This window comes from Sorangium sp. So ce281 (assembly GCF_051527395.1).
Taxonomy (GTDB): domain Bacteria; phylum Myxococcota_A; class Polyangia; order Polyangiales; family Polyangiaceae; genus Sorangium; species Sorangium cellulosum_B.
This window is the reverse complement of the sequence record NZ_CP150322.1, coordinates 4,395,584-4,453,254: the sequence shown is the minus strand read 5'-3', so window position 1 is coordinate 4,453,254 and position 57,671 is coordinate 4,395,584. Positions and strand designations below refer to the sequence as shown.

Here is a 57,671-nt window from a genome sequence, read left to right as displayed (position 1 = left end):
CATCGGACACGCCGCGACGCGCAGGCCGCGCGCGTCGGATCAACGTCAGCCCGCGGCCGCGCGCGCCCCCCGCGCGCGCCGCACCCGGTCGACCGCGACGGCGATCACGATGATCGCGCCCGTCGCGATCTCCTGAACCCAGCTCGGCAACCCGAGGTGGACGCCGCCGGTCCGGATGACCGTGATGAGCAGCGCCCCGATCACGCTCCCCGCGACGCTCCCCTCGCCGCCCGAGAGCGGCGCGCCGCCGATGACCACCGCCGCGATCACCTCGAGCTCCAGGCCGATCGAGTCGGTCGGGTCGCCCACCGTCAGCGTCGAGAACTCCATCACCCCCGCGACGCCGGCGAGGAGGCTCGACAGCGTGTACACCGCGATCTTCACGCGCCCCGTGTCGATGCCGCACAGGCGCGCCGCGGCCTCGTTGCTGCCGACCGCGAACACGTGCCGCCCGAAGCGCGTGAACAGGAGCACGGCGAAGACCAGGATCGCCAGCGCCGCCGCAATCCACAGCCCGGGCGCGGTGAGATCGGACGACAGCAGCGCGTCGAGCCCGCGCGGATCCGCGTCGATCTTCTGCTCGGACGCGAGCCCCTTCGCCGCGCCGCGCAGCGCGCTCATCGTGCCCAGCGTCACGACGAAGGGCACCATCCGCGCCCGCCCCACGAGCGTCCCTACGAGGGCGCCCACGAGGCCCGCCGCCGCCGCGGCGACGAGCGCCGCCGGGAGCGCCGGCACCCCCGCGCGCAGGAGCTTCGCGAGGACGACCGTCGTGAACGCGACGAGCGAGCCCGTGGAGAGGTCGATCCCGCCGGTCGCGATGACGAGCGTCATGCCGACGGCGCAGATGCCGACCACCACCGTCTGCCGCGCCATCGTGAGCAGGTTCTGGCTGCGCAGGAACGTGTCGGGCGTCAGCGCCGCGAAGAGCGCGTAGACGAGCAGCAGCGCGACGAGCGGCCCCACCCACGGCGGACGCTTCTTCACGAGGATGCCTCCAGGAGGAGCGACGCCTCGGTCCATGACGACGCGGGCCGCGGCGGGTCGAGGGTCCCCCGGCGGAGGACCGCGATGCGATCGCAGGTCGTGACGAGCTCGTCGAGCTGGCTCGACACGAGCACGATCGCCTTGCCGGCGCGCGCCAGCTCCCGGAGCAGCGCCAGCACCTGCGCCTTGCTCGCCACGTCGATGCCGCGGGTCGGCTCGTCGACGAGGAGCACGTCGAAGTCCTCGCGGAGCAGCCGCGCGATCTGGACCTTCTGCTGGTTGCCGCCCGAGAGCTCGCCGGCGCGCTGCTCCGGCCCGCGCGCGCGGATCGCGAGCTTCTCGATCCAGCGCGCGCCCTCCGAGAGGATCGATCTCGGCCTGGCGAGGCGCGGGGCGCGCGGCGAGAGCCAGACGTTCTCGGCGAGCGAGCGGCCGAGCATCAACCCTTCCCCGCCGCGATCCTCGCTCAGCAGGCCGATCCCGCGAGGAGCGCGCAGCGCGACCGTCCCGCCGCGCCTCGGATCGAGCCCCGCGAGGATGCGGAGGAGCTCCGTCCGCCCCGAGCCCACGAGGCCGGCGATGCCAAGGATCTCCCCCCGGCGCAGCGTCAGCGACGCGCGCTTCGGCCGCTTCACGCCGGAGACGCCGTCGGCCTCGAGCACCACCTCGCCGCCGTCCGGGCGCGCCGCCTCGGACACCGCGCTCGCGCGTGTGTCGGCGCTCGCGCGCGTGTCATCCAGCGCGCGGCCCAGCATCTCGCGGACGATCTGCGCCGGCTCGATCTCGCGCGGATCGCCCTCTCCCGCGACGCGGCCGTCGCGGAGCACCGTGTAGCGATCGGCGTGCGCGCGCACGTCCGAGAGGAAGTGGGTCACGAGCAGCACCGCGAGGCCGGCGCCTCGCAGGGCGCCGACGCGCTCGAAGAGGCGCGCGGCGTCCGACTGGCCCAGGCTCGACGTCGGCTCATCGAGGACGAGGAGCCGCGCCGCGAGCCGGCCGTCCCCGCGGAGGCCGCCCTGCGCGAGCGCCCGCGCGATCTCGACGAGCTGCTGATCGGCGACGCCGAGCTCCCCGGCCCGCGCGTCGAGCGGCACGCGCCCCGGATCGGCCGTGACGAGCGCGATCGCCGCCCGCGCCACGGCGCGCGCGCGCGAGCGGTCCCGGATCCCGAGCCGCGCGCGCGCGAGCGGCTCGATCCCGAGCACCACGTTGTCGACGACCGTGAGGTGCGCGCAGAGCGTCCGCTCCTGCGGCACCAGGACGACGCCCGCGCGGCGCGCCTCCTCGGCCGACGCCGGCGCGTACCGCGCCCCTCCGAGCAGGATCGCGCCCGCGTCCGCGCGCTCCATGCCGAGCAGGACGCGCGCCAGCGTGCTCTTGCCCGCGCCGTTCTCGCCGAGGAGCGCGTGGACGCTCGCGGGCGCTACCCGCAGCGAGACGCCGCGCAGCACCGGGTTCGGGCCGAACGCCTTCGCGAGGCCGGTCACCTCGAGGAGGGGCGCGCGCTCTCCGCCCACGGGCCGCTTACTCCCCGAGCCACCTGGCGAGGTCGGGTCTCACGATCTCCTGCACCGCCGGGTCGTCGAGGTCCTGCCTCGTGACGACGCGCGAGCCCGTGTCGATGCGCGCCTCGACCTTCTCTCCGTGCAGGTGCGCCACCATCGTCTTGATCGCGACGTACCCCATGTTGAACGGGTGCTGCACGACGAGCGCCTCGATGTCCCCCTCGCGCAGCGCGCCGAGGAGCTTCTCCGACGCGTCGAAGCCGACGAACTTCACCTTCCTCGCGACGTTCGCCTTGCGGAGCGCCTGAAGCATCCCGAACGTCGTCGACTCGTTCGGCGTGAAGACCCCGGCGATGGCCCCTTCCGCCGCCCTCTGCGCGAGCAGCAGGCTCTCGCTCTTGTGGAACGCCGACTCCGTGGTGGCGCCGCCAACCTGGTTCTCGCTCGCGATGGTAATGCCGGGCGTCGCCCGGATCGCGTCGAGGAACCCCTTCTCGCGGTGCTGCGTGCTCGCCGAGCCCTCCTGGTAACGGAGCACGACGACCTTGCCGTTCTCGCCGATCGCCTTGCCGAGGTGCTCTCCGGCGAGCCTGCCGGCCGCCTCGTTGTCGGTCGCGACGAAGCTCACGTGATCGTCGCTGGCGAGATCGGAGTCGAACACGACCACCGGGATCTTCGCCTGCCTCGCCGCCCGCACCGGCGCCCTCAGCGCCGTGGCGTCGAGCGGCGCGAGCACGATGCCGGACACGCCCTGCGCGACGAAGCTCGAGACGACATCGACCTGCGCCTTGAGGTCGTCCTCCCGGAGCGGCCCTTTCCAGACGATGTCGACGTCGAGCTCGCGCGAGGCCTTCACCGCGCCTGCGTGCACGCTCTTCCAGAACTCGTGTGTCGTCCCCTTTGGCACGACGGCGATGCGGAGGCGCGCGCCGCCCCTCGCGCCCGCGCCTGCATCCGTGGACGTCGTCGCCGATGACGACGTCTTGGAGCACGCGGCGAGGACGGCAATCGCGAACGCGCACACGACGACATGGACGCTCATGGGCGCGAGAGGATAGTCGACGGATCGCGCCCACGCTCGCGCGGGCGAGCATGTCGCCGGCGGAGATCCGTCCAACAAGCACCATGGGAGTTCTCGGCTGCCCCCGGCGCGGGCAAGCTCATCCCGGCGCGACGCTCGCCTGCAGCTCGTCATTCACCCGGGTCGAACCGACGAGCGCGCGCGCAGGTCGAGCCGGGTCGGACGGCGCCGCTCAGAAACCCCTCTCGGCGCGCCTCAGAGGCCGAGGAGCTCCTGGAGAAACACGCCGCCCTTCCCTGCCCCAGCGTGCGTGAAGAACAGGCGCCCCGCCTCGAAGTCGCCGCCCTCCGGGACCCACTCGGCCGCGTGGGCGCGCAGCCGGGCGACGGCGCGCGGCGGGAACGAGAACGGCGAGCGCGAGCGGTAGACGAACGTGGCGTCGTAATCGACAGGATAGCTGGTGAGCGTCAGGTAAAACCACCCTTTCCGCTCGAACACGAACGGCGACTCGGTATAACCGCTGTTGCGCATCGCCGTCTCCGGCCCGAGCGTGAGCGCCATGGCCGGCGGGCTCCAGTGGAGGAGATCCAGCGACGTGCGGTAGGCGACGCCGCTCAGCGGCGACTCGATCGACACGCAGCGCGTATAGTACACAACCCATAGATCGCCGAGCCGGGCGAGCATCGGATCGCGGGCGACGCAGAACTCCTCGAAGAGCGTCCCTCCCTCGCGGCTCCAGGTGAATCCGTCGCGCGAGCGCGCGATCCGGAAGCCGGATCGGTCGGGGTCGTGCGTGCCCACGTGAAAGATCATGACCAGGCTGCCGTCCCGGTCCCGGACCATGTGCGGGGCCCAGATCCAGCGCTCGTCGGAGAGGGCGCGAATCGAGAAGCGCTCCGGCGCCAGCGTGAGGCTCGGCGAGACGGATTCCATCCAGCTCACCGGCCCAGGTCCAGGCGCGGTGGCGAGGACGAACTCGCGCTCGGCGTCCGGTCGATAAGGCTCGCCGTGAAAGATCCCGGTGAGGATCCAGCGGCCGTCGGCGAGCTGGATCATCGAGTGATCGTTCACATAGAACGGCCCCCCGGGGAGGCTCTCCGAGTCGAAGATCTTCACCGCGGGCCCCTGCGTGAGCTGAGGCGCGGGAGGCCCGGAGAAGAACCGCAGCGTGTACCCCCGCTCGCTCCACGGCGCCGGAGACTGGGTCGCGTCGATCTCGAGGACCGGGCGCCTTCCTGCGCCGCACTGCTCGGGGAGGAGGTCGATCCAGAGCGCGTCCTCGGCGAGCGACCGGACAGGGTTCGCCTGCATCTCGTGGAGCACGCCGACCTCCCGCCCGTCGAGCCTCACGCGCGCCGTCTGGGGGGCGTTCGCCGCGGAGTACGCGCGGAGCAGCAACAGGCCGCGCGCATCGGACGGGCATGCGACCTCGATCCGGGTGATCCCGCGGCCCTCGCTGGACCAGGATCGCCGCCGGAGCTCCAGCCGCTCGGCGTCGACGGCCGAACGCACGAGCCGCCGCCGCCCGGCCGCACGGACCTTCTGCTCACCGATCACCTGATGATCCGAGAAGGCGTAAGAGAGGCCCAGCGAGCGCACCCGCAGCGGCGTGTAGGCGCCGCTCGGCCCGGCCTCCATGCCGAAGCGCAGGCCGGAGCGGCTCACGATGGGATCGGCCACGTGCAGGCGGTACAGGGAATGGACGAACGTGGCGTTCCTCCATCCATCCTCGGGATCGACGACGAGGAAGCGGAGCAGCCCGCTGAAGGGGTTATGGTGCGCGCCCAGGAAATAGAAGCCTCCATTGAAGTAGTCCTCGGTGCCGGTCCCTATCTGCAGCGGGTGCGACATCCCGTCGGTCCGGATCATCTCGTCGCCCTCGAGGTACGTCCGATCGTTCGGCCGGCCGCCGCTGATCTCCTCGAGGAGCGCGACGAGCTGGAGCGGCTCATCGCTCTCGAAGAGGGGCATCGTCGTCTCGCGTCCGGGGGACATCTGATCGCGGTATTGCGCGATCAGCCGCACGCCTCGGCGGGCGGGCGCGAGGTCGACGGCCGCCTCGACACCCGCGATCTCCCGCCCGGGCGCGGCCTCGATCGAGAGCACCTCGCCTTCGGCCAGCGGGATCGGCAGGCGCGTCGCGAGCCTGCCCGTCCCTGCGGCGTCGGGCGTCCAGGCGGCGTGCAGCGCGCTCCGGAAGGGCGTCCATCCGCCGTCGGCGTCGGTGCCCGAGCTGGCGAGGCCGAAGAAGAACGACGCGGGTATCGGCGGCTGTCCGCCGATCCTCACCGACAGGTCGTTCAAGCGCCCCGCCGGGATGCGAACGTCGATCCCGGATACGGTCGCGGGGCCAGTCGCCAGGACGAGCGGCGCGCTGGCGCTCACGCTCTCCCGGCGCGGCGGGGCAGGCAGGGTGGCTGTCCAGTCCTCCGTCATGAATCGCGAGAGCTCCTCGGGCGTCGGTCCCGACGCGGCCCCGGGGCCCTCGCGGTAGGTGATCTGGTAATAGATGGGAACGCCCCGGAAGCGGACCTTGGCCTCGCTCGACCAGGCGAAGGGGACGTAGCTGGTGTACGCGCCCGAGCTCGCGTCCACGTCGAGCACGAGAGGCGATCTCCAGGGGCCCCTGCCCCCGAAGAAATCGCCGGGCGACCCGCGGAACGCCGTGTGTCCGTCGACTTCGATCCAGATCTCCTGGTCCGGCCTCTCGAGCTCCGCGCGGGGGGCGGTCATCCAGATCCGCGCGATTCTCCCCTCCCCGCGGGCGTGAAACAGGACCCGGTGGTCCCCCTCGAGCGCGACCCCCGGGCGATATCCATCCTCGTTGCCCCCTGCAGGGTCATGCGTGGTCACGCTCCGTGTCATCCACCCGGGATGAAAGGAGAGGAGATCCTCCAGCACCGGCGTGATCGACGCGGCGCCCGGCGCGACGGCGAGCGACGCGCCGAGGAGATGGCGGGCCGCGCTCGAGACAATGCGGTCCAGGAGCGCGCGCGCGCCGCGCCCGTCGAGACTTCCGGCGTTCATGATCGAAACCTAATGGCGCGGACAGCGCCAGGGGAGCGGGCTCGGCGAGGCACCTCGCTTGCACCGCCCCGAAGCGAGGACATGCGCGGCGCACCGATCGCGCACTCGAGGGGGGTAATTCATGCGCACCCGCCGCGATCGACGCCCTGTCGAAGGCTCGCCCAGCGTCGGGCCACGCGCATGCGCGCGAGGCCTCCTGCTCGCGCTCCTCTCTCTCTCGCCGCTCGCGGGCGCCGGCGACGCGCCGCGCCGCGCGCTCGCCGCTCCCATGGAGCAACGGGGCGCCCCGGGAATGTCCCCGAAGCCGCGGCTAGAGCTCGATCGCGCAGCCTACGCCGAGCGGCTCCGCGCGATGTGGAGCGGCGCGTGCATCGCCAACTGGACAGGGCTCCGCACCGAGGGCGTCCGCATCGAGCGCCCCTTCTTCACCGACGCTGATTGGGGAAAGCCCCTGGGGCGCGACGGGGCGCCGATCGACTTCGTCCTCCTCGACCCCTGCCCGGCCGATGATGACACCGACATCGAGTATGTCTACCTCCACCTCATGACCGAGGCGGGGACGCTCTTCCTCTCCCCGGAGCGAATCCGGGACGGATGGCGCGCGCACATCAACGACTTCATCTGGGTCTCCAACCGGAGGGCGCGTGATCTCCTCGAGCGCGGGGTGCTGCCCCCCGCGACGAGCGATCCGGCGCTCAATCCGGACGCGCTCCAGATCGACGCCCAGCTCACCACGGAGATCTTCGGCGCCCTCGCGCCCGGCATGCCGGATCTGGCGCTGCGGATCGCCGACCTCCCCATCCGGACCACCGCGCGCGATCACGCCGCGCACGCCGCGCAGTTCCACGTTCTCCTCTTCTCGCTCGCGGCGACTGTCGATCTGGAGAAGCCGCGGCGACAGGAGATCGTGCGCATCGTCCGTGAGGCCAGGAGCTACCTGCCGGCGGAGTCCAAGGCCGCCGACGTCATCGACTTCGTGCTGTCCGCCTATCTATCGACCAGCGATCGCGACGGCTGGGAGCGCGCCCGCGATGCCATTGCGGATCGCTACCAGGAGCGGGCCTCGGCGTCTGGCTTCGTCTATCGTGGGTTCACGGAATCCGCGATCAACCTGGCGACATCGACGCTGGCCCTCCTGTTCGGTGAGGGGAGCTTCCGCCGCACCGTCCAGATCGGCACCCTGTCCGGCTGGGACTCCGACAACGGCACGGCGACCATGGGCTCGCTCGTCGCGCTCATCGGCGGGATGGAGGAGCTGCGCCGCGCCTTCCCCGGCGCGCGCCTGTCCGACCGTTATCGTATCCACCGCACGCGCCCCACCCTGCCGGATCGGCTGCCGCAGGATCGCGAGGCCGAGGACACCTTCACGGATGTAGCGACGAGGATGGCCGCGCTGGTCGACCTCGCCGTGCGGGAGGGGGGCGGCCAGGTCGAGCCGACCCGATGGGTCGTCCCGCCTCGCCCCCGCGACGGCGCAGGACCCGGCGCGCGCGCCGCACCCGGGTCCGGGCCGCGGCCCCGCGCTCCTCGCTCGGCGAGATGACCTGACGTCCCACGTCTGGTCCTTCGAGTCGAGGTACCCCTGGACGTCGAACAGCCAATCGCCATCCCGCGTGAGCAAGGAAGCCCCTCGCCAGAGCACGGCGGAATTTTGCCTCGAACCGGCGCGGACGTCGATACGCCGCCCGGAAAAATGCTCGAGTTCGCGCCCAGCGGGCGGCGTGGAACCGTGGCAGTTCGATGCGTAGATGAATCTTTGAATGGGGTCGGTTTCCGAGAGGGCGACCCGCACGCGAGCCGCTCTGTCGATCAGCGCGTGCAGCATTGCTGTACGATAACACATCCATTCCCGCGCCTGGAGCGCGCGCCACGAGGGCGCCGCAGCCCAGCCCCCACGGCGCGCAGATGTGAGATTTCACGCCGGCGACGATGCTGGCTGGGCGATCGGGATCGCATTGCGCGATGACGGCCACAACTCGACGCTGCGCCTTTTCGGACCGTATCCCGCGCAAAGATCAGCGTCATCGACTATACTCGTCACCGATCCCGGGGCTCCGGCAAGGCGCGTCAATAGAAAATTCCACGTTCGGAGACCTCTCGTTGCCAGATAACTTCGTGCCCGCCGACCGCGCTGGCACGCGTTCGAGGAGGAGTCGGCTCATGAGATTGCCTAGGATAGCCATTGCCTTGCCAATGGTGGCATTGATCGGCGCAGGGTGCGGCGGAACCAACGACGGCAGCGAGGGCGGAACTGGCTCGCAGAGCAGCACCGGCAGCTCCGGCGCCGGCGCCGGCGCCGGCGCCGGCACCAGCACCAGCACCAGCACCGGCACCGGGAACGACGACTTCGGCAACGGAGACGACCTGGGCTCGAGCGGGAACTCGGGCTCGAGCAACGCCAGCAGCGGGGGCTCGACGGGCGCGGGGGAGGCGTGCGCCACCCAGTCGTCCCAGGCCGGGTTTCAACAGGTGTACCTCGTGTTCGCTTTCGACGTATCGGCCAGCATGACGGCGAGCGACGTGGAGTGGCGCAGGAAGGATCTCAAGTGGGATCCCGTCGTGGCCGCGACGAAGCAGTTCTTCGTGGATCCTGCGTCCACCGGGTTCCAGGCGTCGCTCGCGTTCTTCCCTAGCTCGGCTCAGACGACTCAGGCGTGCCAGGCCGCCGACTACTCGACCCCGGATGTCCCGATGACGCCGCTGCCCTCCCCGGCGTTCGGCGAGGCGATCGACGTCATCGAGCCGGAGATCAGCGAGAGGCTCTCGTGGCGCACCAGCACGCCGACGGCGTTCGCGGTCGAAGGCACCGTCGCTTTCATCGAGGCGCAGCGCCAGCAGAACCCCGGGAAATATGCGATCGTGCTCGTGACCGACGGCTATCCGGAGGGGTGCCGGCAAGGCAACACGCTCGCGGACGTCGTGAGTAACGTCGAGGCCGCGCTCTCCAGCAACATCTCGACCTTCGTGATCGGGGTCGACAGTCCGCAGGGGCAAGGCGCGCCGCCCAGCCTCACCAACCTGCACGAGATCGCGGCTGCGGGCGGCACGGGAGAGGCGTCGATGCTGAACACCGGCGACCCCGCGCAGACGACGGCCGCGTTCAAGGCCGCGATCGAGAAGATCCGCGGCGCCGCGGTCTCATGCACGATCCCGATCCCGCCGCCGCCCGACGGGAGGAGCTTCGACAAGCAAAAGGTCAATGTGACCTACACGAGCGCCACGACCAACATGCCGACGACCCTCTCGTATGATCAGGCCTGCTCGGTCGCAGGCACGTGGCGCTACGACGACCCTGCGAACCCGACGGCGATCGTCCTCTGCGACGATACGTGCGCCGTGGTCCAAGCCGACGTCGAGGTCTCCCTGGGCGTCGACTTCACCTGCGAGGACGTGATCCAAGTGCCCCAGTGATCGACGACGCTCGCTGACCGACACGGGTCTTCGCGAGGAGGCGCCGGCCAGCTGCTCGCCTCCCGATACGCACCCTGCGAGTGGGTTCACGATCCAAGATCGGGTCGTGAACCCGGCTCAGGCCAGAGAGACTGACGCAGACCTGGAGAGAGCGCGCCGGCCTCCGTACGAGATGCGGGCCCGCCCGAGCTCCTTCGGTCGAGGGAGCTCGTAGAGCTCAGCGCGCCGGCTCCGCGTCAACCACCACGGTCCAGGAAGTCCATCAGCCACTGCATCGCCGGCCGCATGGTGCCGTTCTCCTGCTGGAGGCCGGTGCCGGTCCTCCAGGTCTTGCCGACGATGTAACCCCACAGGGTGATCCCCGGGATCTTGGGGTGATTCCAGAACATGGTGAACTGCTCCTCCATGATCTGCTTCTGCCTGTTGTCGTTGGCTTCGCCGATGTCGTACTCGGTGATGTACACGGGCTTGCCCAGCTCGGCGAGCGAGTCGATGTACCCCTTGACCGTGTTGGTGTTGATCTTGAAGGCGTCGTGGGCCTGCGCGCCGAGGGCGTCGACCGGGGCGCCCGCGTCGATCACCTTCTTCGCGATGTCCTTGAAGTGCCTGTGCTCGTTCTCGTACTCGATGTTGTTGTAGTCGTTGAGGATCAGAATTGCGTTCGGGCAGAACTCGCGAGCCCACTTGAAGGAGTTGACGATCCAGTCCCAGCCGCTGGCGCCGTTGCCGCCGAGGCCGGCCGTGTATGAAGGCGTGGTGTGGGGCGGCGGCTCGTTGACGACGTCGATGTACTTCGTGTCCGGATAGCGCTTGCAGAACTCCTCCATCCAGCTCCGCACGGCCTTCTTCTGCTCGTCCGGCGAGAGGCTCCCGAGCCAGGAGGGTTGCTGGCTGCCCCACACGAAGACGTGGTGCTTGAAGATGATCTTGTTGTCCTGCGCGTACTTGTAAGTCCTGTCGAGCGAGCTCCAGTTCTTGTTCCCGCGGGAGCTCTCGACGGAGCCCCACTTGCCCTCGTTCTCGGGCGTGATCTGGTTCCAGTACTTCGCGAAGCCGTCGCGCACGGCGCCGCTCGTCGTGATGTTGCCGACGAACTTCCCCTCGGGCTCGGTTCCGCCGGTTCCGGTCGACGCGCTGGTCGAAGCGTCCCCGCCGCCGACCCCCGTGGTCGCGCCGCCGGAGGTGGTGCTGGTCGTCGCGGGATCGCCCGAGCTGCTGCTGGTGGCAGGGCCAACGCCGGTCGTCGTGCCGGCGCTGGAGCTGCTGTTCGTGCCGTTGCCGGAGCTCGTGCTGGCGCTCCCCGCCCCGCCCGAGCCACCCACGCCGTCGTCAACCCCGTCGCCCCCATCGCCACATCCAAGGAGGGTCGCCATGCCGAGCGCGATCCAGGCCGTGCTGCACAGCAATCGAGAAGAACGCTTCTTGTTCATGTTGGACTTCCGCAAATCGGACGGTTGTCGTTGGTGAAGCTGGGAGCGAGAACGCCGAGGGGCAGCGGCACGAACGGCGGCGCCCACGCTCAGCGATACGCACGCCGTGCAACTCGCGACGGATGATTCCCGCCACACCTGGAAGTGATCACGACACGCGCGCGAAGCGTCCTACATCGCAAGTTCCTGGCTGACAGGAAACATGCATCGACAGCGCATGTCGCAATCATGAAGCAACTTTGCAACTCAAGCGGCAGCCCAGCTCGGTGCCCCTGGCTTGCCCGCCAAAGGCCCGGTCGGTGAACACATCACGGCGTCGGTACGGTAGAGCGCGCACGGTCTCACCGGCGCCGGGGGACGGCCGTGCTCTTGCGCACGACGAGCTCGGTCTCGACCACGACCCGCGACCACGAGCGCTGGCCGCTCTCGATCTGCCCGAGCAGGACGTGGAGGCACCGGCGCCCGAGCTCGGAGAAGTCCTGGCGCACCGTGGTGAGCGGCGGCGTGAAGTAGGCCGCCTCCGGGATGTCGTCGAAGCCGACGACGCTGATGTCGCGCGGCGTCTCGCGCCCGCTCTCGTGGAGGAAGCGGAGGAGGCCGAGCGCCATCTGGTCGTTGGCCACGAACACGGCGGTGACGCCCGGCGTGCGCGTCAGCTGCGGGGCGAGCTCGTAGCCGGAGCGCGCGCTCCAGTCCCCCCGCAGGAGCGGCGGGATCTCTGCGCCGGCCGCCAGCAGCGCCGAGCGCCAGCCGTCGATGCGCTGGTCGGCCTCGAGCCAGTCGGTCGGGCCGGCGATGTGCCACACGGTCTTGTGGCCCAGATCGAGCATGTGGCGAGTCGCGGACACGGCGCCCCCGAGCTGGTCGACCGCGACCACCGGCACCGAATCGTCCGGACCGCCCTCGACCGCGACCACCGGCACATCGGAGGTGACGTGGCGGAGCGCGTCCACCGCCGACCGCTGCGGGGCGATCACGACGATGCCGTCGGCCCCCTGGTCGCGCAGCCGCTGCACGGCCTCCAGCACCGGCGCGCGGCTGAACGACTTCAAGCTGGCGATGCTCACGCCGTAACCCGCGTCGTGCGCCGCCTCCTCGAGCCCCAGGAGCGTCGACGCCGGACCGTAGAGCGTCGTGTCGAAGCTGACCACACCGAGCGTCCGCGACCGCCCGGTGACGAGCGCCTGCGCCACCGAGCTGGGCCGGTAGTCGAGCTGGCGGATCGCATCCAGCACCCGCTCCCTCGTGTCGCGGCGCACGTGGGGGCTGTCGTGCAGGACCCTCGAGACCGTCTGATACGAGACGCCAGCAAGCTTGGCCACGTCGACCATGACCGCGGCCCGCCGCCCGCCGCCCCTCTTGACGCGGCGCATCGGAAGAGATTTGTCAGCCATCGGCGCGGGAGGATAGTCGCGGGCCGGTCGATTGGAACGGAGTTCTTCAATGTGAGCGTTCACAAACTGGTCGGAATTCTTCATTTCACTCGGCTTTCGCGTCACTTGGCGGGTGCGCACCGAGGATCCTCGCCATCGGGATCGAGCGCGGCACCGACGCTGGTCGTTCGTCGTCGTAGATGCCATTCCCGGTGGGGCCGCGATCGATCCCGCAACTTTCACGCCGACTGTCATATCTGACCTATGCGAACGGCATGCCGACGTCTGCCGGCGGGCATGGCCAGCTCGACCAGGTCGGCAGCCCGGCCTCTCCTCCCCTGAGGGCGGCGCTCCGGAGGAGCGCTGCTGGCCCTCTGACTCAACCGGTTCAGAAATCGTTGGGCGCCGGTCGATTCCTGTTGACATGGCCCATGTGAACGCTCACAATTCGGGGGACATCCTTAAGCATTGCGTCGGCTGGGTCATCGTCGTACGCACCTGGGTGTTCGTCATCGATGGCAGCGCGATGAGAGACAGCGGGCCTGACCTGCTGTGCGGTGCGCTCGCCTCCCGCGCCACAGCCAGCTGGGGTCGGCCGCGCGGCAGCGGCGGTTCGTGAAGGTGTTACGCGGCGCAGCGCCGGCTCGTCTACCGCAGCCCCAGACGTCAGGAAGGCACCTTTTCACAGAGCAGGGCGGACTCACAGGAGGGATCGTGTGAAGCTATCTTCTTTATTGGCCGCCACCTTGGGGCGTGCGCCCCGCAAAGCGCCGAGGTGGCTCGATGGCCGAGGTCGCGCAGCAGAAGCCATGAAATCTTCCACTGACGATAGCGGTCCGAACACCGCATGTGATCGATGGAAGGTGGAAACGTTCACTCGCAGCGGGGTGTCCTCCCGGCTGCTGGGAGCGGCCCTGTGCTCTTCGCTCCTCGTTGCAGGATGCGTGGGCGATATCGGCATCAGCTCGAGCTCCTCGGGCGCCGGCTCCTCGGGCGCCGGCGCGAACCCGACGGGCGGCGGCACGAGCTCCTCCTCGGGCGGCGGAGGCGCCGCGTGCAACCCGCGGCTCGAACGGCGGGTCGTGCTGCTCGCCGACCTGCAGTTCATGAACGCCATCCGGGATCTCCTGGGGGACGAGGCCATCGAGGCGGAGCAGGCGCCGGACGCGCGAACGAAGCCGTTTGCCAAGAAGGGCCTCGTCGTGGGGACCTCCCTTGTGCATACGCGGCTCGCGAGGGCTGCCTACGCGGCCGAGAGCATCTCGGGGCGCTTCGAGCAGGTGACGGGGTGCGCCCCCGACGGAGACGACGCCTGCGCCAAGACGTTCTTGACGAAGTTCGCGCAGCGGGCGTTTCGCCGGCCCATGGACCAGGCGGAGCTCGACAACCTGTGGTCGGTCTATGCGCTCGGGAAAGAGACGAGCTACGAGCGGGGCGTCTCGCTCGCGGTCGAGGCGCTCATCGCGTCCCCCTCGTTCTCCTACCGCACCGAGCTCGGCGGCGCGGCGGACGGCGACGTGGTGAAGCTCGCCGCGCACGAGGTCGCGAGCGAGCTCTCGTTCTTCTTGACGGACAGCCTGCCCGACGCGGAGCTCGCCGCCGCCGCCGACTCCGGCGCCCTGAACGATCCGGAGGAGCTGACGCGCCAGGCCGAGCGACTGCTGGAGAAGCCCGAGACGCGCAGCACCCTGAACACCACGCTGATCGCGGCGTGGGGGCTCAGCAACCTGTTCGGCACGGTGAAGGATCCAGGGCTCTTCCCGGAGTACACCCCCGCGCTCCAGGCGAGCATGTTCCACGAGACCGAGCTGCTCCTGGAGGACCTGCTGTGGAGCCGCGGAGCCGACGTGTCGGCCCTGCTCACCACGAGGGAGACGTTCGTGAACCGCGTGCTCGCGGAGGTCTACGGCGTGGAGCACACGGGCGCGAGCCCGGAGGAGTTCACGAAGGTGGAGCTGCCGGCCGAGGAGCGCGCCGGGATCCTCACGCAGCCCGGCCTGCTCGCGGCGCTGTCCCGGACCGACAACACGAGCGTCGTGGCGCGAGGGCTCTTCGTGCGCGGCGCGCTGCTCTGCCTCGGGAAGATCCCGTCGCCCCCGGAGTCGCTCTCGGACGCGATCAAGGAGCTGCTCGAGGCCGACATGACCGAGCGCGAGCGCGCCGACGCGCGCGCTGCGAACGCCACCTGCGCGGCGTGCCACGCCCAGTTCGACGCGTTCGGCCTGCTGCTCGAGAACTACGATCCGGTCGGCAGGTACCGCGACACCCTCGACGGGGAGCCGATCGACGCGCGCGTCAACCTGGGCAACATCTCCGACGTCGGGGGGAGCTACACGAGCGCCGTCGAGTTCGCCGAGGCCGTCGCGCAGAACGATGGGTTCGCCGCCTGCATCACGCGGCACCTGCTGACCTACGGCACGGACGATGAGACGCTCGGGCCCCGCGACTGTCAGGTCGAGCGCGTGATCGAGGCGCTGCCAGAGGGCCAGCGGACGCTGACCAACGTCGTGAAAGCCATCGTGACGTCGCCCGCGCTGACCGAGCGCGCCAAGGAGGAATGACCGTGGGCTACAACCTTTCTTACGGATGGTCTCGCCGCCGCTTCCTGCAAGGCATCGGCGCCGCCGCGGGTCTCATGACGGTGCTCAAGGGCCTCGAGTCGGCCGCCGAGGGCGCGGCGCCCCCGAGGCGCCTGCTGATCGTGCAGCGCCCCGTGGGCACCGTGTACGAGAACTACTGGCCGCAAGGGAACGGGACCAACTTCACGCTCTCCCGCATCCTGACGCCGTTCGAGGCGATGAAGGCCCGGATGGTCGTGATGCGCGACCTGAAGCTGCCGCACGAGGGGTCCGTCGGCGGCGGCCACGAGCGCGGGACGGTGCTGATGTGCACGGGGGCGCGGACCAAGCAGCTGTACCCGGGCAACGGCGGCGACGATCCGATGGCCGAGGCGCCGAGCATCGACCAGCTGCTCGTGAAGCAGTCGGCCGAGTTCCAGGGCACGCCCATCGCGTCGCTCCAGGTGTCCTGCGACAACCGCGCCGACACGCCCGAGGTGTCGACCCGCCACATGTCCTATTCGGGCGCGCGGGCGCCGATGAAGCCCTACTACCAGCCGCAAGAGGTGTACCGGCGGGTGTTCGGCACGCTGATGCCGGGCGGCCCGACGAGCGATAACCTGGATGCCCTGGCGCGGGCGCGCCTGCAAAAGAAGAGCGTGCTGGACTTCGCGATGAAGGACCTGAAGCGCCTTCAGAGCCTCGCGCCGAGCTCCCAGCGAGAGGCGCTGGAGGGGCACGCCGCCGCCATCCGCGAGGTGGAGGCGGAGTTCGACGCGGACCCGAGGGATCCCGCGACCTGCGGTATGCCCCAGGAGCCCGAGGTCATCCAGGTGAGCGGGCACATCGATCCCTACGGCAGCTCGCACGTCGTCTCGGAGCGCGACGACGTGAAGCACGCGCGCATCGGCACGCTGCATTTCGCCGTGATCAAGGCCGCGTTCCGCTGCGACCTGACGCGCATGGTCACGTTCCAGTGGTCCCCTGGCACGAACCACGTGAGCTTCGGCGAGCTGTGGCCGCCCAACTCCTCCATCTTCAAGGTGCACCACACCACGAGCCACGATCCCGATACGCCCGACACCCTCGAGTTCCTCACGCGGGTGGAAGAGTTCTACGCCGGCTACGTCGCCGGCTTCCTGAAGGAGCTCGCGGAGACGAAGGACGTGGCCGGCGGGACGCTGCTCGACACCACGCTGGTCCCGTACATCACGGAGGTCGGCACGCGGCACCACAACTGGGACAAGATGGCGTGGGTGCTGTTCGGCGGCGAGGGCACCACGCTGCGCGGCGGGCAGGTGTGGACCAACGGCAACCGCGGCGGCCGCTCCACCAACGACCTGTGGATGGCGATCGCGCGCTCCTTCGGGGTCCCGGATCTCGTGATGGGGGACAACGACCAGCACACCACGGCGATCGAGGGGCTGTTCGGCTGAACGTGGGCCGGACGTAGGCGTCAACCAAGCTTCACGCCGCATCCTCCCACATCCGAACGTTTACGTTGGTGAACGATGGTGGGTGAAGGGGGCGGGTTTCGTGCCCTGAACGTGGCCGAACGAGCTTGGTTAACGCCTGGGACACCGATCACGTTGATCGAGCGAAAAATGCGCCGCCAAGGCGCCAAGGACGCCAAGAACAAACCACAATCTTGGCGTCCTTGACGCGCTTGGTGGTTCAAATTCCTGTTCTTTTCCGGGGTTTCAACCCGTTTGTCGCTCTGGGGAGCCTCGGGGATGGGATACGGTGGAGCTTGGCGTGGACGCCGCCTGCGAAAGGTGGTGAGGTGGACATGATGAAGTCGAGCTTCCACCTGCACCTCTTGAGCCTCATGACGCTCTGCGCCTGCGGCGAGGCGCCGGACAGCCCCGCGGCGACGACCGACGGCGGCGGCACGTCGGAGAGCAGCACCTCCGCGTCCGGCGGCGCTGCCAGCAGCGGAGCAACAGGCAGCGGAGCTCCGGGCTCCGGCGGTGCAGGCGGCGCGGGCGGCGCGGGCGGCGCGGCCGGGAGCGGCTCGACCGGCACGGGCGCCGGGGGGAGCTTCGTGCCCGGCGGCACAGGAGGAGGCGACTCCGCTTACGTGCTCGATTGCGGCGCGAACGGCGTGGCCATCGAGAGCGCGGGCCCGCCAGAGAACCGCATCAACTACGTCATCGTGGGCGACGGCTACGACGCCACGACCGTGAACACCACGTACCTCGAGCACATCGAGGAGGCGATGGCCAAGCGCTTCAGCAGCCCGATCGGCGAGCCGTACGGCAGGTACCGCAAGTTCGTCAACATCTGCGCCGTCAAGCTGGTCAGCCGCTCGAACGGCATCCCTGGAGCGCTCGGCTGCACGGGCGACGACGAGAGCCGCCTCGCGGAGTGCGACACCCGCGCGGCGGATCAGGCGCTCAAGGCGAACCTCCCCGAGGACTTCGAGGTCGACTGGCACGCCATCGTGTTGAACAACGATCGCTGGTGGAACACGGGCTCGGCCTGGATGCTCTGGTCCGGCGGGCATGGGGAAGCCGCCGGAGCGGCCCTGCACGAAGGCGGCCACGGCTTCCATCAGCTCGCCGACGAGTATTGCGCCAAGGCGACGGGCTCTGCCTGCGGCGCGAACACGTGCAGCGGCAGCGGCACGGAGTACGTCGAGGTGAACACCACGGGCAACTGCACGACGACGGCGGGCAAATGGGACAGGTGGCTGGAGTACGACGCCGCCGACGCCACGGGCGTCCAGGGCACGTTCATCGGCAGCCGCTACGTGGACAGCGGACAGTACCGCCCGTCCTCGAACTCGATGATGAACAGCCTGTTCGGAGACAACAAGAACACGAGCTTCAACCCGGTCTCGCGCGAGAAGATGATCATGGACATCTGGATGCGCATCAAGCCGATCGACTCGGCCGATCCGCCCGCAGGGGCCGTCACGGATCCGGCGACGCTCGCGGTCAAGGTGATCGATCCCGACGTCATCAGCGTGGATTGGACGCTCGACGGCGAGGTGATCGCGACGGACGGCGGCCCCGTCTACAACGTCGCCGCGGCGGGCCTCGCTTCGGGCACCCACACCATCGTCGCCGAGGCCTACGACAACGCCGGCGAAGAGCTGGTGCGCTACCGCAGCGGCGAGTGCCTCGACCCTCCTCCCTCGACCAATCCCCGCTACTACGATCCCTGCTGGGGTCGCGACAACTGGCCCCGCTCGCGAGAGACGGTGACGTGGACCGTGACGATTCCATGAGGTCGGCGCGCAGGCGCTGGTCCGTCGCCGCGCTGCTGCTCCTCGGCGCGGCGCTTTACCTCGTGCATCACTCTCGAGAGCCCGACGCGCGACCGCTGCCTTCCTCTCGGCAGGAGGCGTCGCGAGAGGAGGCGCCGCGCGAGGCAGCGTCGCGTCGTGAGTCGAACGAACGACCGGCATCGGCCGGCAGCACCGTGCTCGCCGCGGCGATCGACGACCTGCCCGTCATCGGGCCGAGCCCCGACGACCGCCACCACGGCCCCGCCCACCCCCACCCCATCACGCAGCGCCACGTCGAGATCCAGCATGAGAACGGCCTGATCGGGCTGCTCAACGACGCGATGAGCGCGCGGAACGGCGCGCGTATGCGGGAGCTCGTGCACGAATATCGTCGCACGCACCCCGGCGACCCGAACCATCTCCAGGACGGCTACGAGATCATCGCAAACTGCCTCGACGCGCCGGGCGAGGCGTCGAGAGCGGCGGCGGAGGGCTACTACGCCGAGCATCGCGCCTCGACCGTGAGGCGCTTCATGCGCAGGATCTGCCTCGAAGGCGGCTGAGCCGCATCCACACAGGCGTTCGCCAAGCTCGTTCGCTCACGCTCAGGGCACGAAGCCCGCTCCACCACCATCGGTCACCAACGTGAACGTTCACGTGGGCGTGGTCGTGGTCGTGAGCGTTCACGTGGTCGTGGTCGCGGTCGTCGCGTGAGCCTGCGGACCATCGCCCCCTCCCGGCCTGACCGCACGAGAGTAGAGTTGCAGCCTGGTTCATCCTCCGGGACGGAGAAGCGTCGCGATCCGGTAGATTGTGATTGACAGTCACATTGTGAACGTTCACATTGAACGCGGGGCACATCCTTAACTGGCTTAGCCCGGCCAACGGGTCGTCATGCGCAAGGGAACATTCGTCATAGGGATCGATTTCGGCACCGACTCCGTTCGGGCGGTCGTCGCGGACGCGCGGAACGGCGAGCTCGCGGGGGCCTCGGTCGCGTCCTACCAGCGCTGGGCGCAGGGCCTCTATTGCGACCCGCGCGCGCACCGGTTCCGACAGCATCCGCTCGACTACCTGCATGCCATGGAGGCGTCCATCCGCGCGGCGCTGGACCAGGCGGGCAGCGACGTCGCCGCGCACGTGCGCGGGATCGCGGTCGATACGACCGGATCCACGCCGGTCCTGGCCGACGCGAAGGGCAGGCCTCTCTCGCTCAGCCCACGCTTCGAGGAGGACCCGGACGCGATGTTCATCCTCTGGAAGGACCACACCGCGGTGGCCGAGGCGGCGCGGATCAACAGCGTCGCCCGGACCTGGGGCGGCGTGGACTACACGAAGTACGAGGGCGGGGTGTACTCGTCCGAGTGGTTCTGGGCCAAGGTGCTCCACGTCCTCGAGACCAATCCGGCGGTCGCGCGCGCGGCGGTCACCGTCCTGGAGCACTGCGACTGGATCCCCGCCGTCCTGACCGGCACCGACGACCTCCGGCAGATCAAGCGGAGCCGCTGCGCCGCCGGGCACAAAGCGATGTGGCACCCGGAGTTCGACGGTTATCCCTCGAACGAGTTCCTGGCGAGGCTCCATCCGCGCCTGCCCGCGCTCAAGGCCACCCTCGGCTCGCAGACCTGGACCGCCGACGTGCCCTTCGGGACGATCTCGCCCGGGTGGGCCGCGACGCTCGGCGTCCCCGACGACGCCGTCGTCGCCGTCGGCGCCTTCGACGCGCACATGGGCGCGGTCGGCGGCGACATCCAGCCGAACCGCCTGCTCAAGGTCATGGGCACGAGCACGTGCGATATGCTCGTCGTCCCGAAGAGCGGCGCGCCGGAGGTCCTCGTCGCCGGGATCTGCGGCCAGGTCGACGGCTCGATCCTCCCGGGCGCGATCGGCTACGAAGCGGGGCAGTCCGCCTTCGGTGACGTCTTTGCCTGGTTCAAGCAGCTCCTCAGCTGGCCGCTCCTCGCCATCCTCCCTGCCCTGCCCGGCGACGGCAACTCGCTCCGGACGACGGTCGCCGACGTGACGCTCGCCGAAGCGGCGATCGAGCGGATCATCCCCGAGCTGGAGCGGGCGGCCGCGGAGATCCCGCCGGCGCGGAGCTCCGTGCTGGCGCTCGACTGGCTGAACGGGCGCAGGACCCCGGACGCGGACCAGCGGCTCAGGGGCGCCATCGTCGGCCTCGATCTGGGAACGGACGCGCCGCGGATCTACCGCGCGCTCGTGGAGGGGATCGCCTTCGGATCGCGCGCCATCGTCGAGCGCTTCCGCTCCGAGGGGCTCCGCATCGACGGCATCATCGGTGTCGGCGGCGTCGCGCGCAAGAGCCCCCTCACCATGCAGGTCCTCTCGGACGTGCTCGACATGACGGTCGAGGTCCGCGCCGGCGAGCAGCCGGTCGCGCTGGGCGCGGCGATGTTCGCCGCGACCGCCGCCGGCCTTCACGCCACCGTCGAGGACGCGCAGCGCGCGATGTCGCCTGGGACCGAGGCCCGGTATCTGCCGGATCCCACGCGCGCCAGGCTCTATGACGCGCTGTACCGGGATTACGTCGCGCTGGGATCGTTTGTTGAGAGGGAGTTGACGCAATGAGCGGGATCGCCATGCAGGATCTTCGAGAAGGCTTCGAGGTGTGGTTCTTGACCGGCAGTCAGGACCTCTACGGTGAGGAGGCGCTGAAGCAGGTCGCCGAACACGCGCGGGAGATCGCCGCGTACCTCGACGCATCGGGCAAGCTCCCCGTCAGGGTCGTCTGGAAGCCGACGCTCAAGAGCTCCGAGGCGATCCTCGCCGTCTGTCGCGAGGCCAACGCGTCGCCGCGGTGCGCCGGCGTGATCACGTGGATGCACACGTTCTCGCCCGCGAAGATGTGGATCGCGGGGCTCAAGCGCCTGGAGAAGCCGATCGCGCACCTGCACACGCAGTACGGCCGCGAGCTGCCCTGGGACAGCATCGACATGGACTTCATGAACCTGAACCAGTCGGCCCATGGGGACCGCGAGTTCGGGTACATCGGCGCTCGCCTGCGCATCGACCGGAGGGTCGTCGTCGGCCACTGGACGGACAGCGACGTCCTCGCCAAGCTCGACGTCTGGGCGCGCGCCGCCTGCGCCATCCTCGACGGGCGGCGGCTCAAGATCGCGCGCTTCGGCGGCATGAACATGCGAGAGGTGGCCGTCACCGGCGGCGACCGCGTCGAGGCGCAGGTCAAGTTCGGCTGGTCGGTGAACGGCTATGGCGTGGGCGATCTCGTGGGCCGCATCGCCGACGTCGACGAGCGCGAGGTCGATCGCCTGGTGGGGGAGTACGACGAGGCGTACACCATCGCTCCCGCCCTGAGGAGGGGCGGAGATCGACACGGCGATCTGCGGTACGCGGCGAGGCAGGAGGCGGCGATGCGCTCCTTCCTGAAGGAGGGCGGCTTCGGCGGCTTCACCACGACCTTCGAGGATCTGCACGGGCTCAAGCAGCTCCCCGGCCTCGCGGTGCAGCGGCTCATGGACGACGGCTACGGCTTCGGGGCGGAGGGCGACTGGAAGTCCTGCGGCCTCGTCCGCGCCCTGAAGGTCATGGCGACGGGCCTGCGCGGGGGCGTCTCCTTCATGGAGGACTACACGTATCACCTGGTCCCGGGGCGAGAGCGCGTCCTCGGCGCCCACATGCTGGAGATCTGTCCCTCGATCGCCGCCGGGAGGCCGTCGCTGGAGATCCACCCGCTCTCGATCGGCGGCAAGGGGGACCCGTGCCGGCTCGTCTTCGACGCCGGGGTCGGGCCCGCTGTGAACGTTGCCATGATCGACATGGGCGGCCGCATGCGGATCGTCGCCAACGAGCTCGAGTCGGTGGCGCCCGACAAGGCGATGCCGAAGCTGCCTGTGGCGCGCGCGGTGTGGATCCCGAAGCCCGATTTCAGGCTCGCCTGCGAGGCGTGGATCCTGGCTGGTGGCGCCCATCACTGTGCCCACAGCCGCGCCGTGACCATGGCGCACGTGGAGGACTTCGCCTCCATCGCCGGCGTGGAGCTGGTCCGCATCGGCGAAGGGACCGACGTCCGCTCGCTCAAGAACGAGCTCCGCTGGAACGATCTCGCCTACCGGCTGGCGCACTGAGGACCATGACGTGAGCGCGACCTATCGAGAGCTGCGCGAGCGCGCCTTCACGGCGAACATGGAGATCCCGCGCCGAGGGCTCGCGATCTACACGTTCGGCAACGTCTCGGCGTTCGATCGCGACAGGGGCGTCCTGGCGATCAAGCCGAGCGGCGTCCCTTACGATCGGCTGTCGGCCGACGACATGGTCGTGGTCGATCTGGAGGGGAAGGTGGTAGAAGGACACCTCCGCCCCTCCTCGGACACCAAGACGCATATCGTTCTCTACTCGAGCTTCCGCGGGTTGGGCGGCGTGGTGCACACGCACTCGACCTACGCGACCGGCTGGGCGCAGACAGGGATGCCGATCCCGATCTACGGTACGACGCACGCGGATCACCTGGCCGAGGACGTACCCTGCACCGAGGTGATGCGGCCGGACGCCGTGGAGGGCGATTACGAGACGGAGACGGGCAAGCAGATCATCGAGTGCTTCAGGGATCGTAACCCGCTTCACACACCCATGGTGCTGGTGGCGGGACACGGCCCGTTCGCGTGGGGAGAGGACGCCGAGAAAGCGGTGTACAATGCGGCCGTGCTTGAGGAGATCGCGAGGATGGCCTTCATCACCCGCACGATCCACCCGGGCGCCGCGCGCCTGCCCGACGCGCTCGTGCGCAAGCACTTCGACCGGAAGCACGGGAAGCGGGCGTATTACGGGCAGAAGTGACGCCGGACGTCGGAGGACGACGGCGAGGATGAGCGAGGTGCCTCATGGAACGAGGCGATGGACGACGAGAGGAGAGGAGCTGCGCCATGAAGAGGAGAAACTTTGTCACCACAGGGATGGTGGCGCTGGCCGGGCTGGCGCTGATCCTGGTCGGGCCGGGCTGTCAAAAGGAAAATAAGCAGATCACGCTCGGGTTCTCCCAGATCGGCGCGGAGAGCGAGTGGCGGACCGCGAACACGAAGTCGATCGAGGAGTCCGCCAAGGCGGCCGGGATCGATCTCAAGCTCTCCGACGCGCAGCAGAAGCAGGAGAACCAGATCAAGGCCATCCGGTCGTTCATCGCCCAGAAGGTCGACGTCATCGCCTTCTCGCCCGTGGTCGAGACCGGCTGGGAGCCCGTCCTGCGCGAGGCCAAGGAGGCCAAGATCCCCGTCATCCTGACCGATCGCGCGGTGGACACGAAGGACGACACCCTCTGGGTCAGCTTCATGGGGTCGGACTTCGTCGAGGAGGGCCGCCGCGCCGCGAAGTGGCTGGTCGAGAAGACGAAGGACCAGAAGGACCCGATCAACATCGTCGAGCTGCAGGGCACCGTCGGCTCGGCCCCCGCGATCGATCGCAAGAAGGGGTTCGAGGAGATCATCAAGGACAAGCCCCAGTTCAAGATCCTCCGCTCCCAGACGGGCGACTTCACGCGCGCCAAGGGCAAGGAGGTCATGGAGGCCTTCCTCAAGGCGGAGGGCAAGAACATCAACGTCCTCTACGCCCACAACGACGACATGGCGATCGGCGCGATCCAGGCCATCGAGGAGGCGGGGCTCAAACCCGGCAAGGACATCCTCATCATCTCGATCGACGCGGTGAAGGGCGCGTTCGAGGCGATGATGGCCGGCAAGCTCAACGTGACGGTCGAGTGCAGCCCCCTCCTCGGGCCGCAGCTGATGAGCGCCGTGAAGGACCTGAAGGAGGGCAAGCAGCTGCCGAAGCGCATCGTCACCGAGGAGGGCGTCTTCCCGATGGAGACCGCCGCTCAGGAGTTCCCGAAGCGCAAGTACTGAGCGCGCGTAACGGTGGCGCCGGGGAGGACGTGAGCGATGCAGAGCGGAGCCGTGCCCGTGCTCGAGATGAAGCGGATCTCCAAGGGGTTTCCTGGTGTGCAGGCGCTCTCGTCCGTCGATTTTCGCCTGCTGCCCGGGGAGGTGCACACGCTCATGGGGCAGAACGGCGCGGGCAAATCGACGCTGGTCAAGGTCCTGACCGGCGTCCACCCCCCGGATGACGGGCAGATCCTGCTCGAGGGCCGGGAGATCAGGCCCTCGAGCCCGCAGGACGCGCAGGCGCTCGGCATCAGCGCCGTGTTCCAGGAGGTGAACCTCTGCCCCAACCTCTCCGTGGCCGAGAACATCTTCCTCGGGCGCGAGGACGCCGGCGTCTTCGCGATCCGGTGGGGGGAGATGCGCCGGAAGGCGAGCGCCCTGCTCTCGGACCTCAACATCCACGTCGACGTCACCGCGCCGCTCTCGACCTTCTCGATCGCCGTGCAGCAGCTCGTCGCGATCGCCCGCGCGCTCTGCGCCAAGGCGAAGATCCTCGTCCTCGACGAGCCGACCTCGAGCCTGGCCGAGGACGAGGTGAAGACGCTCTTCTCGGTCATCCATCGGCTCAAGGCGCAGGGGATGGCGATCCTGTTCATCTCGCACTTCCTCGACCAGGTGTTCGAGATCTCCGACCGGATCACGGTGCTGAGGAACGGTCAGCTGGTCAGCGAGACGCCGGCCGCCGAGCTGTCGCGCATAGAGCTCGTCACGCGGATGGTCGGGCGCGAGGTCGCGGAGGACGGCCCGGCCCGGGCCGAGCGCGCGCGGGCGACGATGCCGGCGGGCGGGCAGGCGCCCCTGTTGCGGGCGCGAGGGCTCGGCAAGAAGGGCTCGGTCAGCGATGTCGATCTCGACGTGCAGCGCGGCGAAGCGCTCGGCCTCGCCGGCCTCCTGGGCGCCGGAAAGACGGAGACGGTGCGGCTCTTGTTCGGGCTCGACGGGGCGGACCAGGGATCCATCGAGATCGACGGGGAGCCGGCGCGCATCGGCTCGCCGCTCGACGCGATCGCGCGCGGCCTCGGCTTCTGCCCCGAGGACCGGAAGGTCGAGGGGATCCTCGGCGACCTCTCGCTGCGCGAGAACATCGTCGTCGCCCTCCAGGCCAAGCGCGGCATCTTCCGCAACCTGTCCCGGGACGAGCAGGACGACATCGCCCGCCGCTACATCCAGCGGCTCGGCATCGTGGCGGCCGACGCGGAGGTGCCCATCTCCAAGCTGAGCGGCGGCAACCAGCAGAAGGCGCTCCTGGCTCGCTGGCTGGCGACCGATCCGCGCATGCTCATCCTCGACGAGCCGACCCGCGGCATCGACGTGGCGGCCAAGGGCGAGATCATGGGCAAGGTCATGGAGCTCTGCGATCGGGGCATGGCGGTGGTGCTCGTCTCCTCGGAGATGGCCGAGGCGCTGCGCTACTCGGACCAGGTCGTCGTCCTGCGCGACCGGCGCAAGGTGGCGGAGCTCGCCACGAACAAGACCGACGAGCAGGCGGTCTACCAGATCATCGCGGGAGGTCAGCCGTGAGCGCGCCCGCCGCCTCCCTTCGCCGGCTCGCCAGCGGGAGCACGTTCTGGCCGCTGGCGATGCTCGGCTCCCTCCTGCTGTTCAACCTCCTCAGCAATCCGCAGTTCTTCGCGATCACGCTCAAGGACGGCCACCTCTACGGCAGCGTCATCGACATCCTGAACCGCGCATCGCCGCTCATGATCATCGCCATGGGGCTCACCCTGGTGATCGCCACCCGCGGCATCGACATCTCCGTCGGCGCGGTCGTGGCCATCTCCGGCGCGGTCGCGGCGGTGCTGATCGGCGGCGAGCTCTCGCCGAGCGGCGGGACCGGCATGGCGGACGCGACGCGTGTCCCGCTGCCGATCGTCGTCTGGAGCGCGCTGGGCGTGGCGCTGGCGCTCGGCATGTGGAACGGCACGCTGGTGTCGATCTTCGGCATGCAGCCGATCATCGCGACCCTGATCCTGCTCGTCACGGGGCGAGGCATCGCCCAGCTCATCACGGGCGGCCAGATCATCACCATCTACTACAGCCCGTATCACGTCATCGGGAACGGCTTCCTCCTGGGGATCCCTGTCTCGCTGTTCATCGTGGCGGGCGTGAGCGCCGTCGTCTGGCTCTTGACCCGCAAGACCGCGCTCGGCATGTTCATCGAGGCGATCGGCGTGAACCCGGTCGCCTCGCGGCTGGCGGGGATCCGCGCGCGCACGATCACCTTCGCCTGTTACGCCGTGTGCGGCCTGTGCGCCGGCATCGCCGGGCTCATCGTGAGCTCGAACGTCAAGAGCGCCGACGGGAACAACGCGGGCCTCCTCTTCGAGCTCGACGCCATCCTGGCCGTGGTCCTGGGCGGGACGTCGCTCTCCGGGGGCAAATTCACGCTGGCGGGGAGCGTCATCGGCGCCCTGATCATCCAGACGCTCACCACCACCATCTACTCGGCCGGCGTGCCCCCGGAGGTCAACCTGGTGGTGAAGGCGCTCGTCGTCTTCCTGATCACCATCCTGCAATCGCAGAAGGTCAGGGATCTCATCGCAAAGCAACGGACGAGGAGGGTGGTCACACCATGATCGACACCGCCGCCGTGACCGGACGGAGCGGCACCATCGCCGCGACCGGACGGAGCGGCACCACCGCCGCGACCGGGCGCTCCGTCCGGATCGACCCGAGGCACCTGCCGCTCGCGGTCACCAGCAGCCTGTTCGTGCTCATGTTCGCGGCCGGGTCGTACCTGTTCAACGGGTTCTTCTCGCTGCAGGTGTTCCTCAACTTCTTCATCGACAATGCGTTCCTCTTGATCACCGCCATCGGGATGACCTTCGTCATCCTCTCCGGCGGGATCGACCTCTCGGTCGGCTCGGTCATCGCGCTGACCACGATGGTCTCGGCGTCGCTCGTCGAGAAGCACGGCGTGAGCCCTGCCGTGGTCATCCCGCTCGTGCTGGCCATGGGGTCGGGCATCGGCCTCGTGATGGGGGTCGTCATCCAGTACTTCAAGGTGCAGCCCTTCATCGTCACGCTGGCGGGCATGTTCCTGGCGCGCGGGCTCTGTTACCTCATCAGCATCGACTCCATCACGATCCGCAACGGTTTCTACGTCGACGTCTCGTCGCACCGCATCCCGTTCCTGTTCGACACCTCGATCACCTGGAACGTAGTCATCGCGCTCGCGCTGTTCGCCGCGGCCATCTACGTCGCCCACTACACGAGCTTCGGCCGCACGGTCTATGCGATCGGCGGCAGCGAACAATCCGCCCTGCTCATGGGCCTGCCGGTGCCGCGGACCAAGGTGCTCATCTATACCTTGAGCGGGTTCTGCTCGGCGCTGGCGGGCATCGCCTTCACGTTCTACATGGTGTCCGGCTACGCGCTGCACGCCGGCGGAATGGAGATGGACGCCATCGCCGCCGTCGTCATCGGTGGGACCCTGCTGACCGGCGGCCATGGCACGGTCGTCGGCACCCTCTTCGGTGTGCTCATCTACGGTACAATCCAGACCCTCATCATGTTCGAGGGCACGCTCAGCTCCTGGTGGACCAAGATCGTCATCGGCCTGCTCCTCCTGGTCGCCTGCCTGCTCCAGCGGCTCTTCGAGCGGCGCGCCCGTACGGCGTGACAGGACGGGGATGAAGTGCGTTCCGCCAAGGTCCGTGTGGCTCCGATAGGCACTTTCGTGCCCGTTCATTGATCAATTCGGAAGCCCTCGGGAATTCAAGGATCCACAACAAGGAACTGAGAGGTCATCGTGCGCTCTTATGCAGCAGGGATTGTCACTTTCATTGGATTGATCGCGATGGGGTGCGGCTCGGACGAGCCCAATCCCAGTCCGGCGGGATCTAGCACCTCGTCCGGGCCAACCTCGACAAGCTCCGCGGGTCAGGGCGGATCCGGAGGTGGAACCGGCGGCGACGGCGGCGGCGGCGGCGACGGCGGCTCCGGGGGCACGGGTGGCTCTCCGAACGCCGGCGGCGGTGGGGCGGGCGGCGACGGCGACGCGGCCTTCGAGGTGACGACCTACCAGAACCCCGTTCTGCCCGGTGATCACCCGGACATGAACATCTACCGGGAAGGCGACGCCTTCTACCTGGTCGGGTCGAACTTCCACATGATGCCCGCCTTCGAGATCCTGCGCTCGACGGATCTCCTCCACTGGGAGCGCATGAACCGGGTGGTCCACTCCACCGCTCCCGCGCTGGAGGCGCAGCTCGGCCCGGGCCAGGGCACCTGGGGCGGCTTCATCGTCAAGGCCGGCGATGTGTACCGGGTCTATTACTCCATCGGGGCCACCCAGCATTTCTCCTCGGCGCCGAGCCTCGAGGGCCCGTGGTCAGAGCCCACCAAGGTCGACATCTTCCCCTACACGCCGCCCGGCAGCGAGGCCTCGTACGAACGAGGGACCGGCTCCGACAATTCGGTGTTCGTCGATCCCGACAGCGGCAAGACGTACATGATCATCAAGAACGGCCTGTGCAAATGGGACGCGGATCACCCCAACGACTTCGGCATCAACCTGGTCACGGAGATCGATCCCGACACCGGGATGCTGCTGCCCGAGTCGAGCATCGACATGAGCTTCATCAACTGGGACCAGGAGACCGGCGGCTGCGGCGACTTCACGAATCCTGACTGGAGCAAGTGGGCCGAGGGGCCGACGATGGCCAAGCGCGGCGAATGGTACTACTACTTCGTCTCGACGCACACGGCCTGCGGCGGCCAGCTGCACGCCTGGGCGTCGAAGAAGCTGGTCGGCAGCACCCCCGAGGACTGGACGTGGCTCGGCTACGTCCTTACCGGCGAGGAGCCGTACGCCGGCGTCCAGCACACCACGTCGCCGATCGCGCTGGAGGACGGCTCGTGGTGGGCCTTTGCCCACTCGTACGACTGCAGCAACGTGGGCACCGACGACACCAAGACCTCGAAGAACGGCGACTGGCAGGGGCTTGGCCGCGAGGGGCTGCTGCTGGAGGTGACCTGGGTCGACCAAGAGGTGAACGGGAAGACGATCCCGGTCCCGCGATTCCCGACCAAGAAGGGCGATCTGTCCGCGCCCAAGCTGCCGCAGAGCGGCGTGCCCTTCCTGCTGCCCGTGAACGACGATTTCTCGTCGGCCACGATCAACTCCGCGTGGACCACCTACGGCGCGTCGGAGGAAAAGTACTCCGTGGCGGATCGCCCGGGGTGGCTGCGGATCACGCCGGGTACCGGAGAGACCGCGTGGGTCGTTCAGAAGGACACGCTGCACTCGAGCAGCATGGTCGCGAGGGTCGAGTTCACGCCTGCGGCCGACGGGGACGCGGCCGGCATCCGCGTGGGCAACGGCTACTGGCAGGACGAGCAGGTGCTTTCCTGCCCGACGTGGATGAACGACAGCGAGCAGTTCAGGCTCCCCGCCATCATGGACGTCTCGGTGGCGCGGGTCATGGAGGGCGAGGAAGACATGATTCGCTTCTCCTTCCGGTCCCGCTCGGTGCAGGCCCCGGCCGAGGCGGGGGCTGCGTACACCGAGCTTGCCGAGCCGGTCGTCGTGGGCGCGTCGGTCCCCGCACCCTCCGGGAAAGCGGTCTGGCTGAAGCTGGTCCGCTCCGAGCACAAGGCTACGGGCTGGTTCAGCACGGATGGCGTCGAATGGACCCAGGTAGGCACCGAGGTCGACATCTCCACGCTCGACGGGTTCTATGCCATGGCTCACACCTGGATTGGCAACCAGGCCGGCATGTTCGCGACCAATAGCCGTGCCTACTTCGACCTGTTCACCTATCGTGACGGATTCACCCCGATCCCGGCCGCGGAGGCGGACCAGCAGTCCGGTGCCCAGGTCGTGCCGAGCACGTCGGCGGGGCCGGTGCTCGGTGATCTGGAGAACGGCGATTGGGCCATGTTCGGGAGCGTCGACCTCGGCAGCGGGGGTGTACAGTCGAAGGCGATCGCGCTGGAGGCCTCGAGCGCCGGGGACGGCGGCACCGTGGAGGTCTGGATCGATCCGCTGGCAGGCGGCTCGATGATCGGCACCTGCGCCCTCCCCGGTACCGACGGCTGGGAGAAGTGGACGACGACGACGTGCAACGTGGCGCCCACGTCGGGCACGCACGAGGTCTACTTGAAGGTGAAGGGCGGCCAGGGCGAGCTCGTGCGCCTCGCATCGCTGCGTTTCGTGCCCACCAACTGACCTGCCCGCCATGGGTGGCAAAGCCGCCGGCGGAGTCGCCGGCGGCCGCCCCCTTCCCGGCCGGCCTGACGGCCGCGAGCAGCGAGGAAGCTGCGGCTGGACCTGAACCTCCAAGAAGTGTGGCGCGGCCCCGTACGCCCGCCGGAGCCGGCGCGCTCGGGGCCGACGGGCCTGCCGCTCTCGCCGTGGCAGGCGTGATCAGATCGGCGCGCTCGGGGAATCTCTGAGGCCGACCAGCGAGCCATTCCTCGTGGCAGCGAGGGGCTGTGCGGTCGTGTCCACGCCTGCTCACGCGCATCTCGCGCGTCCGCTGGGGCTTGTCGTCCATTCGCATGAACAGCCGGGAAGGCCGTACATGACACACTTCGGAAACGATTTCAGAGCCAGCGAGTTGGCGCAGTCCCATGGGGGAGCCATCGGCGCGCAGCGCGTCGGTCATCCCTGTTCCGGCCGGCCCAGGCGAGCGCTCGGCGCGCTCTGGGCCACCTGGAGGCCCATGGTGCGGATGGGGATCCTCTGCGGGGTACTGCCCCTCTCGTTGACCGTGCTGGGGGCTGGTTGTTCGGGATCGGATGAAGCCTCGCCGAAGCCCGGCGATCCGGGCGCGACGGCGGGAGCAGGCGCCGGCGCGCCGACCGGAGGAGGCGCCGGCGGCGGCTCGGCGACCGGAGGAGGCGCCGGCGGCGGCTCGGCGACCGGAGGAGGCGCCGGCGGCTCGGCGACGGGAGATCCCGACCCGCCCCACCCGGAGGATCCTGAGAAGTACGTCGCGTTCGAGCCCACCCCCGACAGCTTCCCCATGGCCGCGGAGGGCAAGGCCGCGCCGCTTGTCGTGAGCTCGAGCGATTTCCCGGGCGTCATCCGGGTCGTGAACGATCTCAAGGCCGATATCGGCCGGGTCACCCGGATCGAACCGCAGGTCTCGCTCGACGAGATCCCGGCCACGGACGACGTGGTGATCATCGGGACCCTGGGCAGGAGCCCGCTCGTGGACCAGCTGGTGAGCGCCAACAAGCTCGACGTCACCGGGATCGAGGGCAAGTGGGAGACATCCCTCCTGCAGGTCGTGAGCGACCCGGCGCCGGGCGTTCGCCGCGCGTTCGTGATCGCCGGCAGCGACCAGCGCGGGACGATCTTCGGCGCGTACGACGTCTCGAGGAACATCGGCGTGTCGCCCTGGTACTACTGGGACGACGTCCCGGCGCACAGGCACCCCGCGCTGTACATCCTGCCGGGGCGCTACTCGCAGGGGGAGCCGAAGGTGAAGTACCGCGGCTTCTTCATCAACGACGAGAACCCCGCCCTGGGCACCTGGGCCCGCAACACGTTCGGCCCCGCGCCCAACGCGAGCCACCAGGACGGCTTCGATCACGAGCTCTACGCCAAGGTCTACGAGGTGATGCTCCGCCTCAAGGCGAACTACCTGTGGCCGGCCGTGTGGGGCAGGTCGCTCTTCGACGACGATCCCGAGAACCAGAAGCTGGCCGCCGAGTACGGGATCGTGATGGGGACCTCGCACGAGGCCCCGATGATGCGGGCGCAGGACGAGTGGAACCGCTATGGAAGCGGTCAGTTCAACTTCGACCAGAACACGGAGTTCCTGAAGAAGTACTGGACCGACGGCATCAAGCGGATGGGGAGCTACGAGAGCGTGGTGACCGTCGGGATGCGCGGCAACGGCGACCTCCCCATCGACAACGGCGGCAACATCGATCTGATGCAGCGGATCGTGAAGACGCAGCGGGAGATCCTGGGCCAGGTCACGGGCAAGGACGTCACCACCATCCCGCAGGTCTGGACGCTCTACAAGGAGGTCCAGGCCTTCTGGGACGACGGCATGCGGGCGCCGGACGACGTGATCATCAACTGGTGCGACGACAACTGGGGCAACATGCGCGAGCTGCCCGATCTGTCCGCGCCGCCGCGGTCCGGCGGGTACGGGCTCTATTACCATTTCGACTACGTGGGCGGCGGCCGGAACTACAAGTGGGTGGACACCAACCTCCTCCCCAACATCTGGGAGCAGCTCCACCTGTCGTACCGCTATGGCGTCGATCGGCTCTGGATGGTGAACGTGGGCGACCTGAAGAACGAGGAGCACCCGCTCGAGTTCTTCCTGGACTACGCGTGGAACCCCGAGCGGTGGCCGATCGAGCGGCTCCCCGTGTGGGAGAGGAAGTGGGCGGCGCAGCAGTTCGGGCCGGAGCACGCGGCCGAGATCGCCGAGGTCCTGACCATGTACTCGAGGCTCCAGTCGCGCCGGAAGCCCGAGCTGCTCAACCGGCTCATCACGGTCAGGGCCGGCGCCAACATCGCCCAGGACCCGAACAACGCCATCGTCTATTCCGACGGCAGCCCGTTCAGCCTCACCAATTACAGCGAGGCGGAGCGGGTCGTCGCGGAGTGGCAGGCGCTCGCGGCCGAGGCGGAGCGCCTCAACCAGGAGCTGCCGGAGGAGTACCGGGACGCCTACTACCAGCTCGTGCTCTATCAGGTGAAGGCCAGCGCCAACCTGTACGAGCTCCGCCTGGCCGGGTTCAAGAACATCCTCTACGCCGCTCAGGGGCGCGCCGCGACCGGCGACATGGCCGCGGCCGCCGAGGCTCGGCTCGCCGACGACAAGGCGATGTCGCGCTACTACAACGAGACGCTGGCCGGCGGGAAGTGGAAGGGCTTCCAGACGCAGCCGAAGATCGGCTACGGCGGGAACTATCCGGACTCGGGCTGGCAGCAGCCGGAGAGGAACAACACCGTCCTGGAGGACTTCATCTGGCCGTCGCTCAAGCAGATCAACGTGCCGAACAGCGCGAGCATGGGCGTGGCCATCGACGGGTCCGACAAGTACTGGCCCGCAGAGCGGACGGCCGCGGTGCTGCCCGAGTTCAGCCCGTTCCAGACCCACCCGGCGCAGTACATCGAGGTCTTCAACCGCGGGCAGCAGGCCTTCGACTACCAGATCGCGGCGTCCGTGCCGTGGGTGAAGATCACGCCGAACAACGGCAAGATCGAGAAGGAGGTGCGCGCCCTCGTGAGCGTCGACTGGAGCGCTGCGCCCGAGGGGACGACGGAGGTGCCCATCACCGTGACGGGCCCGAGCGGCGGCAGCGTGGTCGTGCAAGCCATTGTCAAGAATCCGGCCGTGAACCTCGCAGAGCTCGAAGGGTTCGTGGAGAGCAACGGTTATGTCTCCATCGAGGCGGAGCACTTCACCCGGGCCGTGAGCGCGGATCCGATCTCCTGGCAGCTCATCCCGCACATCGGCCGGACGGAATCGGGCATGACGCCGTTCCCGGTCACCTCGGCGAGACAGACGCCCGGCGGAGAGAGCCCGCGCCTCGAGTACAAGATGAACCTCTTCACGAGCGGGAAGGTGACGGTCTGGGCCTACCTGTCGCCGAGGAACAACGTGCGGCACTCCGACGGCCTGAAGTACGCCGTGTCGATCGACGATGGGCAGCCGCAGATCGTCAATACCACCACCGCGCTCAACGGCATTCCCATGAACAAGTCCTGGGAGAGGAACACGTCCGACAACGTGAACCTCACGTCGACCACGCACACCATCGCTCAGCCGGGCGAGCACGTGCTGAAGTTCTGGATGGTCGACCCGAGCGTGGTGGTGCAGAAGCTCGTGGTGGACACGGGCGGGCTCAAGCCGAGCTACCTGGGGCCGCCGGAGAGCTACCGCGCGACGAAGTAGCGAGTCGCGCGCAGCAAGCAGTGCAAGCGCCGGGGAGACGCGGCGTACCAACCTGGATCGGGTCGCCGGCATTCTTGCCACACCGAGACACTTCGCGACGTCCGTCCACGGCGCGTCGGTCCTGCCCGTGCCGCGAGCGCCGAGCCGCAGGCTTGGCATACGGCTTGCGATCCTTGCGATCGCCAGCAGAGGCCGACACGATGGAGGCCGCTCAACCCACCATGACCAATCGCTTCGACAGCCTGATCGCGCGCCTGCGCAGCGCATGGAAGCGGACCAAGCAGCCCACCGCCCCGCGCGCTTACCGCTGCCAGTGCGAAAGGCCGGTGTTCTTCCGCAACAGCGAATGCCTGGGCTGCAAGACGGCGCTCGGCTACGAGCCCGAGCGCGCCCAGGTCCTGCCGCTCGAGGCCGGTCCGACCGAGGGCGCCTGGCAGATCTGGCACGACACGGCGGACCCGCCGCGGCTCTACAGGCGCTGCGCCAACTTCGACCTGGCGTCGGGCTGCAACTGGCTGATCCCGGCGGCGGAGGCGCCCCCGCTCTGCGCCGCGTGCCGGCTCAACCGCACCATTCCAGACCTCTCCGTCGCCGAGCACCAGGCGCTGTGGGGCCTGCTCGAGACGGCCAAACGACGGCTCGTGTCGCAGCTCCTGGCGCTGAACCTGCCGGTGAAGTCCAAGATCGGCGAGGATCCGGAGCGCGGCATCTGCTTCGACTTCCTCGCCTCGCCGCCCGACGGGCCCAGGGTGATGACCGGCCACGCCGACGGCGTGATCACGCTGAACATCGAGGAGGCGGACGACGCCACGCGCGAGCGCACCCGCGCCGCGATGCGCGAGCCCTACCGCACGCTGCTCGGGCATTTCCGGCACGAGGTCGGCCATTACTACTGGGACCGCCTGGTGCGCGACAGCGGGTGGCTGGCGCCGTTCCGGGAGCTGTTCGGCGACGAGCAGCAGGACTACGCCGCCGCGCTGAAGGCCAACTACGAGCAGGGGCCGCCGCCCGACTGGCCCGAGCGCTTCGTCAGCGCCTACGCCAGCATGCACCCGTGGGAAGACTGGGCCGAGACCTGGGCCCATTATCTCCACATGGTCGACACCGTCGATACGGCGCTCAGCTTCGGCATCGACGCCGACGAGGTGGAGCTCGACGTCGAGCCATGGGGCGCGGACGCGCTGTGGCGGCCGGACGACCGAGGGGCCGAGACCTTCCTGGGCTTCTTGAACGCCTGGGTGGAGCTGACGGCCGTGCTCAACGAGATGTCGCGCAGCATGGGCCAGCATGACTTTTACCCGTTCGTGCTGCCGCGCCCCGCCGTGGCGAAGCTGCAGTTCATCCACCTCGTGGTGAACGGGGCCTCGCCGGCGATGCGCTAGCCGGCGGAGCACTCACGGCGGGGCGCTCGCCCGCGCCTACCGCCCGTACAGGCGCTGGAGCCGCTTCACGAACTCCGGCTTGAACACGCCGTCCACGCGGATCGAGTACCGGAAGAACGGGTCCGGCTCGACCCCGTGGTAATCCATGTCGTTGAACCAGTAGATGGGCGCGCGGACGACCGTGCGCTCCTCCCCTGCCCTGTCGCAGACATAGAAGCGCTTGTCGCCGCGCGGGTCGAACGAGATGGACTGCGCCGCGCCGATCGCGCTCCCCGGCTCGGTGTCCCGGTGCGCGGGCGCGTGATCGTTCGCCTCGAGGCCGAAGATCACGCACCGCCCGATCTCGACGAACGGCAGGCCCCGGATGAACTCGACCGTCCGGGGGAACATCGCCTTGGCCTCCGCCGAGAAGTCCTTGCCTGCGCCCGAGTGCTTGTCTTCCCAGCGATCGTTCTCGAGCAGATGATAGCAGACCTTCCAGGGGAAATAGACGCCATAGCGGTATTTCAGGTACAGCATCTGCGCCCGCGTGAGCGGGTGATCCGTCTCGTCCCCGAACGTGTACTCGCGCCGCCGGTCGGGATCGAAGGCGGACGGGTCGTCGCCGAGCGCGATGAAGTCGCAGAACTCGTCGCGCGAGAAGCCCCCGATGACCTGCCCGTAATCCGCGTACGGGTCGTCGTGCACCCAGGGCGCGACCACGCCCATCCATTTCAGGCTGCCGCCGGTGTACGAGGGCTCGGCCCGGCAGAGGCCGCGCACGATCTCGCGATCGAGCTCGGGGAAGCACGCCGCGTCGATCAGCGGCGACAGGTCGATGTACGGGCGGCCCCACAGGCCGCAGAGCTTGCTCATGCCGTCCTCGCTCCGAGCGGTACCCGCGCGCGACCATGCCGTCAAACGTGTGGGCGCCGTCCTCCACCAGGGCGCAGGTCGACGGGGCGTAGCCCGGCGCGAACGCCGCCGGGTGGAAGTACCTGCCGCCGATCACGAGCGTCCGGTCGGGCGCACGCGTGACCCAGCCGGCGGGCGGGCCGCGCTCGCGAACAGGTTGCCGAACCACCGCCGCGGTCCGCCGCCGAGCGGCATGGACGCGCAGCGCGGGCGCGAAGCGCTCGGGACCGAACGCCTCGGGGGCCTCCCAGAAGGATGGGCCGTGGCGCAGGCACCGAATTCGACTCCCGCCCGAATTGTTCAATCCACCGACATGCGCGTGACGTCTCGCATCGAGGCATAGGCGAGTATGCCTATACATCGAGTCAGCCGGCTTGGGTACGACGTCGTGGCAGTCACCTGCATCGGGCGAACGCGGCTTCTTCGATGCATGGTTGAATTGTCAATACAAGGAAATAAGTGGCTTTCGCCGCTTGAAACCTCGGCGCCAAGCGGACACTGGAGAAATAAAATGAGGTCGATACGTTCCTACGTTGCTACGAAACTGAGCGTTCTCGGTCTCCTGAGCATCGGCATCTGGGCCTGTGGTGAGGCCGATGACGGTGGTACGTCCTCGACCGGCGGAGGCGCCCCTGACGGGACCACCACCAGCAGCGCGGAGGCCACGGGCACGGGCGGTACGGCCACGAGCGGCGCCGGAGGCGCGGCAGCCGGCAGCACCTCGAGCAGCAGCAGCACCAGCAGCAGCAGCAGCACCGCAAGCACCGCGGAGGCCAGCAGCTCGGCCAGCGGCGGAGAGACGGTCGGCACGGGCGGGGACCCGGCCGAGTGCGTCAAGGGCCAGACCAAGGGGAATCAAGTCGCGGTCATCGGCGAATCGTTCATCGCCGCGACGCACGGCATCACGCAGCAGATCGAGAAGCAGGCCAAGGCCAACGGCTCCCTCCCCCAGAACGACCGCTACATCGACAACTCGGTCAGCGGCACGACGCTGGCCAACGATCAGATCCCCAGCCAGTACCGCAAGGCCGCGGAGAACGGCATGATCAAGTACGTGCTGATGGATGGCGGCGGGAACGACTGCTTGCTGAGAGGGGACGGCGACGGGGCCCTCGCGGCGGCGAAGTCGCTGTTCGAGACCATGGAGAAGGACAACGTCGAAAAGGTGGTCTATTTCTTCTATCCAGACCCCATCGGAAACAACTTCTCGTCGCTCAAGAGCTGCCTCGACACGCTCCGGCCGAAGATGAAGGAGCTGTGCGACGGGCTCACGTCGCCGAAGTGCTACTGGCTGGACCTTCGTCCGACCTGGAACGGACACAACGACTATACGCAAGACGGAATCCACCCCACCTCTGCCGGTAGCATCGCCACCGGAGATGCAGTCTGGGAAGTGATGAAGGAGAACTGCGTCGCGCAGTAACGAGAGATCGGTCCACGGGCGACCCCACCGGCCGCAGCGCTCGCTCATGCCGTCCCCGCGCGGAGCGCCGAGAGGTACCTGCGCGCGACCAGGCCGTCGAAGGCGTGGACGCCGTCTTCCACCATGGCGTAGGTCGACGGCGTGTAGCCGGGCGCGCGGATCCCGCGCTGCTGCCGCTCGCAGATGGCGCGGTCTTCCCGGTTCACCGCGTCCCAGAAGGTGAACACGTCGCCCGGATCGAAGCCTTTCGTGAACGCCGCTGGGTGGAAGTACGTGTCGGCGATCACGAGCGTCCGGTCGGGCGCGCGCGGGGCGAGCCGGTACGTGAGCAGGTAGTCGGGCTGGAGGCTCGTGAGCAGGCCCGGGAAGAGCATGGCGTCGCGCACGCGCCGCCGCTCCGCCTCGGGCACGATGAGCGGCCGCGCGCCGGGCGCCGCGCTCGTCGAGACGGTGTCGGCGCCCGGCGCGAGGTCCATGACGCCGCCGAGCCACGGGCCCCCCCGGCCCCAGGACACGGCGTCGTCGCACGGGGTCAGCCGCTCCAGCGCGGGGTGCACGCGCGGGAAATGGTGAGACTCCTGGAAGTTCTCCGCGCAGAGCTTCCAGTTCGCGGCGACCTCGTACTCCACCCGCCTGCCCCGCCGGAGCGAGCGCAGCCCGGGGCGCGCGAGCCAGGGCGGCGCCTCGCCGATCGCGCTCTCGAGCGGCGGCGCGCCGGGATCGAGCGTCACGAAGAGGAAGCCGAAGAGGGCGCCGGCGCGCGCCGGGAGGAGCCCGTGCGCGCCGCGGTCGAAGCCGGGCGGCGCGTGGGGCGCGGCGCGCAGCGCGCCGGAGAGCTCGTAGGTCCAGCCGTGGTACGGGCACTCGAGGTGCGCGAGGCGGCCGCACGGGCCGTCGAGCAGCGTCGCCGCCCGGTGGCGGCAGACGTTGTGGAACGCGCGGATCTCCAGATCGGCGCCGCGGAGGACGACGACGCCCGCCGGCGTGAGGGGGGCGAGCAGCCACTCTCCTGGGCGGGCGATCTCGTCCTCGCGGCCGACGCAGAGCCAGGAGCGCCCGAAGATCTCGGCCTGCTCGAAGGCAAAGACGTCCTCGTCCCAGTACGCGCGCGCGGGCAGCGGCCGGGCGCTGGGGAGCGGCGCAAGCACCGCGTCGAGATCGGCGGGGGTGAGAGGGAGCTCCGGCAAGGCGGGCGATGCTACCAGAACGAGGGCGCGGATCGCGCCGCCCGGGAGCGGCTCAGGGGGGCGGGCTGCGGATCAGCACCCGAGGATGCTGGCGTTGCCGCACGAGTAAAAACACTCGTCGCAGTTCACGCATGTGTCGTAGTTGAGATAGAGCCGCGCTCCGTCCGGATGTCTGTCCATGCACGCGGTGAAGCAGGCGTCGTCCCCGTCCTTGCAGGTCACGGCGCATCGAGCGAACAGGATGCAGTCGTCGTCGAGGATGCACGCATCGAGCTCATCGGCGCAGCTCCCCTGGGCCGCGCATCCGACGCACCCGCTCGTGTCGCTGCCGCACTCGTCGAGGTCGTCGCAGGTCAGGGTGGCGTTGCAATCGGCGAGGTCCGTGCCCTCCTCGCAGAGGCCGGTGCCTTCGGGCTCGTCGCAGACGCCGTTGTTCTTGGAAGCGCACGGCGCGCCTGCCGCGCAGTCCGCGACGTCCGTGCCCTCGTCGCAGAGGCCGGTGCCCTCGGGCTCGTCGCAGACGCCGTCCCGCACGCGGTCGCACGGCGCGAGCTTGCAATCGTCGACGTCCGTGCCCGCCGGACACCGGCCCGTGCCCTCGGGCTCGTCGCAGGTGCCGTCGCCGGTCGAGGGACAGGAAGAGAGGCAGTCGGCGGCGTCGGTCCCGGCCGGGCATTTGCCGGTGCCCTGGGGCTCGTCGCAGATGCCATCACCCGCGCTGGGACATTGGCCCGTGGGTTCGAGACAGCCCAGGAGGGCCGCCGCAAGGACGTCGCAGACCTCCGCCAGGTGATGACCGTCCACGCACCGGCCCTCCAGCCGGACACAGTCGATGTACGCCGCGTGCTCGTCCTGGCAGCGCTCCTCGGCTCGCTTGGCGCTGGCCTCCTCCTCGGCCTCGCACAGGCCCTCTTTGTCGCCAGAGCAGTCCTCGCAGGCGCAGCGGGCCTCGCAGACCGTCCCGTAGACCGGCTGCTCGGTCTTGCCATCATCGCTCCCCGAGCTGGCGCAGGCCGCGAATAGACCGGCGATCGCTGCTGTGATCATCACGTGTCGGACACGCATGGGGTCTCCTCATCCTCTGGCTGAAATGAGAGGTCGTCCGCGGACGCGCAGGGCCCCGACGCGACGCGGCAAGGGCAAGACGACATGGCTGGCGCTGGAAGCACCAGGGCACCCTTCACCTGCGCACACGGCGCCCGACCGCCTTTCGTTTCGTCTGTGACTGGAAAATTCAACTCAAAGAAAACGGCTACCTATACCAGCTCCGACGGCTGCCGGTCAATCGTCGCGAGGCGGCGCTTGAGTCGACAGCGGGCGGGGGCAGCGGCCGCCGCTGCGCTCGTGGCGACAGGGGCGGAATGGCCAGAACTTCACGGAACTCGGGAGGTGCGCTCGATGCGCTCGGGCTTGCCAGCGAGCTGAGGAGCGGACGCCCGAAACCTCACGGACATCGTGAGGTGCGCTCCGGCTCGGGAAGGTGCTGAGGAGAAGAGAGACGCGCAGGTCGGCAAGGACGGCTCGCCGGACGGGTGGAACGGGTGAAAACGAGTGGAGAAGAGAGCGTCGCGACCTCCAAAACGCGCTCCACGAACGTTGAGCGGACGCGACAATCGCGCGCGCTCGGCCGTCGAAAAGCTGCTTCGCTCGTCGCTGGCCCCGGGGCGCGGATGAGCGTGGACGAGGTAGGATGCGGACTGCGCGGGCGCCCTCCGCCCGAAAGCGCCGTGAAGGAGTAAAGAGGCGTTGGCATCCGCGCCGTTTCGACAGAAGATGCGTGCGCGCGTATCGCGCTGCGGCTCCTTGCCTCCGACGGCCGGCGCCGCGTCACTGGACCCCTACCGGCTGGAGAGCAGCGGATGAAGATGCGATCTTTGGTGTGTCTCTTCGTTCTTGGACTGATGACGACGACGGCGTGCGGCGACGACGACTCGACGATCATCGGGACTGGGGGCGGCGGGGGTGCGGGCGGCGGCACCGGCGGTGAAGGCGCCACCTCGGCCAGCAGCACGACAGGAAACGGCGGCAGCGATGCCGGCACCGGCGGCACCGGCGGCGGCACCGGCGGCGGTGACACGGGCGGCGGCGGCGCCGGCGGCGCCGGCGGCACCGGCGGCACCGGCGGCGGCGACGCGGGCGGCGGCGGCGCGGGCGGCACCGGCGGCACCGGCGGCGGCGACACGGGCGGCGGCGGCGCGGGCGGCGGCACCACCTCGAGCTCGGCCTCATCGAGCAGCGCGTCCTCGACCTCGGCCGCTGCCACCACCGGCGCTGGCGGCGACGGCGGCGGTAGCGTCACCTCGACCTCGGCCGCTGCCACCACCGGCGCCGGCGGCGACGGCGGCGGCAGCGTCTCCTCGACCTCGGCCGCTGCCACCACCGGCGCTGGCGGCGACGGCGGCGGCAGCGTCTCCTCGACCTCGGCCGTTGCCACCACGGGCGCCGGCGGCGACGGCGGCGGCAGCGTCACCTCCACGACCTCGGTCACCACGGGCGCCGGCGGCGACGGCGGCGGCAGCGTCACCTCCACGACCTCGGTCACCACGACCGCGGCCACCACGGGCGCTGGCGGCGACGGCGGCGGCAGCGTCACCTCCACGACGTCGATCACCACCACCAGCGCCGGCGGCGGCGAGCTCGGTGGCCCAGGCGCTGCCTGCGCCAGCGATGCGATGTGCGCGAGCGGCTTCTGCCTCGTGGAGAGCGAGTCTGGCTTGCCTTCCGGCTACTGTACCGCCGGCTGTGGGTCGGACGACGACTGTGGCGACGGCATCTGCATCCCGGTGGACGACACACTCTCCATCTGCATGGCCGCGTGTGCGACGTCGGCCGACTGCCGCGACGGCTATAGGTGCGACGACGGCTTCTGCTGGCTTGGCTGCACCAGCGACGATCAGTGCACGGAGGTGGGCTCGTGCCACGAGGCGTCCGGCGGCTGCTTCCTTCCGGACGGCAGCCCTTGCGAGACGGACGCCGAGTGCGGTGGCTTCCTCTGCATCACCGAGGCCGTGGACGGCTATCCGGGCGGCTTCTGCACGGGTCTCTGCGAGGATGACAGCGACTGCGATGGCGGCATCTGCAGCGCCTCAGGCTACTGCCTCATCGAGTGCGCCACGTCCGCGGACTGCCGCGACGGCTATGGGTGCACGGCGGGGCTCTGCGCTCCGGCCTGCACCAGCGACGCTCAGTGCACGGGCGACGGTGCAACCTGCCTTGTGGACCTGGGTCACTGCGTCCCGCCGCCCGGCGAAGGCGCCGACGGTGTCTCTTGCACGGCGGACGGCGACTGCGCCGGCCTCTTCTGCGTCCCCGAGGAGTGGGGCTGGCCCGGCGGCTACTGCTCGGGCTACTGTGACGCATCGAATCCCTGCGCCGGCGGCGGGGTCTGCGCATCGGACGACACCTGCAACAGCGCGTGCGCGACGACGGACGACTGCCGCAGCGGCTATACGTGCACGCCGGAGGGCTGCGTCCCGGCGCCGGCCGAGGGCGCCGACGGCGACCCTTGCACCGCCGACAGCCAGTGCATCGGCGGTCTCTGCTACACCCCCTGGCCCGGCGGCTCCTGCACGGGCTTCTGCGATACGGACGGCGACTGCGCCGAGGGCGGCGTCTGCGCATCGGACAGCACCTGCAACCACGCGTGCGCGACGAATGGCGACTGCCGCGACGGCTATGTGTGCGCGGCGGAGGAGGGCTGCGTCCCGGAATGATGACCCGATGACGGGCAGGCTCGCAGGCGGGTCCGTACGACCTGACGACGGACCCCTGCGGCGCCCCTGAAGCGATGAACCTCCGCGTCGCCATGAGGCGACGACGAGGCCTCTTCCACGAAGCGCGGCGCGGCTGCTCCACCACTCCCGGCGCGGCCGCCGCGCGCGCCCCCTCCCCGCTCCACCAGCTCTCCACGAGGGCCGCTCGGCGCTCAGCCCTGCCCGCGCGGGCGGCGGCGGCGCAGGCCCGCGAGCGCGACCAGCGCGAGCGCTGCCGCTGCCCCGGGGCCCTGGCCGGCGGCGGTCCGGCAGCCGCAGCCGTCGGCGCTGTCGGGCGCGACCCCGCCCGAGCTGGCCGCGGCCTCGGCGCTGCCCGTCGCCGCCGCGCTCCCGCTCGATCCGGCCGTGGCGCCCCTTCCCCCCTCGCCTGCGCTCCCGCCGTCGCCCGCCGCTGCCGTGCTCCCGCTCGATCCGGCCGCGGCGCCACCCCCGGTGGCGCCGCCTCCGGCGCCGGTGGCGTTCCCTTCCTCTGCAGCCGCGCCCCCGGCGCTGCTCGCCGACGACGCGGTCGACGAGCCCTCCTCGCGGACGAGCGCGAGGTACGCCTCGGCGAAGCGCTCGCCGAGGAGCTGGTACGCGGCGGAGTCGAAGTGATACGCGTCGTCGGGCGCTCGCGCGGTGAAGTCGTCCGTGTCGACCCACGCGACCCGCGGGTCCTCCTCGGCCACGGTCACCTGCGCCGCGCGCACGGCGTCGATGTTCGCCTCCTTTCCGGCGGCGATGGGCCCGCCGTTCGCGGGGTAGAGGTTGTCGCTGACCCTGCCGAGCACGACCGGGAGCCCGGGGACGCCGAGGTCCGCGCGGATCGTCGCGATGAAGCCGCGCAGCGTGTCGCCGTAGGAGAACGCGGCCGACCACCCCGCCTCGTTCTCGCCCTGCATCCAGATGAGCGCGGCGATCTCGTACGCGTACCCCTCCGACTCGAGCCGCGCCAGGGCGCCGTCGAGCCGCGTCGCCTCCTCGGGATAGCGGAGGGCGCGGTCGCCCTCGTACGTCGCGGAGTCCAGATTGCCGAGGAGCGCGTGGTAGAGCTGCGACTTGTAGAGCACCTCGGGATCCGGCGCGAGCCCGCGCCCCCAGTGTTCGACGAGGTTGGTGCCCCCCTGCGCCATCTTCACGATCGCGATCCGGTGCTCCGGGTACGCCGCGGCGATCGCGCGGCCGAACGTGATCTCGGGCCCGTAGCGGCGGGCTTCGCCCTTCGGCTCGAGCGGCCCCCAGTCGGCGCTCGTCGCCGCGGCGTACGGCCCTCCGTCACGCGCGTCGGGGTTGTAGTGGTCGTACCAGACGTCCGGCTGGCTCTGGAGCTCGACCGGGAGCTGGCGGCCCACGCCGTAGCCAACCATGTTCGACTGGCCGGCGAGGACGAACACCTTCACCGGCTGCGCGAGCGCGGGAGCGGAGAGGGACAGCACGAAAGCCGCCAGCGCGATGCAAGACCGCTTCATGGCGCTGTGTATCCCCCGCGCGCGGTGGAACGTCAACGCGGCGGGATCGCGGTCGACCGGAGGGAGCGCGCGGCGCCTCGACGCCGCGCCGATCGAGGAGAGCGCGCGGAGTGACCACGACGCACGAGGGTGGGAGCCTCGTTTGCCAGGCACTCGCCTTGCGTCCTCAGGGCACGTATGGGGCGTTTGTGCGCCTGACAGGCGCGCGGTCCCGTCGAGCTCGCCTCGCGATCACGTCGTTTCGGGCGTCGACTGGTAGGCCGCGCTCGACGCCGCGTAGACCCCGTTGGTCGCATACGAGTAGCGGTGCGGCCGGACGTGGTGCTCCGCGTGGCGCGCGCACCAGAGCGCTGCGCCGCCCGTCTCTTGCCGGTGCTTCACGCACTCCGGGCAGGGCGGCTCGATCTCGGGGACCCGGCCGGCGGTCGCGTGATCCTTCGGCCGGACGATCCACACCGGGCAGCGCGCGAGCCGGGAGACGCGCTCGGCGACCGAGCCGAGGAGCAGCCGCTCGAGCCCGCGGTAGCCGTGCGAGCCGACGACCACGAGGTCGGCGTCCAGGTCGGCGGCGAGCTGGGCGATGTTCTCGGCCGCATCCCCGCGGCGGAAGTGGACGACGACGCGCTTCAGCCGCTCCCCGTCGAGCTTGTCGCCCATGGCGCTCACGCGCTCGCTCGCGCGCTGCTGGAGCTGCTGGAGCGCCACGTCGGGCTTGGTGGCCGCCATGGGCGCCCGCGAGAGCCCGACGCCGACCCAGCTCTCGGGCTCGACGTAGACCCCGTGCACCTCGGCGTTCTCGCGACAGCAAGCGGACTCGAGCGCCTGATCAAGCGCACGGTTGCTCGGCTCCGAGAAGTCGATCCCGACCACGACGATGAACCGATTCGTTGCGTTTGCGCTCGACATGACAGCCTCCTCACCCTCCATGCGAGGCCCCGACCAGCGGTCGCCTCGCTTTACCCATCTACCCATTTGCCCGTCTGTCGAACACTTTGCACGCCGCATGCCAGGCGTTCCGGGGCTGGAGAGGAGGGGTTCGCGCGCGCTGGCTCCCTCGCGCGAGCGGGGCTCTTCCCGCGAGCTGGACGCTTCGCGCGAGCCGAGAGCGAGCTCCTCTCGCCGCGAGCGCTGTGGGCGGGCGCCTTGCGAGGCAGCCCGCAGCCGTTTGCGCCGCGGCGCAAACGGCGCGCGGAGGCGCAGACGTGACCGCGGCGTACCAGGGCCGCCGCCGCACGCCGGCGATCTCGCGGGCGTGGCACGAACGGTGCTCATCCCACAGCGCACCTCGAGCGAAGGACGCAGAGGCGAACGGGAGACGACGATGACAACCCTTGGACCTACCGGCGGAGAGCACCAGCTCCGGCACCACACGATCCGCAGCGCGCACATCGTTGGAGACGACGGCGAGGAATCGGTCGTGGCGACCGTCTACTGTCCGGTGCGGGAGCGTTCGATGGCGGCGCGAGAGTGCGAGTCGTGCAGTCGCTTCCATGCGCTGCACTTCGACAAGGGCTCGCGCACGACGTCGGTCGTCTGCCGTGCCAGCCACGCGGCGCCGGGCACGGAGGAAGCGGATCCGCTGCGCAGCGCGGGCGTCGACGTGGCCGTGAATCCGGAGGCGCCGCTCGCCGACATCATGACCAAGGACGTCATCTGCATCCGATCGGAGGTCTCCCTCGACGACATCACGGCCCTGCTCGTCCGCCACGAGATCAGCGGGATGCCGGTCGTGGACGCGGCGGGCAAGCCGGTCGGCATGGTGTCGCGGGCCGACGTGCTCCGTGCAGCAGAGGAGCGCGGCGACACCGAGGAGTCGCGTCAGGTGGCCTCGCGGTCGGGCGAGGTCGCGCCGCTCGAGATGAGCCAGGGCTTCCATGTCTACGAGCCCGTCAGGGTCACCGCGCGCGACGTGATGACGCCCGTCGTGGTGCAGCTGCACGAGAGCGCCAGCATCCGGCAGGCCGCGTCGCTCATGGCCTACGAGGGCGTGCACCGGCTGCCGGTCATCTCGGACGACGGCAAGGTCGTCGGCATCGTGTCGTCGCTCGACGTGCTGCGGTGGTTCGGGCGGTGCTGCGGGTACCTGATCCCGCCGGCGCGCAAGCGGGCCTGAGGAGATGGCTCGCCGATGAAGCGTACGCGCCGCACGCCCGCTGCGTGTCGTAGCGCGAACGCCGATCCCGGCGGTCCGCATCTTGCAAACCCGCCTCGTGGCCCATCGTGGCAAACCGAGCTCGATCGAAGGGCGCCGGTTCGATCAGCTCGAATGGATCATCGCGGACGCCCAGCGCCAGGGGAGGCCCCATGAGCTCTTCGACCATTCGCATCCAGGACTGCATGACCCGGAGCCCTCACTCCATCGGCGCCGATCAGAAGGTCGGCCTCGCCCGCGCGCTCATGCGCGGACATCGCATCCGGCACCTGCCGGTGCTGAGCGGCGGCCGGCTGGTCGGCATCCTCTCCGAGCGGGACATCTACTGGATAGAGACGCTCAAGGAGCAAGAGGGGGATGAGCTCGTCGTCAGCGAGGCCATGTCGCCGTGCCCCTACGCCGTCGCGCCGAGCGCGCCGCTCTCCGAGGTGGTCCGCGAGATGGCCGAGCACAAGTACGGATCGGCGGTGGTGCTGAACGGCGCACAGGTCGTCGGCGTCTTCACGACGACCGACGCGCTCGCCGTGCTGGCCGCCGTGCTCACCGAGAAAGAGATGTCCTGACGGCGAACCGGTCGAGCTGGGCGCGCGCTGCCTGCCAGCGCGCGGTGCCCCCCATCGCGGCGTGGAGCCGCAGACCCGGATCGCGGAGCGCCGCGGGCACGAGCCTCGTGCCGCGCCCCACACGCCGGCGCGCCCCACACGCCGGCGCGCGCCTCGCCGGGCGCGCGAGGTGCGCCCCAGGATCCTGCCATGATATAGAGCGGCCCGCCCGTCCATGAGCCCTCTTGATCACAACGATGTCGCCGTGAAGCCCTCCGCCCCCGTGCCCTCGCTCGACGATCCGCTCGACGAGGGATCCGGGGCGCCGGCCGCGCCCGCCTCGGCGTACGACGCGGCGCTCCGGGAGGCCGAGGAGCTGCGCAGGCGCCCCTATGTCGCCGCGGGCCCGGAGAACATCATCCGGCAGCACAGCAAAGGCCGGATGACGATCTGGGAGCGCATCCGGGTGCTCACGCCCGAGCCGCCGCGGGTCGTCTTCGAGAACTGGGGGCCCAACCTGGACGGCGCCTCGCTGGTCACCGCGATCCTGCGCATCGGCAGCCGCGACGTGGCGCTGTACGGCCACGACTTCACGGTCCGCGCCGGGTCGATGGACGCGACGAACGGCCGCAAGCTCGCGCGGCTGTTCCAGCTCGCGGGAGAGCGGGGCATCCCGCTCGTCGGCCTCAACGACAGCGCCGGCGCCTACGTCCCCGCGGGCGTCGGCGGGCTCGACGGCTACGCCGAGGCGTTCGCGGCGCTGCGCAAGATCAGCGGCGTGGTCCCGAGCATCATGTGCATGTTCGGGTTCAACGCGGGCGGCGGCTCCTACCTGCCGCGGCAGGGCAGCTTCGTCATCCAGCCGGGCGGCACGTTCTTCGGCCTGACCGGGGCGGCGGTCGTCAAATCGGTCCTCGGCGAGGTGGTCTCGCCCGACGACCTCGGCGGCCCGCGCGTCCACGGCGCCTCGGGGGTGGCCGATCTCACGGTGCCAGACGAGGTGGGCGCGCTGCGCACCACCGTCCGGCTGCTCGGTTACCTGCCGAGCAACAACCGCGAGAGCGCGCCTTTCCAGCGGACGAGCGATCCGGTGGGCCGGGAGACGACCGAGATCGACACGCTCCTCCGCAGGACGCTCTCGTCCCCGACGGGCTATAACACGCCGCTCGATATCAACATCATCATCCAGCGCATCTGCGATCACGGCGACTACTTCGAGGTGCAGCCGCAGCGCGCGCGCAACACGATCACCGCGTTCGGGCGGGTCGGCGGGCGCGTCGTCGGCTTCGTGGCGAACAACAGCGCGGTCGCGTCGGGGCAGATCGACGTGGCGGCCGCTTACAAGAACGCGCGCTTCATCCGCTTCTGCAACCTCTACAACATCCCGCTCCTCTTCATGGAGGACACCACCGGATTCCTCCCGGGCAGGGAGCAAGAGGCGATGGGCATCGTGCAGGCCGGCCGGGCCATGCTCGACGCGATCATCGACGTGCGCACCCCGCGCATCCTGCTGCTCGTGCGCAACGCGTTCGGCGGCGCCTATGCCTCGTTCAACAACTACGCGACCGGCGCGGACGTCGTGCTCGCGCTCCCCACGACCCGCGTCGCGGTGATGGGCCCCGCCGGCAAGGAGTTCGTCTACAAGGACGAGCTCCGCAAGGTGCGCGCGCAGGCGAGCGCCAGGGAGAAGGCCGGCGTCAAGGAGCGGCTCGCCCGCGGCCTCGACGAGGCGAGGGCGAAGGCGGAGGCCCGCGACGAGGCCGCGGCGTGGCTGAAGGCGAGAGAGGCCGAGTTCGGCGCGCGGTACGAGCGAGAGCTCATGAACCCGCGCGAGGGGCTCAGCCTGGGCTCCATCTCGCGGCTCGTGATGCCGCGCGAGCTCCGCTCGGTGATCGCAGAGAACCTCGAGTTCCTGCTGCGGCACTACCAGCCAGGGCCGTTCACCGGTGTTCAGCGGGAGTTCCATTGATCATGGATGGATTCGAGGCGAAGCGAGGTTACGACCGCAACCCGAGGGTGGCGCGCGACCGCAGGCTCGGCCGTTCGGGCTCGGCGTGGGCGCGCTCCTTCGCCGCCGACGACGTGCGGCCGCTGATCGTCTGCCGGGGCCCGATCCGGAAAGAGGCGATGGATGTCTTCGCCCAGATGGGGATCGAGCGCTACGGCATCCTCCTGTCGGAGAAGGACTCGATCGTCTACACGCACGCCCTGGCGCCGGAGCTTCGCTGCATCCACCCGGCGCACGTGCACCGCGTGAAGGACTATACGGGTGCCACCAAGGACGAGCGCGTCAAGCTGATGCAGGAGATCGTCGCGATCGCCCGCGCCGGCGGCTACACGCACGTGTTCGCGGGCTACGGCTTCATGGCCGAAGACGAGGAGTTCGTGCGCACGATCGAGGAGGCGGGGCTCGTCTTCATCGGCCCGCGCTCGTCGGTGCAGCGCGCCGCCGGGCTCAAGGACGAGGCGAAGCGGACGGCGCTCGCGACCGCGGTCAGCGTGACGCCCGGCATCGACGACGCGACCCGGCGGATCGTGCTCCGCAAGTGGCCCGATCACGCGGCGCTGCGCGCGGCCGCGGCCGAGCGCGGGCTGTGCGGCCCGAAGGGCGCAGGCGCGCGGCTCTCCGACGAGGTCCCGCTCGCCGAGGCGGCGGACGCGCTGCTCGCGGCGGCGTACGCGCAGCGCGTGGATCTCTACACGACGGACGAGCTCTGCGCGGAGCTCGAGCGGGGCGCGGCCGAGCTGCTCGCTCGCCACCCGGGGCGGCGGATCCGGCTCAAGGCCATCGGCGGCGGCGGCGGCAAGGGGCAGCGGCTCCTCGCCGGCGTCGCGCCCGACGCGGCGCCCCTCGAGGCCGCGGCGCAGGCGCGGGCGGCCGAGGTCCCCGCGCTGGCGCGGGAGATCCTCGCGGAGGTGAAGGCCGCGGGCGTCGGCGACAACAAGAACGTCCTGCTCGAGCTCAACATCGAGGAGACGCGGCACAACGAGATCCAGCTGATCGGCAACGGCGCGTGGTGCGTCGCGCTGGGCGGGCGCGACTGCTCGCTGCAGATGCACGAGCAGAAGCTGCTCGAGGTGGCGATGACGCAGGAGGGGCTGCGCGAGGCGATCGAGCGGGCGCGCGCGGCCGGCGAGGCGCCGCGCGCGGCGTCGCTCGAGCGCGAGCGCGCGTCGCTCGCCCGGATGGAGGCCGAGGCGGAGCGGTTCGGGCAGGCGGTCGGGCTGAACTCGGCCTCGACGTTCGAGTGCATCGTCGAGGGGGATCACCACTACTTCATGGAGGTCAACACCCGGATCCAGGTCGAGCACCGGGTGTCGGAGCTCTGTTATGCCCTCCGCTTCGAGAACCCGGCCGATCCGGCCGACGCGTTCGAGGTGACCTCGCTCGTCGAGTGCATGGTCCTGCTCGCGCGCCACGGGGAGCGGCTGCCCCGGCCCATCCGCGTCCGGCGGGAAGGGTCCGCGGTGGAGGCGCGCCTCAACGCGACGAACGGCGCGCTGGAGCCCCACGCGGCCGGCATCATCGTGTCCTGGAGCGATCCGCACCCGCACGAGATCCGCGACGATCAGGGCATCTGCGTGAAGAACCCCGACACGGGGGTGTTCATGCATTACCGGGTCGCCGGCGCCTACGACAGCAACATCGCGCTCCTCGTGACCTACGGCGCCTCGCGCGAGGAGGCCTACCAGCGGATCTGCGAGATCCTGCGCACGACCACGCTGCGCGGCAGCGATCTTCACACGAACCTCCTGTTCCATTACGGGCTCGTGCACTGGTTCCTCGCGCGGAGCGTGTGGACGAAGCCGACGACGCGCTTCGTGGTCCCCTACCTCACGCAGGTCGGCCTGCTCGCGGTGGAGCTCGGGGAGCTCGATTTCGACGCGATGTGGGCCGAGCTCGGCGCCCGTCACGAGCGCCGCCTCGCGGCGCGGGCCGGGGCGGCGGAGGCGGCGGGCGGAGGGGCGTTGAAGAAGGTCTTCACGCTGAAGGACACGCTGGTGCGCCGTCCCGTGGAGAAGATCTGCGCGGAGCCGCACCTCCTGTCGGCGTGGCTCAGCCGGAACATGGGGTCGTTCGAGATCCGGTCGGGGCGGGTGCGCTGGCTCAAGAACCCGATCGAGGTGCTCGCGGACACGTACTGGCTGCTCAACATGACGCCGCAGCCGCAGGCGCCCGCGGCCCATGTGATCTGGGATCACGACCAGGAGGTGCTCTCGCGGGCGCTCGGCTTCTACCGGCGCGTCGGCGAGCGGATGGGCCAGGCGGGCGGCGCGCCTCCGTGGCCCGAGCTGCGAGCGCACCTGTCCGGCGATACAGCGCCTCACGGCTACGACGCCGAGCTCTGGCGGCGGGTTCGCGGCTCGCACCTCGGCTTCCAGGCGGGCCTGGAGCTCCTCGACGCGCTGGTCCTCGCGGGCGACGCCGCGCGCTTCTTCGAGCTCCGCGCGCGGGAGGACGGCACGGTCGCCATCCCGGAGCGCCTGCTCGATCGCGAGCTCTCGGCCCGCATGCGCAAGGTGCTCGCGCCGCCGCCCGCCATGCGGGCCAACGAGATCGTCGCGGTCACCGGCGGCATGTTCTACGCGCAGGAGGCGCCGGACCGGCCTCCGCTCGTGACGAAGGGCAGCCATTTCGCCGCCGGTGATCCGCTCTACGTGATCGAGGTCATGAAGATGTTCAACAAGGTGCTCGCGCCCTGCTCCGGCACCATCGAGGAGGTGCTCATCGACGGCGGCGAGGGGACGATCGTGCAGAAGGGCCAGCCGCTCTTCCGCGTGAAGCCCGACGAGGTGCTCGTGGAGGAGGACTCGGCCGAGCGCGCGCGCCGCCGGCGCGAGGCGACGCTGCGGTACGTCGACGCGATCTTCGACGCCGAGGGCCCGTGAGGCCGCGCGTGGGCCGAGGCGCGGCGTTCTCATGAAATTCTCATGATCGCCAGAGGTCCGGTCCAGGTTCCGGGAAGACGTTGAGGGCTGAACCGAGCGAGGTCCTCATGAACGCAGCGCATTTTCATCTCATCATCAACCACCTCCCCATCGTCGGCTTCGCCATCGCGGCGGTGCTCCTGATCCTGGCGTTCTTCCATCCCGCCGAGCGCGGCGCCTTGCGGTCCGCGGTGCTCGTGCTGGTGCTCTCGGCCGCCGGCGCCGCCGCCGCTTACCTGAGCGGCGAGCCGGCCGAGGAGGTCATCGAGCGCCTGCCGGGCACCTCCGAGCAGGCCATGGAGGTCCACGAGGAGCGGGCCGGCGTGGCGACCGCGCTCGCGGGCCTGACCGCGCTCGCGGGGATGGCGGCGCTGCTGCTCGCCGAGCGCCGCCGGACGGCGCCCGGCGCGCCGGCGGCGATCACGCTCGCCGATGCGCCCGAGCGCCGGCCGACGGTGTCCAGCGCGCCGGTGGTGATCACCCTCGGAGCCGCGATCCTGACCAGCGGCGCCATGGCCTGGACCGGCGCCGCGGGCGGCGAGATCCGGCACCCAGAGACGCGCGGCGGCGCCCTGGCCGCCGAGCCTGCCCGAGGCCAGAGTGCACCGGCCAGCGAGGCGACGCCTGCCGCCGGCGCGGATCGACGCGAACGGGAAGAGGACGACGACTGAGCCCCCGGCTCGAGTACGGCGGAGACCCATGCGCATCCTGGTCATCGAAGACGAGCGCAAGATCGCGGGCTTCCTGCGCCGCGGCCTCGCCGAGGAAGGGCACCAGGTGCACGTGGAGGAGGACCTCGCAGGCGCCCGGCGCGCGCTCGCCCAGGGCGACTATGACCTCCTCCTCGTCGACCGCGCCTTGCCCGACGGTGACGGCCTGGACCTCATCCGCGAGCTCCGCCGCGGCGGCGCCGCCACCCCGGCGATCTGCCTCACCGCGCGCGACCGGGTCGGCGAGCGCGTGGAGGGCCTCCACGGCGGCGCGGACGACTACCTCCCCAAGCCGTTCTCGTTCGAGGAGCTGCTTGCGCGCATCGCCGCCGTATCGCGCCGCGCCGGGCGCAGCGAGCGCGTCGAGGTGGCCGACCTGCTGATCGATCTCGCGGCCCACCGGGTCGAGCGCGCCGGGCGGGAGATCCACCTCACGGCGAAGGAGTTCGCGCTGCTGCGCGCGCTCGCGGAGAGCGCCGGCCGGGTGCTCAGCCGCACCCGCCTGCTGGAGCGCGTCTGGGACGTGGGCCACGACCCTGGCACCAACGTCGTCGACGTGGCCATCAGCGCGCTGCGGGCCAAGGTGGATCGCGGCTTCGCGCGCCCGCTGATCCACACGGTGCGGGGCGTCGGTTATGTCCTCGAGGAGCGGCCGCGGTGAGCCGCTCGCTGGCCGATGCGCTCGTCGCGGGCGCGGTCACCGTGGTGCTCGGCGCGCTCGCGGGCGTCGGCGTCGGCACCGCCGCGCTGCTGCACGAGGCCGAGGTGCGCGCGCTCGACCGGGCGCTGCTCGCCGCGGCCCACGAGCACGCCCACCCGGAGGCCCCCGGCGCGTGGGAGGTGGAGCACAGCCGCTCGCCGGCGTCGGTGTGGGTCTCGAGCCAGAGCGACCCGCGCGTCCCGGCGGATCTGGCGCGGGAAGCGCTCGCCGCGGAGCGCCCGACCGCGGGCGACGTCGGCGATCTCCGCCTCCTGGTCCTGCCGGCCGAGGTCGAGGCCGAGCGCGACGGACATGGCGAGCACGTGCTCATCGCCGCCGCTGCCCCGCGCGTCACCCTCGCGCGCAGCGTCGGCCCCTTCGCCGCCATCTACGGCGCGCTCGCCGCCGCCGCCGCGCTGACCGCGGCGCTGCTGCTCCGGCGCACGGTGCGCCGCGCGCTCGCGCCGCTCGATCGCGCGTGCGCCGAGGCCGCGCGCGTGACCGCGCTCGCGGGCGGCGACCGCCTCACCGAGGCGGGCCCGGCGGAGCTCCGCGCCCTGCTCGCCGCCGTGAACGCGCTGCTCGACCGCCTGGGCGCAGCGCACCGCGCCCAGGTCCGCTTCACCGCCGACGCGGCCCACGAGCTGCGCACCCCGGTGACGGCGATGCTCGGCGAGATCGAGGTGGCGCTGCGCCGGTCCCGCGGGGCCGAGGAGTACCGCGAGGTGCTCGACTCCGTGCGCGAGGAGGTGGAGCGCCTGCGGGGCCTCGTGGAGGGCCTGCTCGCGCTGGCCCGGGTCGACGCGGGCCAGGTCGAGCAGGGCCTCGAGCCGGCCGGCGCCGTCGCGCTGGCGGAAGAGGCCGCGGCCCGCGAGCGGCCGGGGCTGGTCCGCGCGGGCTGCGCCTTCGAGCTCAATGCGCAGGGTGACGCCGATCTGCGCGTGCACCCGGCGCTCGTGGAGGCGGCACTCTCGAATCTCCTCCGCAACGCGGCCGCCTACGCCGCGGGCGCGCCAGTGGTCCTGAGGGTCGTGCCGGAGCCCGACCGGGTGGTCTTCCAGGTCGACGATCGAGGCCCCGGCGTGCCGCCCGGCGAGCGCGACGCGGTGTTCGACCGGTTCACGCGCACCGGCGAGGGGCGGCGCCGCAACCGCGCCGGCCTCGGCCTCGGCCTGCCGCTCGCGCGCGAGGTGGCGCGCCGCCACGGCGGCGAGTGCTGGCTCGAGGCCGCGCCCAGCGGCGGCTGCCGCGCGGTGCTCACGCTGCGCCGCCCCGCGGCAGGCCTCGGGGCGCCCGCGCCGCCGGAGACCGCGCGTGTGCCTTAGCTCTACTGGGGGAAGTTGCCCCGGATCAGCAGAAAAACCGCCAAGCCGCCAAGGACGCCAAGGGGAGAGGGGAAAGCCATCTCGGCGTCCCGCCCGTACAGCTTCTGGGGGATCTGGAGCTGATCGGACGCGTCGTGCTCCCCCGGTGTGAACGGTTTGATCGTCCCACTCAGGGTCCACTCGGCGAGACATCTCTCCAGATCGCGCCGGAGGCCGCGAGCGCTCTGATAGCGATCCTCGGGCGTCTTGGAGAGGAGCTTCAGGACGATCTGCGCGACGGCGCCGGGCACCTCGGGGGCGACGTCCGGCCCCTCTGAACTCCTCTCCAGCATGGACGGCGACCGGCTGGAGCGGGTGGTCACCAGCCTGCTGACCAACGCCGTCAAGTTCGGCGGAGCGAAGCCGATCCAGATCGCGCTCGCGTCGGATGGTCGAACCGCCCGACTGTCGATAACCGACCACGGGATCGGCATGGATCAAGAGACGCAGTCGAAGCTGTTCGAGCGATTCGGGCGCGGCGTTTCGGTGAGGCACTATGGAGGGCTGGGGCTCGGCCTCTACATCGCCCGCTCTGTCGTCGAAGCGCACGGTGGCCGGATGTCCGTGAAGAGCGAGCTCGGGCAAGGAGCGACCTTCACGGTCGAGCTGCCGCTGCCGCGAGCTGCGCCTGAGTCGCCCTGAGGCGGGCGGGTCACTGCAGCGCCCCCTGAGGCCGCGCGCGCCGAGGCGCCGCGCGCGGAGGCCGGCTCAGGAGCCCGGAGCCGCGGCTCGCGCCTGGCCGGGCCCGTCGCTGCCACCCAGGGCGCTGGCCTGCCCCCGCGGGTTGCGGTACCCTCATTGCCGAGCGCGCTCGCGCGATGGGATGACCGAAGAACCGAGGGTCAAGGGGGTGGCGTTTCGCTCCGTGGTGGCGAGCTTTGGCAAGCTACGCGGCGAGCCTGTCCAGAAGCGCAGCCTGGATGAGATGTGTGAACCGCTGCGCGACGGCATCCGCTACGGCAGCCTCGTCTCCACCGGCTGGTACCCGATCGCCTGGTACAAGGACCTGTTCCAGGCCATCCGGCGCACGACCGGCGAAGGCAAAGAGCTCATCCACCAGATTGGCCGCCAGTGCACGCACGACGACATGAGCGGCATCTACAAGGTCATCGCGGGCCTCATCTCCCCTTCCACCCTCTTCTCCCTCGGCCAGCGCGTCTTCTCCAACTACTATTCCGCCGGCCACGTTCGTGTCCTCGAATCCCGCCGCGGCTTCACCCGCGCTCTCTGGATCGGCTGCCAAGGCTTCGACGAGAACATGTGGACCGAAGTCATCGGCTCCTGCGAGCAGCTCCTCGTGATCGGCGGCGCCGATCACGTCCGCCAGCGCATCCTCGCCGGCGGCGGCGATAACGACGATCACCTCGAGTTGACCGCTCACTGGAGCTGAGGCTCCGTGCAGCGCGTCCGATGTCCTCAGGGCTTGACCTCGCAGCCGCCCCTCCGGCAGACTCCCGCGCCTCGAGCACCTATGCCGCACAGAATCTGCGTCGCCACGCCGTTCGCGCTGGCGTCCGCCTTACTCCTCCATGCCGAGGCCGTCCGCGCGTCGGGCGCGCTCGAGATCACCGGCGCTCCCACGAGCGCCAACGGGCTGAACGCACGGGCGCTCGCGCGGGGACCGGAGGCCGCGTTCTTCAACCCCGCGCTCCTGCCGTTCGCGCCCGCGACGACGCAAGCGGGCCTCTTCGTGCTCGTCACGCACGGCGACATCACCCTGGCCCCCCGCCCCCCGGGCGTCGACGTGCCCGAGTCGGTGTACGATGGCCAGATCCGGAATCCGGACGGCTCGACCTCTCGGCTCACCCACCGGCCCTTGCCCGGGTCGAAGCTCCCGAGCCCGCGGGATGACACGCGCGATCGGCAGATCAACAGCTACGCGACGCTCGGGTTCGTGCGGCCGCTCTACGAGGACCGCCTCGTCCTGGGCTTCTACGCCATCCTGCCGCTCAGGAGCTTCCAGGAGCAGCGGGCCTTCTTCGCCGACGAGCGCGCGCAGTACTTCTCGAATCGGCTGGAGTTCGAGCTGCTGGGAGATCGCTTGTCGGTCACCAGCCTGGCCGTGTCGATGGCTGGCCGGATCACCCGCTGGCTATCCGTGGGGGCGGGCGTCGACGTCACGATCGGCACCAGCGCGCGGACCGCCGTCCACGTGCCCGACGCGAGCGACCAGCGGGCCGCCCTCATCAACCCCGACGTGGAGGTCGAGAGCGTCTTCGCTCCTTACTTCGCCTTCGCGACCAGCCCGGCGCCCTGGCTGCGCCTCTCGGCCACGCTCCACCTCGCCTCGGCGTCGGACACCGACGGCGAGAACAGGATCCGCTTCTGGAATTACACCTATCCGGAGGGCGAGACCTCGGTCCCCCAGTCCTATCGCTTGACGCTCGGCCACCAGCCGACCCGCGTCGGCGTGGGGGCCTCGGTCATGGGCCCGCCAAGCGAGGACCGAGGGGGCGAGCGCGCCGCGCGCTCGAAGAGCCCGGCGCCGCCCGCCTGGGAGATCGGCGGGCACGCGCTCCTGACGCGGTGGTCAGAGTACCGCGATCGGCACGCCGAAAGCCCGCCCGACCCGTGGTCGAGCACGGTGTCCGTGGGGCTCGGCGGCGCGGTCGTGCTGGGGAGCCGCAGGCTCTCCGCCGACGTCGCCTTCACGCCGTCTCCCGTGCCGGACCAGACCGGCAGGACCAACTACGTCGACAACCCGCGCCTCGCGGTCAGCGCCTCGTTCGAGACGCCGGTGTCGCTCTTCGGCGCCGACTTCGGCGTGGGAGCGTTCCTGCACGGCCAGCTGCTCGTGCCACGGGAGGTGTCGAAGAGCGCGTCCGCCAGGAACCCCGTG

General features: G+C 70.1%; 41 protein-coding genes (1 of these 41 cut by a window edge). 29 read left to right on the top strand and 12 right to left on the bottom strand.

The annotated features are described in order from the left end of the window. Window positions 1-45 precede the first annotated feature (45 nt). From WMF27_RS16755 to WMF27_RS16740, 4 genes are all read right to left on the bottom strand, one after another. On the bottom strand, window positions 46-987 hold the full coding sequence (locus tag WMF27_RS16755) for an ABC transporter permease (RefSeq protein ID WP_437767876.1): 942 nt from the start codon (window positions 985-987) through the stop codon (window positions 46-48). After that, window positions 984-2,504, bottom strand: coding sequence for a sugar ABC transporter ATP-binding protein (locus WMF27_RS16750; protein WP_437767877.1), 1,521 nt, complete (start codon window positions 2,502-2,504; stop codon window positions 984-986). Before WMF27_RS16750 ends, WMF27_RS16755 begins: the two co-directional genes overlap by 4 nt. Before the next feature lie 7 nt (window positions 2,505-2,511). Next, entirely contained in the window at window positions 2,512-3,534 is a 1,023-nt protein-coding gene (locus WMF27_RS16745) for an ABC transporter substrate-binding protein (protein ID WP_437767878.1), read from the bottom strand. Between the two features lie 234 nt (window positions 3,535-3,768). Next, on the bottom strand, window positions 3,769-6,540 hold the full coding sequence (locus WMF27_RS16740) for a DUF2961 domain-containing protein (RefSeq protein WP_437767879.1): 2,772 nt from the start codon (window positions 6,538-6,540) through the stop codon (window positions 3,769-3,771). A 121-nt stretch (window positions 6,541-6,661) separates the two neighbouring features. Between WMF27_RS16740 and WMF27_RS16735 the strand changes: the two genes are divergently transcribed. Next, on the top strand, window positions 6,662-8,083 hold the full coding sequence (locus tag WMF27_RS16735; protein WP_437767880.1) for an ADP-ribosylglycohydrolase family protein: 1,422 nt from the start codon (window positions 6,662-6,664) through the stop codon (window positions 8,081-8,083). Between the two features lie 650 nt (window positions 8,084-8,733). Then, window positions 8,734-9,951: a vWA domain-containing protein gene (locus WMF27_RS16730; protein ID WP_437767881.1), complete on the top strand. Its 1,218-nt coding sequence runs from the start codon at window positions 8,734-8,736 to the stop codon at window positions 9,949-9,951. A 236-nt stretch (window positions 9,952-10,187) separates the two neighbouring features. Here the strand turns inward: WMF27_RS16730 and WMF27_RS16725 are convergent, their stop codons facing one another. Both WMF27_RS16725 and WMF27_RS16720 read right to left on the bottom strand, forming a co-directional pair. Then, window positions 10,188-11,381: an endo-1,4-beta-xylanase gene (locus tag WMF27_RS16725; protein WP_437767882.1), complete on the bottom strand. Its 1,194-nt coding sequence runs from the start codon at window positions 11,379-11,381 to the stop codon at window positions 10,188-10,190. Between the two features lie 341 nt (window positions 11,382-11,722). After that, window positions 11,723-12,775, bottom strand: coding sequence for a LacI family DNA-binding transcriptional regulator (locus tag WMF27_RS16720; RefSeq protein WP_437767883.1), 1,053 nt, complete (start codon window positions 12,773-12,775; stop codon window positions 11,723-11,725). Between the two features lie 403 nt (window positions 12,776-13,178). On the opposite strand from WMF27_RS16720, the gene WMF27_RS16715 reads away from it, so the two are divergent. The 15 genes from WMF27_RS16715 to WMF27_RS16645 all read left to right on the top strand — a co-directional run bounded on the left by WMF27_RS16715 (window position 13,179) and on the right by WMF27_RS16645 (window position 35,710). Continuing rightward, the gene (locus WMF27_RS16715) at window positions 13,179-13,373 is read left to right on the top strand and encodes a hypothetical protein (RefSeq protein ID WP_437767884.1); all 195 of its coding nucleotides are present in this window, start codon (window positions 13,179-13,181) and stop codon (window positions 13,371-13,373) included. Window positions 13,374-13,698: 325 nt separating this feature from the next. After that, window positions 13,699-15,315: a DUF1592 domain-containing protein gene (locus WMF27_RS16710; protein ID WP_437767885.1), complete on the top strand. Its 1,617-nt coding sequence runs from the start codon at window positions 13,699-13,701 to the stop codon at window positions 15,313-15,315. Next, entirely contained in the window at window positions 15,312-16,748 is a 1,437-nt protein-coding gene (locus WMF27_RS16705) for a DUF1552 domain-containing protein (RefSeq protein ID WP_437767886.1), read from the top strand. The genes WMF27_RS16710 and WMF27_RS16705 overlap by 4 nt, the downstream gene beginning before the upstream one ends. A gap of 353 nt (window positions 16,749-17,101) precedes the next feature. Next, window positions 17,102-18,544: a M64 family metallopeptidase gene (locus WMF27_RS16700; RefSeq protein WP_437767887.1), complete on the top strand. Its 1,443-nt coding sequence runs from the start codon at window positions 17,102-17,104 to the stop codon at window positions 18,542-18,544. Continuing rightward, window positions 18,541-19,107 (top strand): hypothetical protein, encoded by a 567-nt coding sequence (locus tag WMF27_RS16695; protein ID WP_437767888.1) that lies wholly within the window; start codon window positions 18,541-18,543, stop codon window positions 19,105-19,107. Before WMF27_RS16700 ends, WMF27_RS16695 begins: the two co-directional genes overlap by 4 nt. A gap of 331 nt (window positions 19,108-19,438) precedes the next feature. Then, entirely contained in the window at window positions 19,439-21,133 is a 1,695-nt protein-coding gene (locus tag WMF27_RS16690; RefSeq protein ID WP_437767889.1) for a ribulokinase, read from the top strand. A gap of 11 nt (window positions 21,134-21,144) precedes the next feature. Continuing rightward, a complete protein-coding gene (gene araA, locus WMF27_RS16685; protein WP_437769842.1) occupies window positions 21,145-22,650 on the top strand; it encodes an L-arabinose isomerase in 1,506 nt (501 codons plus the stop codon). A 10-nt stretch (window positions 22,651-22,660) separates the two neighbouring features. Then, window positions 22,661-23,359 carry an L-ribulose-5-phosphate 4-epimerase gene (locus tag WMF27_RS16680; RefSeq protein WP_437767890.1) on the top strand — a complete coding sequence of 233 codons (699 nt, stop codon included), beginning with the start codon at window positions 22,661-22,663 and terminating at the stop codon, window positions 23,357-23,359. Between the two features lie 86 nt (window positions 23,360-23,445). Continuing rightward, window positions 23,446-24,417, top strand: coding sequence for an ABC transporter substrate-binding protein (locus WMF27_RS16675; protein ID WP_437767891.1), 972 nt, complete (start codon window positions 23,446-23,448; stop codon window positions 24,415-24,417). A gap of 36 nt (window positions 24,418-24,453) precedes the next feature. Further along, complete coding sequence (locus WMF27_RS16670) at window positions 24,454-25,977, top strand: sugar ABC transporter ATP-binding protein (protein WP_437767892.1); 1,524 nt, start codon at window positions 24,454-24,456, stop codon at window positions 25,975-25,977. Further along, window positions 25,974-27,032 carry an ABC transporter permease gene (locus WMF27_RS16665; RefSeq protein ID WP_437767893.1) on the top strand — a complete coding sequence of 353 codons (1,059 nt, stop codon included), beginning with the start codon at window positions 25,974-25,976 and terminating at the stop codon, window positions 27,030-27,032. Before WMF27_RS16670 ends, WMF27_RS16665 begins: the two co-directional genes overlap by 4 nt. Then, window positions 27,029-28,078: a galactofuranose ABC transporter, permease protein YjfF gene (gene yjfF, locus WMF27_RS16660; protein ID WP_437767894.1), complete on the top strand. Its 1,050-nt coding sequence runs from the start codon at window positions 27,029-27,031 to the stop codon at window positions 28,076-28,078. Before WMF27_RS16665 ends, yjfF begins: the two co-directional genes overlap by 4 nt. A 390-nt stretch (window positions 28,079-28,468) precedes the next feature. Next, window positions 28,469-30,628 (top strand): family 43 glycosylhydrolase, encoded by a 2,160-nt coding sequence (locus tag WMF27_RS16655; protein ID WP_437767895.1) that lies wholly within the window; start codon window positions 28,469-28,471, stop codon window positions 30,626-30,628. 496 nt (window positions 30,629-31,124) lie between these two features. Next, on the top strand, window positions 31,125-34,328 hold the full coding sequence (locus tag WMF27_RS16650; protein WP_437767896.1) for a glycosyl hydrolase 115 family protein: 3,204 nt from the start codon (window positions 31,125-31,127) through the stop codon (window positions 34,326-34,328). A gap of 221 nt (window positions 34,329-34,549) precedes the next feature. Further along, complete coding sequence (locus WMF27_RS16645) at window positions 34,550-35,710, top strand: zinc-binding metallopeptidase family protein (protein ID WP_437767897.1); 1,161 nt, start codon at window positions 34,550-34,552, stop codon at window positions 35,708-35,710. Window positions 35,711-35,746: 36 nt separating this feature from the next. Here WMF27_RS16645 and WMF27_RS16640 read toward each other — a convergent pair whose 3' ends face one another. Then, window positions 35,747-36,565, bottom strand: coding sequence for a hypothetical protein (locus tag WMF27_RS16640; RefSeq protein ID WP_437767898.1), 819 nt, complete (start codon window positions 36,563-36,565; stop codon window positions 35,747-35,749). A 550-nt stretch (window positions 36,566-37,115) separates the two neighbouring features. Here WMF27_RS16640 and WMF27_RS16635 point away from each other — a divergent pair. Continuing rightward, window positions 37,116-38,027, top strand: a complete 912-nt coding sequence (locus tag WMF27_RS16635) for an SGNH/GDSL hydrolase family protein (protein WP_437767899.1) — start codon at window positions 37,116-37,118, stop codon at window positions 38,025-38,027. A 44-nt stretch (window positions 38,028-38,071) separates the two neighbouring features. On the opposite strand, the gene WMF27_RS16630 is transcribed toward WMF27_RS16635, so the two are convergent. After that, entirely contained in the window at window positions 38,072-39,214 is a 1,143-nt protein-coding gene (locus tag WMF27_RS16630; protein WP_437767900.1) for an aromatic ring-hydroxylating oxygenase subunit alpha, read from the bottom strand. A 72-nt stretch (window positions 39,215-39,286) separates the two neighbouring features. Further along, window positions 39,287-40,279, bottom strand: a complete 993-nt coding sequence (locus WMF27_RS16625) for a latent transforming growth factor beta-binding protein (RefSeq protein ID WP_437767901.1) — start codon at window positions 40,277-40,279, stop codon at window positions 39,287-39,289. Between the two features lie 794 nt (window positions 40,280-41,073). Between WMF27_RS16625 and WMF27_RS16620 the strand changes: the two genes are divergently transcribed. Beyond that, window positions 41,074-42,927: a hypothetical protein gene (locus WMF27_RS16620; RefSeq protein ID WP_437767902.1), complete on the top strand. Its 1,854-nt coding sequence runs from the start codon at window positions 41,074-41,076 to the stop codon at window positions 42,925-42,927. A gap of 212 nt (window positions 42,928-43,139) precedes the next feature. On the opposite strand, the gene WMF27_RS16615 is transcribed toward WMF27_RS16620, so the two are convergent. Next, entirely contained in the window at window positions 43,140-44,435 is a 1,296-nt protein-coding gene (locus WMF27_RS16615) for a sialate O-acetylesterase (RefSeq protein ID WP_437767903.1), read from the bottom strand. Window positions 44,436-44,666: 231 nt separating this feature from the next. Then, window positions 44,667-45,341 (bottom strand): universal stress protein, encoded by a 675-nt coding sequence (locus WMF27_RS16610; RefSeq protein ID WP_437767904.1) that lies wholly within the window; start codon window positions 45,339-45,341, stop codon window positions 44,667-44,669. A 415-nt stretch (window positions 45,342-45,756) separates the two neighbouring features. Between WMF27_RS16610 and WMF27_RS16605 the strand changes: the two genes are divergently transcribed. The 7 genes from WMF27_RS16605 to WMF27_RS16575 all read left to right on the top strand — a co-directional run bounded on the left by WMF27_RS16605 (window position 45,757) and on the right by WMF27_RS16575 (window position 54,793). Then, entirely contained in the window at window positions 45,757-46,548 is a 792-nt protein-coding gene (locus WMF27_RS16605; protein ID WP_437767905.1) for a CBS domain-containing protein, read from the top strand. Window positions 46,549-46,739: 191 nt separating this feature from the next. Then, a complete protein-coding gene (locus tag WMF27_RS16600; protein ID WP_437767906.1) occupies window positions 46,740-47,150 on the top strand; it encodes a CBS domain-containing protein in 411 nt (136 codons plus the stop codon). A 214-nt stretch (window positions 47,151-47,364) separates the two neighbouring features. After that, on the top strand, window positions 47,365-49,098 hold the full coding sequence (locus tag WMF27_RS16595; RefSeq protein WP_437767907.1) for an acyl-CoA carboxylase subunit beta: 1,734 nt from the start codon (window positions 47,365-47,367) through the stop codon (window positions 49,096-49,098). Between the two features lie 2 nt (window positions 49,099-49,100). Further along, window positions 49,101-52,019 (top strand): biotin carboxylase N-terminal domain-containing protein, encoded by a 2,919-nt coding sequence (locus tag WMF27_RS16590; RefSeq protein WP_437767908.1) that lies wholly within the window; start codon window positions 49,101-49,103, stop codon window positions 52,017-52,019. Window positions 52,020-52,126: 107 nt separating this feature from the next. After that, window positions 52,127-52,729, top strand: a complete 603-nt coding sequence (locus WMF27_RS16585; RefSeq protein ID WP_437767909.1) for a hypothetical protein — start codon at window positions 52,127-52,129, stop codon at window positions 52,727-52,729. Between the two features lie 28 nt (window positions 52,730-52,757). Then, complete coding sequence (locus WMF27_RS16580; protein ID WP_044965090.1) at window positions 52,758-53,429, top strand: winged helix-turn-helix domain-containing protein; 672 nt, start codon at window positions 52,758-52,760, stop codon at window positions 53,427-53,429. After that, window positions 53,426-54,793: a sensor histidine kinase gene (locus WMF27_RS16575; protein ID WP_437767910.1), complete on the top strand. Its 1,368-nt coding sequence runs from the start codon at window positions 53,426-53,428 to the stop codon at window positions 54,791-54,793. Before WMF27_RS16580 ends, WMF27_RS16575 begins: the two co-directional genes overlap by 4 nt. Before the next feature lie 2 nt (window positions 54,794-54,795). On the opposite strand, the gene WMF27_RS16570 is transcribed toward WMF27_RS16575, so the two are convergent. Next, on the bottom strand, window positions 54,796-55,125 hold the full coding sequence (locus WMF27_RS16570) for a hypothetical protein (RefSeq protein ID WP_437767911.1): 330 nt from the start codon (window positions 55,123-55,125) through the stop codon (window positions 54,796-54,798). Between WMF27_RS16570 and WMF27_RS16565 the strand changes: the two genes are divergently transcribed. The 3 genes from WMF27_RS16565 to WMF27_RS16555 all read left to right on the top strand — a co-directional run. Continuing rightward, a complete protein-coding gene (locus WMF27_RS16565; protein WP_437767912.1) occupies window positions 55,124-55,474 on the top strand; it encodes a sensor histidine kinase in 351 nt (116 codons plus the stop codon). The genes WMF27_RS16570 and WMF27_RS16565 overlap by 2 nt on opposite strands. Window positions 55,475-55,682: 208 nt before the next feature. After that, window positions 55,683-56,222 carry a hypothetical protein gene (locus WMF27_RS16560; protein WP_437944277.1) on the top strand — a complete coding sequence of 180 codons (540 nt, stop codon included), beginning with the start codon at window positions 55,683-55,685 and terminating at the stop codon, window positions 56,220-56,222. An 81-nt stretch (window positions 56,223-56,303) separates the two neighbouring features. Further along, window positions 56,304-57,671: the 5' portion of a hypothetical protein gene (locus tag WMF27_RS16555; protein ID WP_437767914.1), read on the top strand. Its footprint extends 153 nt past the window's final position; the window shows 1,368 of its 1,521 coding nt (coding positions 1-1,368); the start codon lies at window positions 56,304-56,306; its stop codon lies beyond the right edge, outside the window.

Bases quoted from the DNA above. Each gene is read 5' to 3' on its own strand.
- WMF27_RS16670 (WP_437767892.1), top strand. From the start codon at position 24,454: ATGCAGAGCGGAGCCGTGCCCGTGCTCGAGATGAAGCGGATCTCCAAG.
- WMF27_RS16675 (WP_437767891.1), top strand. From the start codon at position 23,446: ATGAAGAGGAGAAACTTTGTCACCACAGGGATGGTGGCGCTGGCCGGG.
- WMF27_RS16570 (WP_437767911.1), bottom strand. From the start codon at position 55,125: ATGCTGGAGAGGAGTTCAGAGGGGCCGGACGTCGCCCCCGAGGTGCCC.
- WMF27_RS16620 (WP_437767902.1), top strand. From the start codon at position 41,074: ATGAAGATGCGATCTTTGGTGTGTCTCTTCGTTCTTGGACTGATGACG.
- WMF27_RS16590 (WP_437767908.1), top strand. From the start codon at position 49,101: ATGGATGGATTCGAGGCGAAGCGAGGTTACGACCGCAACCCGAGGGTG.
- WMF27_RS16730 (WP_437767881.1), top strand. From the start codon at position 8,734: ATGGTGGCATTGATCGGCGCAGGGTGCGGCGGAACCAACGACGGCAGC.
- WMF27_RS16585 (WP_437767909.1), top strand. From the start codon at position 52,127: ATGAACGCAGCGCATTTTCATCTCATCATCAACCACCTCCCCATCGTC.
- WMF27_RS16740 (WP_437767879.1), bottom strand. From the start codon at position 6,540: ATGAACGCCGGAAGTCTCGACGGGCGCGGCGCGCGCGCGCTCCTGGAC.
- WMF27_RS16690 (WP_437767889.1), top strand. From the start codon at position 19,439: ATGCGCAAGGGAACATTCGTCATAGGGATCGATTTCGGCACCGACTCC.
- WMF27_RS16565 (WP_437767912.1), top strand. From the start codon at position 55,124: ATGGACGGCGACCGGCTGGAGCGGGTGGTCACCAGCCTGCTGACCAAC.
- yjfF (WP_437767894.1), top strand. From the start codon at position 27,029: ATGATCGACACCGCCGCCGTGACCGGACGGAGCGGCACCATCGCCGCG.
- WMF27_RS16715 (WP_437767884.1), top strand. From the start codon at position 13,179: ATGGCCCATGTGAACGCTCACAATTCGGGGGACATCCTTAAGCATTGC.
- WMF27_RS16580 (WP_044965090.1), top strand. From the start codon at position 52,758: ATGCGCATCCTGGTCATCGAAGACGAGCGCAAGATCGCGGGCTTCCTG.
- WMF27_RS16610 (WP_437767904.1), bottom strand. From the start codon at position 45,341: ATGTCGAGCGCAAACGCAACGAATCGGTTCATCGTCGTGGTCGGGATC.
- WMF27_RS16640 (WP_437767898.1), bottom strand. From the start codon at position 36,565: ATGAGCAAGCTCTGCGGCCTGTGGGGCCGCCCGTACATCGACCTGTCG.
- WMF27_RS16745 (WP_437767878.1), bottom strand. From the start codon at position 3,534: ATGAGCGTCCATGTCGTCGTGTGCGCGTTCGCGATTGCCGTCCTCGCC.
- WMF27_RS16700 (WP_437767887.1), top strand. From the start codon at position 17,102: ATGATGAAGTCGAGCTTCCACCTGCACCTCTTGAGCCTCATGACGCTC.
- WMF27_RS16650 (WP_437767896.1), top strand. From the start codon at position 31,125: ATGGTGCGGATGGGGATCCTCTGCGGGGTACTGCCCCTCTCGTTGACC.
- araA (WP_437769842.1), top strand. From the start codon at position 21,145: ATGCAGGATCTTCGAGAAGGCTTCGAGGTGTGGTTCTTGACCGGCAGT.
- WMF27_RS16695 (WP_437767888.1), top strand. From the start codon at position 18,541: ATGAGGTCGGCGCGCAGGCGCTGGTCCGTCGCCGCGCTGCTGCTCCTC.
- WMF27_RS16605 (WP_437767905.1), top strand. From the start codon at position 45,757: ATGACAACCCTTGGACCTACCGGCGGAGAGCACCAGCTCCGGCACCAC.
- WMF27_RS16725 (WP_437767882.1), bottom strand. From the start codon at position 11,381: ATGAACAAGAAGCGTTCTTCTCGATTGCTGTGCAGCACGGCCTGGATC.
- WMF27_RS16600 (WP_437767906.1), top strand. From the start codon at position 46,740: ATGAGCTCTTCGACCATTCGCATCCAGGACTGCATGACCCGGAGCCCT.
- WMF27_RS16625 (WP_437767901.1), bottom strand. From the start codon at position 40,279: ATGCGTGTCCGACACGTGATGATCACAGCAGCGATCGCCGGTCTATTC.
- WMF27_RS16645 (WP_437767897.1), top strand. From the start codon at position 34,550: ATGACCAATCGCTTCGACAGCCTGATCGCGCGCCTGCGCAGCGCATGG.
- WMF27_RS16635 (WP_437767899.1), top strand. From the start codon at position 37,116: ATGAGGTCGATACGTTCCTACGTTGCTACGAAACTGAGCGTTCTCGGT.
- WMF27_RS16720 (WP_437767883.1), bottom strand. From the start codon at position 12,775: ATGGCTGACAAATCTCTTCCGATGCGCCGCGTCAAGAGGGGCGGCGGG.
- WMF27_RS16705 (WP_437767886.1), top strand. From the start codon at position 15,312: ATGACCGTGGGCTACAACCTTTCTTACGGATGGTCTCGCCGCCGCTTC.
- WMF27_RS16735 (WP_437767880.1), top strand. From the start codon at position 6,662: ATGCGCACCCGCCGCGATCGACGCCCTGTCGAAGGCTCGCCCAGCGTC.
- WMF27_RS16595 (WP_437767907.1), top strand. From the start codon at position 47,365: ATGAGCCCTCTTGATCACAACGATGTCGCCGTGAAGCCCTCCGCCCCC.
- WMF27_RS16615 (WP_437767903.1), bottom strand. From the start codon at position 44,435: ATGAAGCGGTCTTGCATCGCGCTGGCGGCTTTCGTGCTGTCCCTCTCC.